58 protein-coding genes (1 of these 58 only partly in view) are annotated in these 54,199 nt (G+C 64.4%); 30 read left to right on the forward strand and 28 right to left on the reverse strand.

The window, feature by feature from the left end; all coding sequences use genetic code 11:
- On the reverse strand, positions 1-598 hold a 598-nt coding region (locus tag RTQ46_RS13030; RefSeq protein ID WP_312437122.1), incomplete at its 3' end, for a DinB family protein.
- 17 nt (positions 599-615) lie between these two features.
- Positions 616-1,608, reverse strand: coding sequence for an L-histidine N(alpha)-methyltransferase (egtD, locus tag RTQ46_RS13035; protein ID WP_312437234.1), 993 nt, complete (start codon positions 1,606-1,608; stop codon positions 616-618).
- A 372-nt stretch (positions 1,609-1,980) separates the two neighbouring features.
- Between egtD and RTQ46_RS13040 the strand changes: the two genes are divergently transcribed.
- Positions 1,981-2,679: an ABC transporter ATP-binding protein gene (locus RTQ46_RS13040; RefSeq protein ID WP_312437124.1), complete on the forward strand. Its 699-nt coding sequence runs from the start codon at positions 1,981-1,983 to the stop codon at positions 2,677-2,679.
- A gap of 166 nt (positions 2,680-2,845) precedes the next feature.
- Positions 2,846-3,133, forward strand: coding sequence for a hypothetical protein (locus RTQ46_RS13045; RefSeq protein WP_312437126.1), 288 nt, complete (start codon positions 2,846-2,848; stop codon positions 3,131-3,133).
- 172 nt (positions 3,134-3,305) lie between these two features.
- Here the strand turns inward: RTQ46_RS13045 and RTQ46_RS13050 are convergent, their stop codons facing one another.
- The 7 genes from RTQ46_RS13050 to RTQ46_RS13080 all read right to left on the reverse strand — a co-directional run bounded on the left by RTQ46_RS13050 (position 3,306) and on the right by RTQ46_RS13080 (position 10,114).
- Entirely contained in the window at positions 3,306-4,067 is a 762-nt protein-coding gene (locus tag RTQ46_RS13050; protein WP_312437127.1) for a GNAT family N-acyltransferase, read from the reverse strand.
- A gap of 106 nt (positions 4,068-4,173) precedes the next feature.
- Positions 4,174-5,022, reverse strand: a complete 849-nt coding sequence (gene fdhD, locus RTQ46_RS13055) for a formate dehydrogenase accessory sulfurtransferase FdhD (protein WP_312437128.1) — start codon at positions 5,020-5,022, stop codon at positions 4,174-4,176.
- Between the two features lie 52 nt (positions 5,023-5,074).
- Positions 5,075-5,764, reverse strand: coding sequence for a hypothetical protein (locus tag RTQ46_RS13060; RefSeq protein ID WP_312437129.1), 690 nt, complete (start codon positions 5,762-5,764; stop codon positions 5,075-5,077).
- A gap of 91 nt (positions 5,765-5,855) precedes the next feature.
- Positions 5,856-7,313: a Ppx/GppA phosphatase family protein gene (locus tag RTQ46_RS13065; protein WP_312437131.1), complete on the reverse strand. Its 1,458-nt coding sequence runs from the start codon at positions 7,311-7,313 to the stop codon at positions 5,856-5,858.
- 163 nt (positions 7,314-7,476) lie between these two features.
- Positions 7,477-8,559, reverse strand: coding sequence for an ionic transporter y4hA (locus tag RTQ46_RS13070; RefSeq protein ID WP_312437133.1), 1,083 nt, complete (start codon positions 8,557-8,559; stop codon positions 7,477-7,479).
- A 90-nt stretch (positions 8,560-8,649) separates the two neighbouring features.
- Positions 8,650-9,801 (reverse strand): GGDEF domain-containing protein, encoded by a 1,152-nt coding sequence (locus RTQ46_RS13075; protein ID WP_312437135.1) that lies wholly within the window; start codon positions 9,799-9,801, stop codon positions 8,650-8,652.
- A gap of 37 nt (positions 9,802-9,838) precedes the next feature.
- Positions 9,839-10,114: a hypothetical protein gene (locus tag RTQ46_RS13080; protein ID WP_312437136.1), complete on the reverse strand. Its 276-nt coding sequence runs from the start codon at positions 10,112-10,114 to the stop codon at positions 9,839-9,841.
- Positions 10,115-10,252: 138 nt separating this feature from the next.
- Between RTQ46_RS13080 and RTQ46_RS13085 the strand changes: the two genes are divergently transcribed.
- Both RTQ46_RS13085 and RTQ46_RS13090 read left to right on the forward strand, forming a co-directional pair.
- On the forward strand, positions 10,253-11,035 hold the full coding sequence (locus tag RTQ46_RS13085) for a transferase spermidine synthase (RefSeq protein ID WP_312437138.1): 783 nt from the start codon (positions 10,253-10,255) through the stop codon (positions 11,033-11,035).
- Positions 11,036-11,161: 126 nt separating this feature from the next.
- Positions 11,162-14,038, forward strand: a complete 2,877-nt coding sequence (locus tag RTQ46_RS13090) for an EAL domain-containing protein (RefSeq protein ID WP_312437140.1) — start codon at positions 11,162-11,164, stop codon at positions 14,036-14,038.
- Between the two features lie 94 nt (positions 14,039-14,132).
- Here RTQ46_RS13090 and RTQ46_RS13095 read toward each other — a convergent pair whose 3' ends face one another.
- The 3 genes from RTQ46_RS13095 to RTQ46_RS13105 all read right to left on the reverse strand — a co-directional run bounded on the left by RTQ46_RS13095 (position 14,133) and on the right by RTQ46_RS13105 (position 17,313).
- Positions 14,133-15,014 (reverse strand): LysR family transcriptional regulator, encoded by an 882-nt coding sequence (locus RTQ46_RS13095; protein WP_312437142.1) that lies wholly within the window; start codon positions 15,012-15,014, stop codon positions 14,133-14,135.
- 69 nt (positions 15,015-15,083) lie between these two features.
- Positions 15,084-15,704 (reverse strand): PAQR family membrane homeostasis protein TrhA, encoded by a 621-nt coding sequence (gene trhA / locus RTQ46_RS13100; RefSeq protein WP_312437143.1) that lies wholly within the window; start codon positions 15,702-15,704, stop codon positions 15,084-15,086.
- Between the two features lie 73 nt (positions 15,705-15,777).
- Positions 15,778-17,313, reverse strand: coding sequence for an NYN domain-containing protein (locus RTQ46_RS13105; protein ID WP_312437145.1), 1,536 nt, complete (start codon positions 17,311-17,313; stop codon positions 15,778-15,780).
- A gap of 272 nt (positions 17,314-17,585) precedes the next feature.
- Between RTQ46_RS13105 and RTQ46_RS13110 the strand changes: the two genes are divergently transcribed.
- The 3 genes from RTQ46_RS13110 (at position 17,586) to RTQ46_RS13120 (ending at position 19,016) form a co-directional block, all read left to right on the forward strand.
- Positions 17,586-18,002: a BON domain-containing protein gene (locus RTQ46_RS13110; protein ID WP_312437146.1), complete on the forward strand. Its 417-nt coding sequence runs from the start codon at positions 17,586-17,588 to the stop codon at positions 18,000-18,002.
- Between the two features lie 24 nt (positions 18,003-18,026).
- Positions 18,027-18,551 (forward strand): hypothetical protein, encoded by a 525-nt coding sequence (locus RTQ46_RS13115; protein ID WP_312437148.1) that lies wholly within the window; start codon positions 18,027-18,029, stop codon positions 18,549-18,551.
- Positions 18,552-18,647: 96 nt separating this feature from the next.
- Positions 18,648-19,016, forward strand: coding sequence for a flagellar basal body protein (locus RTQ46_RS13120; RefSeq protein WP_312437149.1), 369 nt, complete (start codon positions 18,648-18,650; stop codon positions 19,014-19,016).
- A 4-nt stretch (positions 19,017-19,020) separates the two neighbouring features.
- On the opposite strand, the gene RTQ46_RS13125 is transcribed toward RTQ46_RS13120, so the two are convergent.
- Positions 19,021-19,635 carry a helix-turn-helix domain-containing protein gene (locus RTQ46_RS13125; RefSeq protein ID WP_312437150.1) on the reverse strand — a complete coding sequence of 205 codons (615 nt, stop codon included), beginning with the start codon at positions 19,633-19,635 and terminating at the stop codon, positions 19,021-19,023.
- Positions 19,636-19,761: 126 nt separating this feature from the next.
- On the opposite strand from RTQ46_RS13125, the gene RTQ46_RS13130 reads away from it, so the two are divergent.
- Complete coding sequence (locus tag RTQ46_RS13130; protein WP_312437152.1) at positions 19,762-20,823, forward strand: sugar phosphate isomerase/epimerase; 1,062 nt, start codon at positions 19,762-19,764, stop codon at positions 20,821-20,823.
- Between the two features lie 13 nt (positions 20,824-20,836).
- Complete coding sequence (locus RTQ46_RS13135; RefSeq protein ID WP_312437153.1) at positions 20,837-21,691, forward strand: alpha/beta hydrolase; 855 nt, start codon at positions 20,837-20,839, stop codon at positions 21,689-21,691.
- A gap of 24 nt (positions 21,692-21,715) precedes the next feature.
- Here the strand turns inward: RTQ46_RS13135 and paoC are convergent, their stop codons facing one another.
- The 6 genes from paoC to RTQ46_RS13165 form a co-directional block, all read right to left on the reverse strand.
- The gene (paoC, locus tag RTQ46_RS13140; RefSeq protein WP_312437154.1) at positions 21,716-23,914 is read right to left on the reverse strand and encodes an aldehyde oxidoreductase molybdenum-binding subunit PaoC; all 2,199 of its coding nucleotides are present in this window, start codon (positions 23,912-23,914) and stop codon (positions 21,716-21,718) included.
- Positions 23,911-24,891, reverse strand: a complete 981-nt coding sequence (locus RTQ46_RS13145; RefSeq protein WP_312437156.1) for a xanthine dehydrogenase family protein subunit M — start codon at positions 24,889-24,891, stop codon at positions 23,911-23,913. Before RTQ46_RS13145 ends, paoC begins: the two co-directional genes overlap by 4 nt.
- Entirely contained in the window at positions 24,888-25,526 is a 639-nt protein-coding gene (gene paoA / locus RTQ46_RS13150; protein WP_312437157.1) for an aldehyde dehydrogenase iron-sulfur subunit PaoA, read from the reverse strand. Before paoA ends, RTQ46_RS13145 begins: the two co-directional genes overlap by 4 nt.
- Positions 25,523-26,275 carry a carboxymuconolactone decarboxylase family protein gene (locus RTQ46_RS13155; protein ID WP_312437158.1) on the reverse strand — a complete coding sequence of 251 codons (753 nt, stop codon included), beginning with the start codon at positions 26,273-26,275 and terminating at the stop codon, positions 25,523-25,525. The genes paoA and RTQ46_RS13155 overlap by 4 nt, the downstream gene beginning before the upstream one ends.
- Complete coding sequence (locus RTQ46_RS13160) at positions 26,253-26,717, reverse strand: cupin domain-containing protein (protein ID WP_312437159.1); 465 nt, start codon at positions 26,715-26,717, stop codon at positions 26,253-26,255. The genes RTQ46_RS13155 and RTQ46_RS13160 overlap by 23 nt, the downstream gene beginning before the upstream one ends.
- A gap of 106 nt (positions 26,718-26,823) precedes the next feature.
- Positions 26,824-27,384 (reverse strand): flavodoxin, encoded by a 561-nt coding sequence (locus RTQ46_RS13165; protein ID WP_312437160.1) that lies wholly within the window; start codon positions 27,382-27,384, stop codon positions 26,824-26,826.
- Positions 27,385-27,593: 209 nt separating this feature from the next.
- Here RTQ46_RS13165 and RTQ46_RS13170 point away from each other — a divergent pair, with 209 nt between their 5' ends.
- From RTQ46_RS13170 to RTQ46_RS13205, 8 genes are all read left to right on the forward strand, one after another.
- Positions 27,594-28,430: an IclR family transcriptional regulator gene (locus tag RTQ46_RS13170; protein WP_312437161.1), complete on the forward strand. Its 837-nt coding sequence runs from the start codon at positions 27,594-27,596 to the stop codon at positions 28,428-28,430.
- A gap of 41 nt (positions 28,431-28,471) precedes the next feature.
- Complete coding sequence (locus tag RTQ46_RS13175; RefSeq protein ID WP_312437162.1) at positions 28,472-29,626, forward strand: acyl-CoA dehydrogenase family protein; 1,155 nt, start codon at positions 28,472-28,474, stop codon at positions 29,624-29,626.
- On the forward strand, positions 29,623-31,188 hold the full coding sequence (locus RTQ46_RS13180; RefSeq protein ID WP_312437163.1) for a class I adenylate-forming enzyme family protein: 1,566 nt from the start codon (positions 29,623-29,625) through the stop codon (positions 31,186-31,188). Before RTQ46_RS13175 ends, RTQ46_RS13180 begins: the two co-directional genes overlap by 4 nt.
- A 111-nt stretch (positions 31,189-31,299) precedes the next feature.
- Positions 31,300-32,466, forward strand: a complete 1,167-nt coding sequence (locus RTQ46_RS13185) for an ABC transporter substrate-binding protein (protein ID WP_312437164.1) — start codon at positions 31,300-31,302, stop codon at positions 32,464-32,466.
- A gap of 98 nt (positions 32,467-32,564) precedes the next feature.
- On the forward strand, positions 32,565-33,437 hold the full coding sequence (locus RTQ46_RS13190) for a branched-chain amino acid ABC transporter permease (RefSeq protein WP_312437165.1): 873 nt from the start codon (positions 32,565-32,567) through the stop codon (positions 33,435-33,437).
- Complete coding sequence (locus tag RTQ46_RS13195; protein WP_312437166.1) at positions 33,434-34,402, forward strand: branched-chain amino acid ABC transporter permease; 969 nt, start codon at positions 33,434-33,436, stop codon at positions 34,400-34,402. The genes RTQ46_RS13190 and RTQ46_RS13195 overlap by 4 nt, the downstream gene beginning before the upstream one ends.
- Positions 34,389-35,102, forward strand: coding sequence for an ABC transporter ATP-binding protein (locus RTQ46_RS13200; RefSeq protein WP_312437168.1), 714 nt, complete (start codon positions 34,389-34,391; stop codon positions 35,100-35,102). Before RTQ46_RS13195 ends, RTQ46_RS13200 begins: the two co-directional genes overlap by 14 nt.
- Positions 35,095-35,796 (forward strand): ABC transporter ATP-binding protein, encoded by a 702-nt coding sequence (locus RTQ46_RS13205; RefSeq protein ID WP_312437169.1) that lies wholly within the window; start codon positions 35,095-35,097, stop codon positions 35,794-35,796. Before RTQ46_RS13200 ends, RTQ46_RS13205 begins: the two co-directional genes overlap by 8 nt.
- A 16-nt stretch (positions 35,797-35,812) precedes the next feature.
- On the opposite strand, the gene RTQ46_RS13210 is transcribed toward RTQ46_RS13205, so the two are convergent.
- Positions 35,813-36,799 (reverse strand): HDOD domain-containing protein, encoded by a 987-nt coding sequence (locus tag RTQ46_RS13210; RefSeq protein WP_312437171.1) that lies wholly within the window; start codon positions 36,797-36,799, stop codon positions 35,813-35,815.
- A gap of 168 nt (positions 36,800-36,967) precedes the next feature.
- Here RTQ46_RS13210 and RTQ46_RS13215 point away from each other — a divergent pair, with 168 nt between their 5' ends.
- Positions 36,968-37,552 (forward strand): DinB family protein, encoded by a 585-nt coding sequence (locus RTQ46_RS13215; RefSeq protein ID WP_312437172.1) that lies wholly within the window; start codon positions 36,968-36,970, stop codon positions 37,550-37,552.
- Between the two features lies 1 nt (position 37,553).
- Here the strand turns inward: RTQ46_RS13215 and RTQ46_RS13220 are convergent, their stop codons facing one another.
- Positions 37,554-37,946: a VOC family protein gene (locus RTQ46_RS13220; RefSeq protein WP_312437174.1), complete on the reverse strand. Its 393-nt coding sequence runs from the start codon at positions 37,944-37,946 to the stop codon at positions 37,554-37,556.
- A gap of 81 nt (positions 37,947-38,027) precedes the next feature.
- Between RTQ46_RS13220 and RTQ46_RS13225 the strand changes: the two genes are divergently transcribed.
- The 7 genes from RTQ46_RS13225 to fghA all read left to right on the forward strand — a co-directional run bounded on the left by RTQ46_RS13225 (position 38,028) and on the right by fghA (position 43,586).
- On the forward strand, positions 38,028-38,567 hold the full coding sequence (locus tag RTQ46_RS13225) for a GNAT family protein (RefSeq protein ID WP_312437175.1): 540 nt from the start codon (positions 38,028-38,030) through the stop codon (positions 38,565-38,567).
- Positions 38,568-38,708: 141 nt separating this feature from the next.
- On the forward strand, positions 38,709-40,283 hold the full coding sequence (locus RTQ46_RS13230; RefSeq protein ID WP_312437176.1) for an oleate hydratase: 1,575 nt from the start codon (positions 38,709-38,711) through the stop codon (positions 40,281-40,283).
- Positions 40,284-40,407: 124 nt separating this feature from the next.
- Positions 40,408-40,536 carry a hypothetical protein gene (locus RTQ46_RS13235; protein WP_312437178.1) on the forward strand — a complete coding sequence of 43 codons (129 nt, stop codon included), beginning with the start codon at positions 40,408-40,410 and terminating at the stop codon, positions 40,534-40,536.
- Between the two features lie 119 nt (positions 40,537-40,655).
- Complete coding sequence (locus RTQ46_RS13240) at positions 40,656-40,901, forward strand: hypothetical protein (protein ID WP_312437180.1); 246 nt, start codon at positions 40,656-40,658, stop codon at positions 40,899-40,901.
- A gap of 163 nt (positions 40,902-41,064) precedes the next feature.
- Positions 41,065-41,754, forward strand: coding sequence for a signal peptidase I (gene lepB / locus RTQ46_RS13245; protein WP_312437182.1), 690 nt, complete (start codon positions 41,065-41,067; stop codon positions 41,752-41,754).
- Positions 41,755-41,810: 56 nt separating this feature from the next.
- Entirely contained in the window at positions 41,811-42,674 is an 864-nt protein-coding gene (locus RTQ46_RS13250; RefSeq protein ID WP_312437184.1) for an NAD-dependent protein deacetylase, read from the forward strand.
- A gap of 39 nt (positions 42,675-42,713) precedes the next feature.
- A complete protein-coding gene (gene fghA, locus RTQ46_RS13255) occupies positions 42,714-43,586 on the forward strand; it encodes an S-formylglutathione hydrolase (protein WP_312437185.1) in 873 nt (290 codons plus the stop codon).
- On the opposite strand, the gene RTQ46_RS13260 is transcribed toward fghA, so the two are convergent.
- The 4 genes from RTQ46_RS13260 to RTQ46_RS13275 all read right to left on the reverse strand — a co-directional run bounded on the left by RTQ46_RS13260 (position 43,583) and on the right by RTQ46_RS13275 (position 48,438).
- The gene (locus RTQ46_RS13260; RefSeq protein WP_312437186.1) at positions 43,583-44,242 is read right to left on the reverse strand and encodes an alpha/beta hydrolase; all 660 of its coding nucleotides are present in this window, start codon (positions 44,240-44,242) and stop codon (positions 43,583-43,585) included. The genes fghA and RTQ46_RS13260 overlap by 4 nt on opposite strands.
- A gap of 78 nt (positions 44,243-44,320) precedes the next feature.
- A complete protein-coding gene (locus RTQ46_RS13265; RefSeq protein WP_312437188.1) occupies positions 44,321-46,639 on the reverse strand; it encodes a molybdopterin cofactor-binding domain-containing protein in 2,319 nt (772 codons plus the stop codon).
- Positions 46,632-47,099, reverse strand: coding sequence for a (2Fe-2S)-binding protein (locus tag RTQ46_RS13270; RefSeq protein ID WP_312437190.1), 468 nt, complete (start codon positions 47,097-47,099; stop codon positions 46,632-46,634). Before RTQ46_RS13270 ends, RTQ46_RS13265 begins: the two co-directional genes overlap by 8 nt.
- A 31-nt stretch (positions 47,100-47,130) precedes the next feature.
- Positions 47,131-48,438, reverse strand: coding sequence for a cytochrome c (locus RTQ46_RS13275; protein WP_312437191.1), 1,308 nt, complete (start codon positions 48,436-48,438; stop codon positions 47,131-47,133).
- 191 nt (positions 48,439-48,629) lie between these two features.
- Between RTQ46_RS13275 and RTQ46_RS13280 the strand changes: the two genes are divergently transcribed.
- The 3 genes from RTQ46_RS13280 to RTQ46_RS13290 all read left to right on the forward strand — a co-directional run bounded on the left by RTQ46_RS13280 (position 48,630) and on the right by RTQ46_RS13290 (position 51,214).
- A complete protein-coding gene (locus RTQ46_RS13280; protein WP_312437192.1) occupies positions 48,630-50,297 on the forward strand; it encodes a Na+/H+ antiporter in 1,668 nt (555 codons plus the stop codon).
- Between the two features lie 2 nt (positions 50,298-50,299).
- Positions 50,300-50,827 carry a gluconokinase gene (locus RTQ46_RS13285; RefSeq protein ID WP_312437193.1) on the forward strand — a complete coding sequence of 176 codons (528 nt, stop codon included), beginning with the start codon at positions 50,300-50,302 and terminating at the stop codon, positions 50,825-50,827.
- A gap of 69 nt (positions 50,828-50,896) precedes the next feature.
- Complete coding sequence (locus RTQ46_RS13290) at positions 50,897-51,214, forward strand: DUF3144 domain-containing protein (RefSeq protein ID WP_312437195.1); 318 nt, start codon at positions 50,897-50,899, stop codon at positions 51,212-51,214.
- An 89-nt stretch (positions 51,215-51,303) separates the two neighbouring features.
- Here RTQ46_RS13290 and RTQ46_RS13295 read toward each other — a convergent pair whose 3' ends face one another.
- The 3 genes from RTQ46_RS13295 to RTQ46_RS13305 form a co-directional block, all read right to left on the reverse strand.
- Positions 51,304-51,846: a gamma carbonic anhydrase family protein gene (locus RTQ46_RS13295; RefSeq protein ID WP_312437235.1), complete on the reverse strand. Its 543-nt coding sequence runs from the start codon at positions 51,844-51,846 to the stop codon at positions 51,304-51,306.
- A 108-nt stretch (positions 51,847-51,954) separates the two neighbouring features.
- Positions 51,955-52,467 (reverse strand): hypothetical protein, encoded by a 513-nt coding sequence (locus tag RTQ46_RS13300; RefSeq protein ID WP_312437196.1) that lies wholly within the window; start codon positions 52,465-52,467, stop codon positions 51,955-51,957.
- 127 nt (positions 52,468-52,594) lie between these two features.
- Entirely contained in the window at positions 52,595-53,206 is a 612-nt protein-coding gene (locus RTQ46_RS13305) for an OmpW family outer membrane protein (RefSeq protein ID WP_312437237.1), read from the reverse strand.
- Between the two features lie 245 nt (positions 53,207-53,451).
- On the opposite strand from RTQ46_RS13305, the gene fur reads away from it, so the two are divergent.
- Together fur and RTQ46_RS13315 are read left to right on the forward strand one after the other, a co-directional pair.
- A complete protein-coding gene (gene fur, locus RTQ46_RS13310; protein WP_312437198.1) occupies positions 53,452-53,889 on the forward strand; it encodes a ferric iron uptake transcriptional regulator in 438 nt (145 codons plus the stop codon).
- 55 nt (positions 53,890-53,944) lie between these two features.
- A protein-coding gene (locus RTQ46_RS13315) for a MerR family transcriptional regulator (protein ID WP_312437200.1) crosses the window boundary here: on the forward strand, positions 53,945-54,199 show its 5' portion. Its footprint extends 102 nt past the window's final position; the window shows 255 of its 357 coding nt (coding positions 1-255); it begins with the start codon at positions 53,945-53,947; its stop codon lies beyond the right edge, outside the window.

Raw genomic sequence — 54,199 nt, forward strand, 5'->3', positions numbered from 1 at the left:
CGCTCAGGCCGCCGTCGAACGCGATCCAGCCCGCCTTGCCCGCCTGTTGCTGCGCCGGCACGGCGCGCGCCGCAGGCAGCTCCAGATAAGCAGGAAACAGCGCGCTTTGCGCCAGCAGGTGCTTGACGTCGGTCAGCAGCAGTTCCTGGTGCTGCTGTTCATGCTGCAGGCCCAGCGTCAGCAGCGCGCAGACTTGCTCATGCTGCGCCGGCGCCAGCGCGCCTTCCAGCAGGCGCGCCATGCGCGCGTCGACATCGGCGCGGTAGGCGCGCACCTGCGCCATGCCGGGCCGGGTCAGCAGGCCGCGCTGCGCGCGCGGGTGCTTGTCGCCAATGCCGTTGTAATAGGAATTGAACAGCACGCGAAACGCCGGATGGAACGGCGCAAAGTCCGCTTCCAGCGTTTCGAGGATAAAGGTTTCAAAGAACCAGGTGGTATGCGCCAGGTGCCATTTGACGGGGCTGGCGTCCGGCATCGACTGCGCGCCGCAGTCTTCGTCGGACAGCGGTTCGGCCAGCCGCAACGAGTGCTCGCGCACCTGGCGGTAATGATCGAGCAGGGGATGGCTGGCGGGGGCGATGGGGTGGGCTAGGTGCATGATGGTTCCTTGTCGCGTCAGTCGCGGATGGCGCGCGCGTGGATCACGGCAAACCAGTTCTGCTCGTCGGTCCAGATATTGGCGGCGGAAAAACCCGCCTGTTCCAGCAGCCCGACGAAACTGGCGCGCGTATATTTATAGCTGTCTTCTGTATGGATGCGTTCGCCTTTGGCAAAGCGCCGCTGGCCACCCTGCCAGCGTACCAGCTGTTCGCTGCGCGCTTCCAGGTGCATTTCGACGCGGCTTTCGCCGGCATTGAAAAACCCATGGTGCTGCCACTGGCGCACGTCGAAATCGGCGCCCATCAGCAGGTTCAGATGGCGCAGCATGTTCAGGTTGAAGGCGGCCGTGACACCGATCGCGTCGTCATAGGCGGCGTCGAGGATGGCCTCATCCTTGATCAGGTCGACGCCGATCAGCAGCCCGCCGTCGGAACCGGCATTGGCGCGCACCTCGCGCAGGAACGCGATCGCCTGTTCCGGCGCGAAATTGCCGATCGAGGAACCGGGATAGAAAAACGTGCGCCGGCCGCTGCGCACGCTGTCAGGCAGGTCGAGGCCGCTGAAAAAATCCAGCCCCAGGCCCAGCATGTCGATCTGCGGAAAGCGCTGCTGCAGGCGGCTCAGCGACTCGCTGAGAAAATCGTAGGAAATGTCGATCGCCACGTACTGCCCCGGCTGCAGCAGCGGGAACAGGCCGGCCGCCTTGGCGCAGTTGCCGGCGCCCAGGTCGATCAGGGTGCTGCCCGGCCCCACAGCCTGCGCGATGTCAAAGCCATGGCGCGCAAAGATGGCCGCCTCGGTGCGGGTCGGATAATACTCGGGCAAGGCGCAGATGGCCTCGAACAGTTTCGAACCCAGCGCATCGTACAGGTATTTGGGCGAGGTCCAGGCGGATGGCGCCAGCAGGCCTTGGGCGATCTCGGCTATCGTTGCAGGAGTGGCTGCGGCCGTGGAAAGGGGCGCGGCGGCGCGCTGGCGATGGTCTGTCGATGGCTGCGCAAAAGTCATGGTCATGGGCTGGCTGAGATCGTTAATCGGGGATAGTTGCAAAGGCTCACTGCAAAGGGCAAAGCACGTCGCGTCATAGCGAAAACGGGCGGCAGCTACCATCTCCGCAACTGCATGCCGATGACGTTTTCCCATCATAGCCGAATATTCAAACCCCAGCCGTACGCCAGTTCACGCCCACTTTATTGCGTCCGAAGTGAATCGAATTTGAATCCAATCTGCACTTTGTTGCGTAAATGCAGTTGTGCAAGCAAAAGAAACAAGCCTGTCGTATACTCCACGTTGCCGGCCGAACAATCCGCCGCGCGCCAAAGCAGTTCCCAGGCACCCCTCTTCCCTGCGTGCCGCCCTTTTTTTACGATCGCTACCACCATGCTCGAATTGCGCCATCTGTCCAAATCCTATGCCAACGCGCGTCCCGTGCTGGCCAATCTGTCGTGCCGCTTCGAGGCGGGCGAGTTCATTGCCATCATGGGCGACTCCGGCGTCGGCAAGTCGACCCTGCTCAACCTGATCGCCGGCCTCGATACGCCCGATACAGGTCCCGGCTTCGAAGCACAGCCCATCCTGGTCGATGGCATCGCCATGTCCAGCCTCGATGACGCCAGCGCGACGCGCTTGCGCCGCGCCCGCATGGGTTTCATTTTCCAGGCGTTTCACGTGCTGCCGCACCTGACCCTGCTGCAGAACGTGGCCCTGCCGCTGCTGCTCAATGGCCTGCCACAGGAACGCGCCGCCAGCATGCTCGACGCGGTCGGCCTGGGCGGACGCGGCGGCGACTTTCCGCAGCAGCTGTCGGGCGGCGAAATGCAGCGCGTGGCGATTGCCCGCGCCCTGGTGCACAAGCCGGCGCTGGTGCTGGCCGATGAACCGACCGGCAACCTCGACCCGGAAACGGCGCACGGCATCCTGCAGTTGCTGCGCGCCGAGATCAAGGCCAATGGCAGCTGCGCCATCATGGTGACGCATTCGCTGGCTGCGGCCGAGATGGCGGACCGGACCCTGATACTGACGCGCAATGGCCTGCAGGATGCGAGTGCGCCAAACAAAATGCGCGAAACACTTAGTTAATTTTACTGACCATCTATCACAATTTTTGTTATCGTAGTATTATTTTGAAAAATTGCTTTCGCGCTAATGTTGTTTGACATTTTGTACAGCGAAGGCGCTGCTGCGATAACGACTACCGCGGGGCCAGGAATGGCCCCGTCCCCACCCTGGCCTGAAGGAGGAGTATATGAACGTTCGGCAAAAGAAGCTGGAAATGATTGAAGCGATGAACCGGGCACGCGCGCTCGAACCATCGAGTTTTGTTCCCAACAAGCTGCTCGATACCTTGATCGAAAAGCTGAATCTGAAAAACGATGCGGAATTGTGCCGCGTGCTGGAAGTGCAGCCGCCCATCATCAGCAAGATTCGTCACGGCAAGCTGTCCGTGGGTGCAACGATTTTATTGCGCATGCATGAAAAATCGGAGATCTCGATCCGCGACCTGAAGGAACTGTCCGCGACCTCGACGCACTGAGCACCATGGTATTGCCTGGCCTGGCCCGCGCCTGTTGCGCCGCCCACTATGGCCAAGACATCTGCAGTCCGCTCATCAATGAGCAACCCTGGCAACATCACGGAAGCACAGCCCAAACCATGCTGTCTGTTTCTGCCACCAGGTTTTACAACGCACTACTCCCAATATTTCCTCATACCGGCGTCACGCCATAATGACGCGCATAGCGCTCGTCCAGGTTTGCCAGCGGCATCATCATGAACATGTCGGCGCTCTCGAAATCCGGATCCCAGGCCGGTTCGCCGCAAATCCACGCGCCTGAACGCAGATAACCCTTGATCAGCGGCGGTACCTGCGGCTTTTGTGCCGCTTCCACCTGATGGATCGGAAATGGCAGGTGCGGCGTAACGCGGTATTCGGCCGGCGCCAGGTGCCTGGCCGCCAGGGACTGATATACAGCCACCGCATTGTGGCCGCCATCGGCCAGGCTGATGCTGGCGCAGCCGACCAGATAGTCGCAGCGTTCGCGGCGCATGTATTCGGCCAGGCCCGACCACAGCAGCATGATCACGCTGCCGCCACGGTACTTGGGATGGATGCAGGCGCGCCCTGCTTCGACCATGCGGCCACGCAGGTGGTTCAGGCGGCTCAGATCGAATTCATTCTCGGAATACAGCCGGCCCAGCTTGGCCGCCTTCGAGGCACCCAGCACGCGGTAGGTGCCCACCACTTTCAGCGTATCGGCGTCGCGCACGACCAGGTGATCGCAATGCGCGTCGAACTCGTCGCTGTCGAGGCCGTCGGCATTGGCCAGCGAGCTCAAGCCCATGCCTTCGATAAATACCTTGTAGCGCAGGCGCTGCACTTCGCGCAGCTCTTCGGCCGTGCTTGCCTGGCTGAGTACCAGCTGTACCGGCCGCGACTTGATGTCGTTTGTAGCGATTATGTTTTGCATGGTGTCATCCCTGGTGATCAAGACGACTCCAGCGTACTTGCCAAATATGTCAGGAAAATGACAGTGGAATGTCATTTCCGTGACGCAAGTCAAATCCCGCGGCTGGCTACACGGCGGCTTGCAGCGTGATGTGTGGCGTGTAATCAACAAACGCATCCTGGCGGCAGAAACCCGCCAGTTTCATGCCGGCCTGCGTGGCGATCCGGATCGCCAGCGAACTGGGAGCGGAGATCGTCGCCAGCAGCGGAATCTGCATGCGCGCCGCCTTGCGCACCAGCTCATAGCTGCCGCGGCTCGACAAAAACACGAAGCCGCGCCGCATGTCGATGCGCTGCAGGGCCAGGTGGCCGATCAGCTTGTCGAGACCGTTGTGGCGCCCGACATCCTCGAACACCTGCACGATGGCGCCTTCCGGCGTACACCAGGCGGCCGCATGCACGCCGCCGGTTTCCTGCATCAGCGCCTGGTGCACGCGCAGTTCGCCCGAGGCGCGCGCCAGCGCCAGCGGCAGGTCGACCGTGATCACGGCCGGCGGCAGCGGTTCGGGCAGCAGGTCGAGCAGTTCCAGGCTGTCGATGCCGCACACGCCGCAGCCGGTGCGGCCCGTCAGCGCGCGGCGGCGGTCCTTCAGGCGCACGAAATCCTCCTGTGCGATGGTCATCGCCACTTCGGCGCTGTCCGCGTGCAGGAATACTTCGCAATCGAAAATGGCGGCGGCCGACGCCACCACGCCCTCGGTCAGCGCAAAGCCATAGGCAAACGCTTCGAGGTCGCGCGGGGTAGCCATCATGACCACATGCGAGATGCCGTTGAAGACCAGCGCGACGGGGATTTCTTCGGCGACGCGGTCGATGGCGGGAATGGAGGTGGCGCCGCGATGGCGCACAATGGCGCGCTCGACAAAGCCGGCGCGTTCAATTTCAGGAACTTCAGTATCTGCTGACATGGCTACCATGGAATTTCGATGCAAACCCCATGGTAAACCAGAATCACGGCGCAGGCAGACATCAGTCCTTTTTGGGACGGCCCGTTTTCAGCTGCGGCAGGCCGGCCAGCACGTTTTGCAGGGTAGCCAGGTCGATCTGGCTGATCAGCGCCACGCCGATGCGCAGCAGTTCGCTTTTCTTGATCTCGAAGCCGGCTTTCAGGCAGGCTTTTTTCACCTGGCCCAGGACTTCATATTCGGCTTCCGGCATGGTGAAGCTGTCGCGCACCAGCTTTGGCTTGCGGGCTTTTTCCTTGGCGGCGGCAGCGGCGCTGACCTTGGCGGCAGGCGCCTTTTTGGCGGCGGCCGGCTTGGCGGCTGCTTTTGCAGCGGGCTTGGTTTCCGCCTTGGCTGCCGGCTTGGCCGCTGCTTTCGCAGCCGGTTTGGCAGCGGCTTTGGCCACTGGCTTGTCGGCCGGTTGTGCCGCAGCTTTTGCCGCAGGCCTGGCTGCTGCAGCCGCCTTGGCGACAGCTGGCTTGGCGGCAGGCGCCGGCTTGGCTGCTGCCTTGAGCGCAACCGGCTTGGCTGCGGCTTGGGCTACCGGCTCTGCCGCAGGCTTTGCTGCTGCCCTGGCGCGTGGCTTGGCCGGTGCCTTGGCGGCGGGCTTGGCCGCCACCGGTGCGGCATCGGCAGCGGCCGCATTGATCGATTCGCTGGTCGGGAACATCGAAGCGGCAGCGGCGGGTTTTTTTTCTGGCGCGGTTTTGGTCATGTGTCATCCATTCTGATAATTAATATAAACAATATATACTGTTTTACGCAAAAATGCTTGTCGCACATTAAGTGCGGCACGTGAAATTTTTTCAGGCGCTGGCGCGTATCGTGAAATCGACGCCCACCTCATCCCAGAATTCCTGCTCCTTTTCGATCCAGTACGACACGGTCGGATGGTGGGCCACCCAGCTGCGCTTGATGTCGAGATCGATGCGGCTTTTCATGCGCAGGCGCAGCTCGCTGAAATCGGCCTCGATGCGCGCATGCATCAGCAGGATGGACAGGCGCAGCGCCAGCACGGCCTTGGCAAAGTCGGGGTCGGCCAGCACATCGTCGATCTTGCGCAGGTTGCCCTTCTGCGCCAGGATCAGCCGGCTCATGGTCTTCTGTTCGCGCGTGGTGAAACCGGGCAGGTCGGCGTTTTCGATAATGTAGGCGCCATGCTTGTGATAGCCCGTCTGCGACACCACCATGCCCGTTTCATGCAGCAGGCCGCTCCAGCGCAGCGACTTGACCAAGGCATCCGACGTCGGCTTCAGCTGCGCGTACAGGGCCAGCGCCTGCTCGGCCACCTGCTGCGCGCGGCGCTGGTCGACATGGAATTTGTCCATGCAGGCCTGCACCGACTGTTCGCGCCGGTCGCGCTTGGTGGAGCGCAGGAACAGGTCCCACATCACGCCCATGCGCAGGCCCGCCTCGATCGGCGTCATGACGGGAATATCGAGTTCGCGGAACAGGCCGATCAGGATCGCCAGCCCGCCGACGATGGTGCCGGCGCGGTCGGGCCGCAAGCCGGGCAGATCGATCTTGCTGGTGTGGCCCAGTTCGATGAAGCGGCGCGCCAGCGCGTCCAGGCTGGGGCCGGACAGCAGGCCGTCGCCCAGCTTGTTGCGCGCGATGATGTCGGCGATGGTGCGGATGGTGCCCGACGAGCCATAGGCCGTCTTCCAGTGCTGCGGCAGGTAGGGCGGCGCGGCGTCCTCGAAATGGCTGCGCGCCGACAGGATGGCCGCCTCGAACGACGGCGCGTCGATGCGCCCGCCGATAAAGAACGACAGGCTCTGCTTGACCGTGCCCAGGCTGAACGATTCGACCCGCTCCACATCCTGGCCGCGGCCGAGGATCAATTCGGTCGAGCCGCCGCCGATATCCATCACCAGGCGCCGCTCGCCGGGGTTCGCCAGCGAATTGGCGACACCCATGTAGATCAGCCGGCCCTCCTCCTCGCCCGAGATGATCTCGATCGGGTAGCCGATGGCGGCTTCGGCCAGTGGCAGGAACACGGCGCCGTTGCGCGCCACCCGCATGGCGGAGGTGGCCACCACGCGCACGGCGTCGAGCCGATAGGCGTCGAGCACGGCGCGAAAGCGCTGCAGGCAGGCCAGCGCGCCCTGCATGGCCGCCTCGGTCAGGTCGCCATGGGCATCCAGGCCGGCCGCCAGGCGGATCGGGTCGCGCACGCTCTTGACGACGCGGATGGTGTCGCCGTCATGCTTGCCGACGTGTAAACGAAAACTGTTGGACCCCAGGTCCACCGCTGCATACATACTGGCCTCTTGTCTGGTCGCTGCCACGCCCGCAAACACAGCGGACGCGCATGGAAATTATATAAATCATTTAAACGATTTAAAAATCCTACCACACTACCCCCATGTTATGACAGGCGCATGACAACATGGTGACAAGCTGGGCCCGATTTCACACGAATGCCTATGGCACGATGGTGGTAAACAGGTAGACGGCAAAGATCACCAGGTGCACCGTGCCCTGCATCACTGTGGTGCGGCCGGTGCCCAGCGACAGCGTGGCCACCATCAGCGACAGCAGCAGCAGCACGGTCGACTTGATGTCCAGGCCCAGCGTGATGGTCAGGCCGGTGGCCAGCGACACCACCACCACCGCCGGAATGGTCAGGCCGATGCTGGCCAGGGCCGAGCCGAGCGCCAGGTTCAGGCTCGTCTGCAGGCGGTTGGCGCGCGCGGCGCGCACTGCCGCCAGGCCTTCGGGCAGCAGCACGATGGCGGCGATCACGATGCCGACCAGGGTTTTCGGCGCGCCCATGGCGGCGATCGCCGTTTCCAGCGCGGGCGCCAGCGATTTGGCCAGCAGCACCACCGCGCCCAGGCACACCAGCAGCGCCACGGCGCTGATCCACGCCACGGTGGGCGTGGGCGGTTCCGCATGCACCTCCTCGTCGCCGACGGCCTCCTTGGGCAGGAAGTAGTCGCGGTGGCGCACCGTCTGCACCAGCACGAAGGTGCCGTACAGCACCAGCGAAATGACGGCGATAAAGATCAGCTGGCTCGAGTTGTAGTACGGGCCGGCCGCGCTCGACGTGTAGTTCGGCAACACCAGCGTCAGGATGGCGATCGCCGCCAGCGTGGCCAGCGAGGCGCTCACGCCCAGCAGGCCAAAGGTCTGCTCCCTGTGGCGCCCGGCGCCCAGCAGCAGGCAGATGCCGACAATGCCGTTCAGGATGATCATGATGGCGGCGAACACGGTGTCGCGCGCCAGGCCCGTCGTCTCGGGACCGCCCGCCAGCATCAGCGAGACGATCAGCGCCACCTCGATCAATGTCACGGCCAGCGCCAGCACCAGCGTGCCGTACGGCTCGCCGATGCGGTGCGCCACCACTTCGGCGTGGTACACGGCGGCCAGCACGCTGGCGATCAGCCCCACCACCAGCAGGATCTGGTAAGCGCCGCCAAAGCCGAAGCTGGCGCCACCGAGGAACAGCCAGCCCACGATCGGGGCGGCCAGCGGCCATACAGGCATGGAAGGAAGACTTTTCATAGGGTAGCCCGGGCAAGAGTGAATAAAGGACAGCAAAAGACAATGTCTTTCGCATCATAACTTGCTTGGCTTAAATGAAAGTTAGGAGAGTCACACCTCGAGTGTGGCCGCTTCGGGCGCCGCCATCACGCGGTTGCGCCCCGCTTCCTTGGCCGCCTGCAGCGCTTCGTCGGCGCGCTTGAACAGGCTGACGGTGCTGTCTTCGGCGCGGATGGTGGTCACGCCCAGGCTGGCCGTCAGGCTCAGCACGGCTTTTTCCGTCTTCACGGGCAGGCCGGCAACGGCGGCGCGGATACGCTCGGCCACCATCAGCGCGTCGGGCAGGCTGGTGCGCGGCAGCTGGATCGCAAATTCGGCGCCGCCCAGGCGGCCCATCAGGTCGCTGTCGCGCAGCTGCTGGCGGCAGATGTCGACCACGCTTTTCAGCACCGCGTCGCCGACCGGATGGCCGTAGCTGTCATTGACGCGCTTGAAGTCGTCGAGATTGAGCACCACCAGCGCGGTGGGCAGGCCGGGGCGGCGCGCCAGCGCCATCCACGGCGCCAGTGCCTGGTAAAAGCCGCGCCGGTTCGGCACGCCCGTGGCCGCGTCGATCACTTCCAGGCGCGCCAGTTCGCCGCCCAGCTTTTCGCGCGACAGCAACAGATAGCCGAAGGCATTGGTCAGCATCATCAGGTACAGCGCGCCGAAGCCGGCCAGCTGCATCCGTTCGGCGTCGAAGCCCGGCACGAACACGGCCAGCACCCCGCGCGCGGCGATCAAGAGCGATAGCAGGCCCATGGCGACGGCCAGGAAGCGGCGCAGCATGCTCGCCTCGCGCCACTGCAAGGATAACGCCGCCACGCCGGACAGGAAGAAGCCGGCCACGATCAGCGAACCGCCGGCATTGCGCAGCAGCGGCGCCATGTCGAACAGATAGCACAGCGCATACAGGGCGATGGCGGCGCCCAGCGCCGGCAGCAGGCGGCGGCGCCAGCCGTGCTTGCCGGCCGCCTGCCACAGCGCGCCCGCATCGAGCGCCATGCCGGCGAACAGCAGGCTGCTGCCGACCAGGATGGACAGGAAATCGGGCAGCACGCCGCGCAGGTACAGCAGGCACCAGGCGATGGCCTGGCATTGCTTGGCGACCGCCCAGGTCGACATGCCGAACGACTTCTTGCGTTCGTATTCAAAGAAGAACAGGGCCGCGCACAGGCTCAGGTTGCCAAGCGCGAGGGCCATCACCAGGGTCTTGATATCCATGATTTATGTCCGGGCCGGCGGGCCGCTGCGGGGCAGCTCAGATCTCGTGTTCGACATTGGTGCTGCCGTCGCCCACCTTGCTGGCCCAGGCCTGCACGAAATACTGCTTTTCCGCTTCGCTCGGCGCGTCATACCAGAACACGATCAGCGTGCCCTTGTGGTCGTGGATCTGCGCGACTTTTTCGATGAAGTTCAGATTGGCCGCCTGGTCGGCCAGCGCGGCGGCATAGCCGTAGACGCGCGTGAGCCGCTCGATGCGGTCGGGCTCGGTAAAACTGTTGGTGGCCGTGATGGTGGGGTGATCCAAAAACATGCTTGTCTCCATGGTGCCCGATCATGCAGCCTGGAACGCCGCGGCCCTATGGGGATTATAAATCGGGTATGCTCTCGGGAGCTTATCAGATTTCTCTGTATGCAACAAAATATACCCCTCGAAACCACACGCTGATTCATGCCCACCGACCAGCAGAGCGCCCACGACACCCCCCATGTGCATACCGACGGCGACCGGCGCCGGCTGGAGTTCAGTCCCGGCATGATCCAGAGCGAAATGCTGCTGTCGCGCCCCGACCATCTGCTGCTGCGCTATGCGCGCGCCATGATGTGCTTCACGCTGTTCGTGCCGCGCCCGCGCCATATCCTGATGGTCGGCCTGGGCGGCGGCTCGCTGCTGAAATTCTGCCACCGCCACCTGCCCGAGGCGCGCATCACGGTGCTCGAACTGCGCGCCGACGTGATCGCGCTGCGCGAGCAATTCATGGTGCCGCCCGACGACGCGCGCCTGCGCATCATCGAGACCGACGCCGTCAGCTATATCCGCCAGCACCCGGCCTGCGCCGACGTGCTGCTGCTCGACGGTTTCGATGACAGCGGCCTGCCGCCGGCACTGGGCAGCGCGCGCTTCTATGCCGACTGCCTGCGCGCGCTGGTGCCCGGCGGCGTGCTGGTCGCCAACCTGTTCCATTACGACCCGCACTATGGCGCCATGGTGAAACGCCTGATGCTGACCTTTCGCGGCCTCGTGTGCAGCTTCGATGGCATTGCCGGCAACAACCGCATCATCTTTGCGGCCAAGCCCGAACGGCAACAATCCGGCCGCGCCAGCGCAGGCCGCGCCGCGCGCACCGTGCGGCTGGTACGCTGGCGCACGCTGTTCGGCCTGGCGTTCCTGAACCGCCTGCTGCCAGCCTGGCAGCTGTGGCGCTTGCAGCGCCGCCGCAGGCAGCCTGGCTGAAGCTGTTGCATATTGACACCAGAGCGATGCAAAATCAGCACGCCGCGCAGCGTTTATGACACACTACCCGCTCTGCCGGCCTGCTGATGCTGCAAGCCTCTCCATCTTCGAATGAGACACTTCCCCATGCTGCGTGGCCGCCTGCCCTATTCCATTTCCGCCGCGGCCGCGCTGACCCTGGCGTGCGGCCTGTCGGTGACGGTGGTGCTGTTTGCCGCCATCAGCCAGCTCGAATACGACAAGATGAGCCTGAGCCTGCAGCAGCGCGCCGGCGCGCGCGTGGCCGCCATCGAGCAGGGTCTCGACGATGCGGTCGAGGTGCTGACCACTACCAACCAGCTGTTTGCCGCCATCGTGCCCGTCACGCGCCAGCAGTTCCACGACTTCACCACGCCGCTGCTGCAGCGCCATCCGTTCATCCAGGCCTTCAATTTCCACCGCCGCATGCCGCATGCCGACCGCGCCGCGTTCGAGGCCGAACTGCGCGCCATCGTGCCCGGCTACCGCATGATGGAGATGCATGACGGCGCGATCCTGCCGGCGCCCGTGCGCCCCAACTACCTGGTGGTCGACTACCTGGAGCCGATGCAGAACAACCTGCCCGCCTTCGGCCTGAACGTGCGGCCGGACGGCTTGCTGGCCGGCGCCCTCGAACAGGCGGTGACGGGCAACCTGACGGTGGCCACCGGCCTGCTGTCGCTGGCGCAGGGACCGCAGCGCGGCTTCGTCATCCTGCGGCCCGTGTACCGCCACGGTGCGCCGCTCGACACCCCGCAGCAGCGCCGCGCGGCGGTCATCGGCGACACGGCCGCCGTGATACGCGCGGCTGAACTGGTGCAGAAAATTCTGTCCGGCGCCGAGCTGCTGGACGATCCGCAGCTGGAGCTGGCCGTGTATGCCAGCGCCGGCGCCGATCCGCAGGCGCTGCTGTTCCGGCACGGCGCGGTGCCGCCGGACCGGCAGGCCATGGGCTGGCACGACCTGCCGCGCTGGCTGCATTTCGCCTACAGCAATCAGGTTGACAGCGGCTTTGCCGCCGCCGGCCGGTCCTGGCACGTGCGCGTGACGGCCCATCCGCGTCCTTTCATGGCCGACCATCTGGGTTCGCTGTTCACGCTGATCACGGGCCTGCTGTTTTCCGCCCTGACCGCCGCCTTCGTGCAATCGCTGACGCAGCGCTCGCAGCGCGTGCAGCTGCTGGTGGAACAGCGCACGGCGGACCTGAAGCGCAGCAATGAACTGCTGAGCGCAGACGTGCGCGCACGCCAGCGCACCGAGCGTGCGCTGCAGGAAAGCGAAAAACGCTTCCGCCGCCTGCTGGCCCTGTCGTCGGACTGGTACTGGGAACAGGATGCCAACTTCTGCTTCACGCATATCACCAGCGGCTTTGCCGACAAGTCGAACATGCCGCTCGAACGCTTTATCGGTGCCACGCGCTGGGACCATAATCCCGAGATGCGCAATACGCGCTGGGGCAAGCAGCATATCGCCACGCTGCAGGCGCACCAGCCGTTTTTTCACCTCGAATATGCGATGGCCGACCGCGACGGCAAGCTGCGCTGGTTCAGCATCAATGGCGAACCGCTGTTCAGCGAGCTGGGCGACTTCAAGGGTTACCGCGGTACCGGCTCCGAGATCACCGAGCGCAAGCTGGCAGAACAGCAGATCCAGCATATCGCCCACCACGACGTGCTGACCGGCCTGCCCAACCGCGCCCTGCTGCGCGACCGGCTGGCGCAGGCGATGGCGCTGGCGCGCCGCAAGGGCCGCGCGCTGTGGGTGCTGCTGATCGACCTGGACCGCTTCAAGTTCGTCAACGACAGCCTGGGCCACAAGGCCGGCGACCTGCTGCTGAAAACCATCGCCGCACGCCTGCAATCGAGCCTGCGCGAAAGCGACACCGTGGCGCGCCTGTCGGGCGACGAATTCGTCGCCATTCTGTGCGAGCAGCCCGACGAAGTGCTGGGCATCGGCGTGGTGCAGCGCGTGATGGACGCCGTGGCGCAACCCGTGATGTTGGATGGCAAGGAATTCTTCGTCACCTGCAGCATCGGCGTGGCCGTCTACGACATGACGCAATTCGACGCACCCGGCGACGTGACCCTGAACGGCGAGACGCAGAACCTGATCGAACAGGCCGACATCGCCATGTACAGCGCCAAGAAACAGGGGCGCAACAACATCAAGTTCTATACCAAGGCGATGAACCAGGCCACGCTGGAGCGCCTGCGCATCGAAACGGCGCTGCGCAATGCGCTGGAGCGCGGCCAGTTCGTGCTGCATTACCAGCCGCAGCTGGACCTGGAAAGCGGGCGCATCGTCGGCGTCGAAGCGCTGCTGCGCTGGCGCCACCCCGAGCTGGGCATGGTGGCGCCGAGCCGTTTTATCGCGCTGGCCGAAGATACGGGCCTGATCGTGCCGATCGGTGCCTGGGTAATGCGCACCGCCTGCGCGCAGATGCAGGCCTGGCATGCGGCGGGACTGGGACCGCTGCGCCTGGCGGTGAACCTGTCGGCGCGCCAGTTCAACGAACCGAACCTGGTGGCCTCGATCGCCGACGTGCTGGCGCAGACCGGGCTGGCGCCGGGCTGCCTGGAACTGGAGCTGACGGAAAGCCTGTTCATGCACGACGTGGCGCTGGCCGTGAGCCAGCTGCACGACATGAAGGCGCTGGGCGTGCAGCTGTCGATCGACGATTTCGGCACCGGCTATTCGAGCTTTGCCTACCTGCGCACCTTCCCGATCGACGTGCTGAAAATCGACCGCAGCTTTGTCGGCGACGTGGCCAGCGATGCCGATGACGCGGCCATCGTGGTATCGATTATCGCGCTGGCGCACAACCTCAAATTGCGCGTGGTGGCCGAAGGCGTGGAGACGGCGGAACAGCTGGACTACCTGCGCCGTAACGGCTGCGACGAAGCGCAAGGCTATTATTTCAGCCATCCGCTGCCGGCCCAGGAAGTGGAGCTGCTGCTGCGCGGCGAGATCGTGACAGCCGCGTAGGTCGGATCAGCGCGCCAGCGCGTAATCCGACAACCAGCGGCGCCAACAATGTTGTCGGATTACAGCGCTTTGCGCCTGATCCGACCTGCCCGACCTACAGTTTTTGCTGCAGGAATTCCAGGAAGCAGCTGATGCGCTGCGCCAGCTGGGTGTTGCGGTAGTAGACGGCGTGGATCTGCTGGCGGTAGCCGGTATAGAACGGCTGCAGCACCTTGACCAGCCGCCCGGCCGCGATATCATCGCGCGTCATGAAGTCGGACAAACACACGATGCCCTGGTCGTGCAGCGCCAGCTGGCGCAGCGTCTCGCCGCTGGAAGCGGCCAGCGCCGGCACGATCTGCAGGCTGTTGCCCGCTTCGTGGCGCAGCGGCCAGTTGTTGCCCAGGTCATACTGGGCAAAGCCCAGCACGGCATGGTCGGCCAGCTGTTCCGGCGTGGCCGGCTCCCCATGGCGCGCCAGGTAGGCTGGCGTGGCCAGTATATGCAGCGGACTGGAACTGAGGGCGCGCGCATGGAGGGTCGAGTCGGCCAGCGCGCCGATGCGGATGGCGATATCGGTGCGATGTTCGAGCAGGTCGGCGATCTGGTCGTTGCTGGTCAGTTCCAGCCGGATCTCCGGGTATAGCGCGCGAAATTCGGCCACGTGCGGCACCACGCAGTGGAGCATGAACGGCGACGCGGCGTCGACGCACAGGCGCCCGGCCGGCTTCTGGCGGCGGATGCGGATCGCCTCTTCCACGTCTTCCATCGAGGCCAGGATGGTGCGCGCCTTGTCGAGGAACAGCTTGCCCTCTTCCGTCAGCTCCATGCGGCGCGTGGTGCGCGTCAGGAGCGAGGTGGCCAGCTTGTCTTCCAGGCGCGACAGCGCGCGGCTCACGCCCGAGGTGGTCTGGCCCAGGTGCACGGCGGCGGCACTGAGGGTGCCGCTGTCGATCACGGTCACGAAGATGGTCAGGTCGTCCGAATTGATATCCATTGTTGCCCTTGTTTCACAGATACGGGCATTATAATGGAATCACAGCAATAGTTTGTGCGCCGCAGCAGATCAGGCGACGTAGAACAGGATGGCGATAAAATGGCAGGTACTGCCGGCCAGCACGAACAGATGCCAGATGCCGTGGCCATGGCGCAGCTTGTGGTCTGTGGCATAGAAGCCGATGCCGCCCGTGTAGCACAAGCCGCCGGCGGCCAGCCACAGGAAGCCGTTCCATTCCAGCGCCGCCAGGAGCGGCTTCAAGCCGATGACGATCAGCCAGCCCATCAGCACATAGATCACCAGCGACAAGATGCGCGCGCCCCTGGCGTACACGTATTCCTGCACGATGCCGGCCAGCGCCAGGCCCCAGACCACGCCAAACAGCGACCAGCCCCAGGGTCCGCGCAGGGTTACCAGCATGAACGGCGTGTAAGTGCCCGCTATCAGCAGGTAGATGGCGCAGTGGTCGAGCCGCTGCAGCACGGTCTTCGCCTTGCCGCCGCGCACGCTGTGATACAGCGACGACGTCAGGTACAGCGTCAGCAGCATGGCCGCATACACGCTGCAGCTGACGATTTTCCATGCATCGCCGGTGCGGGCCGCCGCAACCACCAGCACCACCCCGCCGATGGCGGCCAGGGCCGCGCCGACCACGTGGGAGATGCTGTTGAAGCGTTCGCCGGGGTACATGCTCAGAAACCCCAAGCAAGTGCCGGGGTCGGACCCTCGGGGTCCGCCCCCGGATTTTGCTTCAAGGGTTCAATCAAGCTTCTTCAGCCTTCTTGCGCGCAGGACGACGCGCAGGCGTCTTGCGCGGCGCCTTGGCCGGCTTGTCTTCGGCAACCGGCGTCACGTCAACTGGAACAACCTCAACCACCGGAACAACCTCAACCACCGGCGCCACTTCGGCCACTACTTCCTCGGCCTGCCTGGCCGGCTTCTTGGCCGCAGCCGCCTTGCGCGCTGGCGTGCGCTTCGGCTTCGGCTTGACCTCGGCCGGCGTCTCGATCACCGGTTCGGCGACGGTATCCACCACCGGCGCCGGTTCAGGCACGAATTCGGCCACCGGTGCGGCTTCCACCACTTCGGCCACGGGATTGCGCGCTTCGCGGTTGTTGCTGTTGCGTCCGCCACGGCCATTGCGGCGCGAACCGCGCTTGGCGTTGCTCTCTTCCGTCACGGTCTCGGCCGATTCAGGTGCTGGCTGCGCCAGTTCCTGAATCGGCTCGGCAACCTCAACCGGCGTTTCTACCTCGGCCACCGGCACGAAGGCCTGCGGCGCTGCCTCGTTGCGGCGATTGTCGTTCTGCTTGCGGCCGCCGCGGCCATTGCGGCGGGTATTATCACGGCCGTCGCGGCGGCTGCCGTTGTTGCCGCTGCCCTCTTCCGCCGCGACCACCTCGGTGGCGATTGCCTCGCTGGTGGCGTCGTTGCCGACGGCCACCGGCGCGGCCGGCGCCTGGCCGCTGCTGCGGTACACATAGGCGCCCGATTTTTCATCGCGGCCGAACTCCAGCAGGCCGCGCGCCTGCGCTTCTTCCAGCAGGTTGCCGAAAGTGCGGAAACCATAATACGACTCGCTGAAGTCGGGCTTGCGGCGCTTGATCGCTTCTTTCAGCATCGAGGCCCAGATCTTGCCGCTGTCGCCGCGTTCGGACACCAGCGCGTCGAAGGTTTCGACCGCCATCTCGATTGCCTCGGTCTTGCGCGACTCGTATTTTTCCTTGCGGCGCACTTCCTCGTCGGCCGAACGCTTCGGCTGCGGGGTGTCACGCTCATCGCGTTCATTGCGCGCGTCGCGCTTGGCGGCCGTGCGGCGGCTTTCGCGCACCAGGTCGTCGTAAAAGATGAACTCGTCGCAGTTGGCCACCAGCAGGTCGGAAGTCGACTGCTTGACGCCCACGCCGATCACCTGCTTGGCGTTCTCGCGCAGTTTCGACACCAGTGGCGAAAAGTCGGAGTCGCCGCTGATGATGACGAAGGTGTTGACGTGGGCCTTGGTGTAGCACAGGTCCAGCGCGTCGACCACCAGGCGGATGTCGGCCGAATTCTTGCCGGACTGGCGCACGTGGGGGATTTCGATCAGTTCGAAGTTCGCTTCGTGCATGGTGCCCTTGAAGCTTTTGTAGCGGTCCCAGTCGCAATACGCCTTCTTGACGACGATGCTGCCCTTGAGCAGCAGGCGCTCGAGGATGGGTTTGATATCGAATTTTTCGTAGTTCGCATCGCGCACGCCGAGCGCGACGTTCTCGAAGTCGCAAAACACGGCCATGCTGAGGTTTTCCGGGGATGAAGCCATAGTATCTTTGTTCTCACGTAATGGGTTGGCCTGCCGCGATCAGATCGAAGCGGGCAGTGGCAACAGGCCTGCCTGGGAGGCGCACGCCTCCCGTTGACACATAGTATATTCGCCCGCCCCCGTTTTCACGAACACTATCGTACGAGCCCGCTTGCTGAAGAGCTTTGAACTGTTTGCGCTGAACGTGAAGTACTTAACACCGTGTCAATCTTTCCTCGTCTATGCTGAAGTTCTCGGCACAACAAACAGCCGGTACTTACAAGGAGCATGGAATGCGTAAAGCTATAAACCTCATCAGCCTGACCCTGGCACTGGCCTGCAGCGCCTCGTTCGCCACGGCGCAAACGGCGCCGCATGCCAAGGACCAAAGCAAACCCGGCGTCGCCAGCCCGGCTGCCGACAATTCGGACATGAACGAACGCGACAAGGGCACTGCCAGCCAGACGCCACAAAAGCAGTCGAACGCCAAAACGGACCGTACCCTGCTGGCCGAAGCGCGCAAGGCCGTGGTCAAGGATGAATCGCTGTCCACCACCGCCCACAACGTGAAGATCCTCGTTAAAAACGGTGTCGTCACCCTGCGCGGTCCGGTCAAGTCGGCCGAAGAAAAAACCAAGGTCGAAGAACTGATCAAGCCGCTGGCCGGCGTGAACAGCATCGACAACAAACTCGATATCAAAACGAACTAAGCAACACCAACAAGGAGATTTACCATGAGCAAAAACGCCGTTTATTGCATCGCCCAGGAACATACCCAAGCCGAAGTCATCGTGAACTCGCTGAAAGACGCGGGCTTTTCGAACAACGATATCTCGGTGCTGTTCCCGGACAAGACCGGTACCCGTGACTTCGCTCACGAGCAAAACACCAAGATGCCTGAAGGCGCAGCCACCGGCGGCGTCGCCGGCATGGGCACGGGCGCCGTGCTCGGTTGGCTGGTCGGCATCGGCTCGCTGGCGATTCCAGGCGTCGGTCCCTTCATCGCCGCTGGCCCGATCATGGCGGCACTCGGTGGCGCAGCCATCGGCGGCGCAGCCGGCGGCATCGTTGGCGGCCTGGTCGGCATGGGCATTCCGGAACTGGAAGCCAAACAATATGACGACAAGGTCCGCAACGGCAACATCCTGATTTCGGTGCATACCGAAACTTCGGACCAGATCAAGGTCGTCAAGGAAATCTTCGAGCGTGCCAACGCCCAGGACATCAAGTCGACCTCGGAAGTGCACGCACCAACCTGAGTTGCTGCTGCCTGACTGAAAATGCCACCCTCGGGTGGCATTTTTCATGGGCAAGCGAAACAGGAGTAAACTGGAGGCCTATTTCAGGGAGCCGCCATGTCCATTTCCGCCCTCGCCACCGGTACCTCCGGACTGACCGCCAACCAGCGCGCGCTGGACGTGGCCGCCAACAATGTCGCCAACGCCAATACGCCCGGCTTCCAGCCGCAGCGCGCCAGTTTCCAGGAAAGCAGCCCGGCCGGCACCGGTGTCACGCTGTCGGCCGAAGGGCGCAGGCTGTCCGCTGGCGAGGGCGCGCCGCCATCCACCGCTGGCGCCAATGCCGCCACCGAACGCCCGAATGGCGTGGGACTGGCGTCCGAACTGACCGACACGCTGGTCTACCAGGCCGGTTTCAACCTGTCGGCCAATGTCGTCAAAGCCGCCGACCAGGCGCTGGGCAGCCTGATCGACGTCAGGACCTGAACTGTTACCGTTGAGCGGCTATCGATACGCCAGCCTGGTCGAGCGCCGCCAGGGCCGGCTTGATCAGCGCCAGCAGCCGTTCGGCCGGCACCCCGTCGCGCGCCTGCACCGACAGGCCGTGCAATAGCGCCGCATAGCAGTCGCCCAGCGCCTGCACATCGGTTTCTGCCTTCAACTCGCCCGCCGCCTGCGCCGCCCGCAGCCGCTCGACCACCGCATCGGTGCGCGCGCGCCGGTGCTGCGCCAGCCAGTCGCGGATGCCGTCATTGCCGGCGCTGGTATTGGTGGCGGCCGTGACCACCATGCAGCCTTGCGGCTGGCCGCTGCGCGTGTACAGCAGCACGGCCGCTTCCAGCATGCGCGCCACCGCATCGCGTACCGTCAACGGCGCGGCCAGCGCCTGCACGGCGAACGCGCCCTCGCCGGTTTCATACAGCTCCACCGCTTCGCGGAACAGCGCCTCCTTCGAGCCGAACGCCGCATAGATGCGCGCCGAGGCGATGCCCAGCGCCGCCACCAGGTCGCTCATCGCCACGCCTTCGTAGCCGCGCGTCCAGAACGCGTCGCGCGCCTTTTCCAGCGCCAGCGCGCGGTCAAATTCCCTCGGTCTGCCTGCCATGTGTTGTGTCCCTTGTCAAAACTGGCGGCCAGTATAACGCGTGCGCGCCGCGATTTTTGCCGCAGGCCTTGACCGGGGCGACGATTTCGCCTATTCTTTGTCGATCGACAAACAATAGGAGCCGATATGAAAACGATTCTGGGACCAAGCCTGCACCTGGCGCAATTTGCCGCCGACACCGCCCCTTTCCACGACCTGCCATCGATTGCCGCCTGGGCCGCCGGCCTGGGCTTCAAGGCCCTGCAGATACCCGCCTGGGACGTACGCCTGTTCGACGTGGCGCAGGCCGCGCACAGCCAGCAGTACTGCGACGAGCTGGTCGCCATGCTGGCCGGCCATGGCCTGGTCATCAGCGAACTGACCACCCATATCTTCGGCCAGCTGGTGGCCGTGCACCCGGCCTACGATGCGCTGTGCGACAGCTTCGCGCCACCGGAATTGCAAGGCCGGCCGGAAGCGCGCACCGCCTGGGCCATCGAGCGTATCAAACTGGCGGCGATGGCCTCGAAGCGCCTGGGACTGGCCGAGATGGGTACCTTTTCGGGCTCGTTCGCCTGGCCCTACCTGTTCCCGTTTCCACAGCGCCCGCCCGGCCTGATCGACGCGGCCTTCGACGAACTGGCGCGCCGCTGGCTGCCGATCCTCGATGTGTGCGAAGAACAGGGCGTCAACCTGTGCTACGAGATCCACCCCAGCGAAGACCTGCACGACGGCGCCAGCTTCGAGATGTTTTACGAGCGCGTCGGGCGCCACCCGCGCTGCAAGATGCTGTTCGACCCCAGCCACTTCGTGCTGCAGCAGCTGAACTACCTCGATTTCATCGACATCTACCGGCACCATATCCGCATGTTCCATGTGAAGGACGCCGAGTTCAATCCGAGCGGACGGCAAGGCATCTATGGCGGCTACCAGTCGTGGGAAAACCGCGCCGGCCGCTTCCGCTCGCTGGGCGACGGCCAGGTCGATTTCAAGGCCATCTTTTCGAAACTGGCGCAGTACGACTACGCTGGCTGGGCCACGCTGGAATGGGAGTGCTGCCTGAAAGACCAGGAAGCGGGTGCGCGCGAGGGCGTGGCCTTCATCAACGCCCACATCATCCCCGTCACCAGCAAGATTTTCGACGACTTTGCCGGCGCCCCCGTCAGCAGGCAGCAGATCGCCACGCTGCTCGGCATCCACGCTAACTGAACCAGGAATCCAGATGAACGACTTTACCCATGACTATGTCCGCATCGACCACCACCGCCTGCACTGCGTGACGGCCGGCAGCGGCAAACCGGTGCTGCTGATTCCCGGCTGGCCGCAGACCTGGTACGCCTGGCGCCATGTGATGGCGGCGCTGGCCGCCGAGGGCTACCAGGCAATCGCCATCGACCCGCCCGGCAGCGGGCACTCCGACCGGCCGGGCGGCGGCTACGACACGGGCGCGGCGGCCGCCACGCTGCACCGGGCCATGCTGGCGCTCGGCCACGCGCAGTACGATGTGGTGGGCCACGATATAGGCATGTGGGTCGGCTATGCGCTGGCCAGCGATTTTCCGCAGGCCGTGACCAGGCTGGCGCTGACGGAAGCGGTGATCCCGGGCCTGGCGCCGGCGCCACCCATTTTCGTCGCGCCGCAGGACAATATCTTCCTGTGGCATTTCATGTTCAACCAGGTATTGGACCTGCCCGAGATGCTCACCGCCGGCAAGGAGCGGGAGTACATCCGCTTTATCTTCGACAAATGGTCGCACCGCCGCGACCAGGTGGCGGTGGAGGTGTATGCGGACGCCTACGCCACGCCGGGCGCGCTGCGCGCCGGCTTTGCGTATTACCGGGCGATCCCCGAAACCATCCGCCAGAACCAGCAGCGGGCAAAGACGCCGCTGGCGATGCCGGTGCTGGCGATCGGCGCCGAATACGCCACCAACGACGCGCCACTGCTCACCATGCAGGGCAAGGCGGATGATCTGCGCGGCGCCATCGTGGCCGACTGCGGCCACTTCATCATGGAAGAACAGCCAGCCGCGTTTATCGGCCACCTGCTGCCTTTCCTGGCGCGAGCGCCGGCATGAAAACAGCCGGCGCTGCCAGGCTGACTATGCCAGTTGCGGCAGGTGAGCGAGCAGCTTGTCGAGCGTGATCGGATAATCGCGCACGCGCACGCCGGTGGCGTTATAGACCGCGTTGGCGATCGCCGCCGGCACGCCGCTGATGCCCAGCTCCCCGACTCCCTTGGCTTTCAGCGGACCGATGGTCGGATCGACCTCGTCGAGGAAAATCACGTCCTGGTGCGGAATGTCGGCGTGCACCGGCACCTCGTAGCCGGCCAGGTCGTGGTTGACAAAGAAGCCGGCGCGCTTGTCGACCACCAGTTCTTCCATCAATGCGGCGCCCGCGCCCATCGTCATGCCGCCGATGATCTGGCTGCGCGCGGCCATCGGATTGATGATGCGGCCCGCCGCGCACACGGCCAGCATGCGCCGGATGCGGATTTCGCCGGTGGCGGCGTCCACCCCCACTTCGACAAAATGCGCGGCAAACGTCTGCTGCGCATAGCGTTTCGACAGGTCGCCGTATTCCATCGCGTCTTCGGCCTGCAGTTCGCCCTGCGCCAGCGCGTCAAGCAGGGGCCGGCTGTTGCCTCCCGCGCGCACGCGGCCATCGGCAAATTCCACTTCACCAGAGTTGAAACCGAGGCGCTGCGCCACCAGCGCGCGCAGCTTGATGCAGGCCGCATACACGCCGGCCGTCGACGAGGCCGCGCCGAACTGGCCACCGGAACCGGCGCCTTCGGGAAACTGCGAGTCGCCCAGCCGTACCACGACTTTATCGAGGCCCACGCCCAGCATCTCGGCCGCCGTCTGCGCCAGGATGGTATAGCTGCCGGTGCCGATATCGGTCATGTCGGTTTCCACCGTGACGATGCCGTTGCGGCCCAGCTTTACGCGCGCGGCCGACTTGACCACGGGCGCGCCACGGACGCCGGCCGCCATACCGAGACCGACCAGCCAGCGCCCGTCGCGGCGCGCGGCCGGTTTGGCCTGGCGCTGGTCCCAGCCGAATTTTTCGGCGCCCAGCTTCATGCATTCGACCAGCTGGCGCTTCGAAAAGGGCTTGTGCGGCGACTCCGGGTCGACCTGCGTGTCATTCAGGATGCGAAACGCGACCGGATCGAGTTTCAGCTTTTCCGCCATTTCATCCATCGCGATTTCCAGCGCCATCATGCCGGGCGCCTCGCCCGGTGCGCGCATGGCGCTCGCCTCGGGCAGGTCCAGGTGCGCCACGCGCAGCCGCGTCATGCGGTGGGCGCCCGCATACAGGATGCGCGTGGGCGCGGTGGCGGACTCGGGCCGCTCGCCCAGGTTGCCGGACCAGCTTTCGTGGCCGATCGCCGTGATCTTGCCGGCGCGCGTGGCGCCGATGCGGATGCGCTGGATGGTGGCGGCGCGGTGCGTGGTGTTGTTGAACATCAGCGCGCGCTGCAAGGTGACCTTGACCGGGCGCCCCACCTGCCTGGCCGCCAGCGCCGCCAGCACGGCGTCGGACAATATCGAACCCTTGCCGCCAAAGCCGCCGCCGATATATGGCGCGACGATATGCACATTTTCTTTTGCCATGCCGAGTATCTTCGCGATATCGCGCAGGCCCCAGCCGACCAGCTGGATCGCGGTCCACAAGGTCAGCTTCTCGCCGCTCCACGCGGCAATCGTCGCATGCGGCTCCATCATCGCGTGCGCGTGGTCGGGCGTGGTGTAGGCCGCGTCCAGCGTGACCGACGCAGCGGCAAACGCGCCATCGAAGTCGCCCACGCTGGACGCCTGCGCCGGCCTGGCCGGCAGCAGCTGCGAGCTGTCCTTTGCCGCCGCCAGGTCGAACGCACCGGCGCTGCGCGCATAGCGCACGCGCACCAGCTGGGCGGCGGCGCGCGCCTGCTCGAACGTTTCGGCCACCACGATGGCCACGGCCTGGTGGTAGTGGTCGACCTCGGGGCCGGCCAGCGCCCGCGCCACATAGAAGCCGCCGATATCGAGCTTGCCCGCATTGTGCGACGTGACGATGCCGAGCACGCCCGGAGCGGCGCTGGCCTGCGCCAGGTCGATGGACTCGATGCGGCCCTTGGGAATCGCGGCGCCGACGATATAGCCGTAGACGGCATCGGGCGCGGCCGCATGCTGTTCGTAGGCGTAGGTGGCGGTGCCTGTGGTTTTCAGGGGGCCGTCGATGCGTTCGGTCGCCTTGCCAACCACCTTCAGGCGGTCGATGGGATTTTTCACTGCCGGAGTATCGAATTTCATGCTGGCTTGCTCCTGTGTTCGCTGCCGTCATCGCGGGCGTCCAGCAGCACCGCTGCCAGCGTGCGCTCGACCAGGGTGATCTTGAACGCGTTTTGTTCTGTCGGGCGCGCGCCTGACAGCAAGGCGCCCGCCACTGCTGCGGCGCCATGCGGCAGATGGCGTTCCGCCGCTTCCACGCGCCACGGCCGGTGCGCCACGCCGCCGAGCGCCACCCGCCCGCTGCCGTCGGGCTGGATCACGGCCGCCACCGATACCAGTGCAAACGCATACGAGGCACGGTCGCGCACCTTGCGGTACACGTGCACGCCACCGAGCGGTGGCGGCAGGGTCACGCCGGTAATCAGCTCGCCCGCTTCCAGCACGGTGTCGAGATGCGGCGTGTCGCCTGGCAGGCGATAGAAGTCCGCGATCGGAATCACGCGCGCCGCGCCGCTGGCGCGCACGGTTTCAATCCTGGCGTCGAGCAGGCGCATGGCCACCGCCATGTCGCCCGGATGCGTGGCGATGCAGGCGCTGCTGGCGCCGATCACCGCATGCTGGCGATTGGCGCCGCCGATGGCAGAGCAGCCGCTGCCCGGCACGCGCTTGTTGCAGGGCTGGTTGGTGTCATAGAAATAGGCGCAGCGCGTGCGCTGCAGCAGGTTGCCGGCGGTGGTGGCCTTGTTGCGCAGCTGGCCCGACGCGCCGGCCAGCAAGGCGCGCGACAGCACGCCATAGTCGCGGCGCACGCGCGCGTCCGCCGCCAGGTCGGTATTGCGCACCAGCGCGCCGATGCGCAGGCCGCCATCGGGCGCTGCCTCGATGCGGTCAAAACCGAGGCCGTTGACGTCGACCAGGTGCGACGGCGTCTCGATTTCCAGCTTCATCAGGTCCAGCAGATTGGTGCCGCCGGCGATAAACCGGGCGCCCGGCGTGCGCGAGGCCGCCGCCGCAGCTTGCGCCGGCGAGGCCGCGCGCTGGTAGGTAAAGGCCTTCATGGCCGGCCTCCCGCTTCGGTCACCGCCTCGACAATATTCGAATACGCGCCGCAGCGGCAGATATTGCCGCTCATGCGCTCGCGGATTTCATCAGGACTCAGCAGCGGTTGTTCGACCAGGCTGGCGCTTGCATGGCTGGGCACGCCGCGTTTGATTTCGTCGAGCACGGCCACCGCCGAACAGATCTGGCCGGGGGTGCAGTAGCCGCACTGGTAGCCGTCGTGCTTGATGAACGCGGCCTGCATCGGATGCAGCCTGTCGGGCGTGCCCAGGCCTTCGATGGTAGTGATTTTCGCCCCTTCGTGCATGACCGCCAGCGTGAGGCAGGCATTGATGCGGCGCCCGTCGAGCAAAATGGTGCAGGCGCCGCACTGGCCGTGGTCGCAGCCCTTCTTGGTGCCGGTCAGGTGCAGCTGCTCGCGCAGCACATCGAGCAAGGTGGTGCGCGTGTCGACGTCGAGCCGCTGCATCTTGCCGTTGACGCTGAACGACACGCTGGCCAGCACCGGAGCACCGGCAGGCCGCGCTGCAGCTTGCGCCAGGCCCAGCGACGGCACCACGGCCGCGCCGGCCGAGACGGCGCCGGCCTTGAGCACCGCGCGCCGGCTTGCTTGGATATCGCTGAACTCATTCATGGCTTGCTTCCTTTATCGAGTGCCGTTTGTGCGCGCTGCGCCGCCTCTGGCAGGCCCTGCCGGGCCAGCACGGCGATGAATTGCCGCAGCTGCGTGACGCTCAAGCCCACATTCAGGCCGACTTTCAGATGCGACTGCAGCTGCGCTTCGGTTCCGCTCAGCGCCGCCAGCGCGGCAACGGTGGCCAGTTCGCGGCTTTGCCAGTCGAGGTTGGAGCGTGCAAAGATATCGCCGAACAGATGGGTTTTCAGGTAGCGGTCGATCTGCGGCGCAAATTCGAACACGGGCCCTTTGACGGGCGCGCCGGTCAGTCTGGTCTGGTTATCGGTGCCCAGCGCCAGCAGCGCGTCGCCGGTCGGCACCGGATCGGACTCCGTGCCCGGCGCGTCGACGATGCCGCGCTGGCGGCGCTGTTCCAGCACCGCCATCAGCGCGTTGAGCGCATTGAGGCTGCGCGGAAAACCGGCATACGCATACAGCTGCACCAGGATTTCCTTGCAGTCGCTGATCGCCAGGCCCGCGTCGAGGCCCTGCTCCAGCGCCGGCCGTAATTGATCCATGTCGCCGACGGCCATCCAGGCGGCGATTGGTCCGATGGCCTGCTGCCCGAGGCTGAGGGTCTGTTCTGTTTGCACGCGTGCGTTCTCCTGGTTCTGCGCTGTGGCGCTGGCAGCCGGCAGCTGGACCGCCAGCATGGCCAACAGCGCCAGCACGGTGGCACTATGTTTAACGGGATTGATACTGTTCATCGCTGACCTTTTCCATCCATTGCACCGATGTGCCATCGAGCGCGCCGGTCAGCGCGATATGCGTCATCGCGCTGCCTGGCGCAGCGCCATGCCAGTGCTTGATGCCGGGCGGACACCACACCACGTCGCCCTCTTTCAGTGCCTGCACGCTTTTGCCCCACTGCTGCGTCAGGCCGGTGCCTGCCGTGACGATCAGGTACTGGCCGCGCGGATGGGTATGCCACGCGGAGCGGGCGCCGGGCGCGAACGTGACGTAGGCGCTGCTGGCGTTGATGCTGTCATTGACCGGCGACAGCGCCTGTACGCGCACCTGTCCGGTAAAGTAATCGGCCGACCCCGTGGTCGGTGCGGCCGAAGTTGCCGCGGTAATGGTTTGTGCCGGCTGCTGGCCGGCGGCAGCGCCGGCAAACACCAGCAATGCACCAGGCAGGACATGCTTCATGATGGGGTCCTTTCGATACGGTCGGGTAATGATGGTCTGGCGGCCAATATAGCGCTTGCGCTATCGTGCGAATATGGCTGTATCTCGCATGGCCTTATTAGCTGCGCTAATCAATCGTCTTGAGCCAGGTGGTCACGCTGGTGGTGGTGCGCCGTTCCTGGTCCGCTTCCAGCACGAAGGCGGGCCGTATCGTGGCGCCCGGTGCGCGCTTGGCCAGCTGCGCCTGGCAGTCGCCGGGGCCGTAGCCGCCATGCGTAATAAAAGGGATCAGCGTCTTGCCCTGCCAGCCATGCAGCGACAAAAAAGTGCGCACCACGGGCGGCACGGTTTCGCCCCAGACGGGAAAACCGAGGTAGACGGTGTCGTAACCATCGAGGCTGGCCAGCTTGCCGGACAATGGTGGAAGGTCGCCACGGTCGCGTTCCTGGCGCGCCTGCTCGACGGTCTCAAAATAGTCGGCCGGATACGCGTGTGCGGGCCGGATCTCGAACAGCTGCGCATGCTGCGCGCGTTCGATCACGCCGGCAATCACGCGCGTATTGCCCGAACGTGAAAAGTACGCGACCAGGGTGCGGGCTTTGGCGCCGGGCGCTGCGGTCGACTCGCCAAATGGCAAGGCGGCCAGGCCTGCCATCATGGCGCGGCGGGTGGGGTTGTCAACGGACATGACCATCTCCTTGCTGAACTGAAGGCCATACTGTAGCGTCTGCACGGCGCGCTGATTAGCCGTACTTGGCGGGACGCTCTTATTAGTATTTCTAATGAATCTACATCCAAAATCGTGCAGCGCACCATTTCGCTGTGCGAACGAATGTTTCACAAAACGGTTGACATGGCTGATCTCGCTAGGCAAACTGGTTTGCAGAGGAGCGCACAATGACCGCCAACGCAACCACCATGCAGCCTGCAATCGATCCGGAAATCGTCGTCTTCAGCGATGACGAGGAAGGCAAGGACCGCCAGTTCGTCAACGCGCTGGCGCGCGGACTGGAAGTGCTGCGGTGCTTCCGGCCCGGCGAAGTGTTCCTGTCGAATGCCGACATGGCAAAACGCACGGCGATTCCGAAACCGACCATCTCGCGCCTGACCTACACACTGACCAGGCTGGGCTACCTCAGTTACTCGGACAGCCTGGGCAAGTACCAGCTGGGCGCCGGCGTGCTGGCGCTCGGCTACCGCATGCTGTCGAATCTCGACGTGCGCAAGATGGCGCGCCCGCTGATGGAAGAACTGGCGGAATACGCGCAGGCATCCGTCTCGATGGGCACGCGCGACCGCCTCAGCATGGTGTACGTGGAAACCTGCCGCAGCAGCGCCAATGTCACGCTGCGCCTCGATGTCGGCTCGCGCATCCCCCTGATGACCACCGCCATGGGCAAGGCGCTGCTGTGCATCCTGCCCCAGTCCGAACGCGACTACCTGATGGATCATGCGCGCACGCACGACACCGAACGCTGGCCGCGCATCCGCGCCGGCATCGAACAGGGCTTCAAGGACTACCAGGACCGGGGCTTCTGCATCTCGGCCGGCGAATGGCAGAACGACATCCACTCGGTGGGCGTGCCGATGCTGGGTGCGGACGGCGAACAGGTGATGGCCTTCAACTGCGGCGGCCCGGCCTTTTTGCTGTCGCGCGACAAACTCGAATCGGACCTGGGACCACGGCTGGTGGCGCTGGTCAAGACCGTTGAAACAAACCTGGGCCGCGGCTGAACCCCGCTCCCTGCGCCCCACACTCTCACGCAAAGGAAACCATGATACGCGACGAAGAAACCTTGAATATCCTGCTCGACAGCATCAGCCGCTTCGTGCGCGAAGTGCTGGTACCGAATGAAAACCTGGTGGCCGAAACCGACACGATACCGCCAGCCATCGTGGCGCAGATGCGCGAGCTGGGCCTGTTCGGCCTGTCGATCCCGGAAGCCTACGGTGGCCTGCAGCTGAGCATGGAAGAGGAAGTGCGCGTGGCGTTCGAGATCGCCCGTACCTCGCCCGCCTTCCGCTCGCTGATCGGCACCAACAACGGCATCGGCTCGCAGGGTATCGTGATCGACGGCACGGAAGCACAGAAACAGCATTACCTGCCCAAGCTGGCGGCCGGCGAGATCATCGGCTCGTTCGCGCTGACAGAAGCGGGGTCCGGTTCGGATGCCGCCTCCCTGCGCACCAGCGCCGTGCGCGATGGCGACTTCTATATCCTGAACGGCAGCAAGCGCTATATCACCAACGCGCCCGAGGCCAGCATCTTTACGGTGATGGCCCGTACCGACCCGACAAAACGGGGCGCGTCGGCGATTTCCGCGTTTATCGTGGAAAAGGATACGCCGGGCCTGTCGCTGGGCAAAGTCGATAAGAAAATGGGTCAGCAAGGCGCGCATACCTGCGACGTGATCTTTGAAAACTGCCGCGTGCCGGCCGCCAATCTGATCGGCGGCAAGGAAGGCGTGGGCTTCAAGACTGCGATGAAAGTGCTCGACAAGGGCCGTCTGCATATCGCCGCCGTCTGCGTGGGCGCGGCCGAACGCATGCTGGCCGACGCGCTGGCGTATGCGATGGAGCGCCAGCAGTTCGGCCAGCCGATCGCCGAATTCCAGCTGATCCAGGCCATGCTGGCCGACAGCAAGGCCGAGATCTATGCGGCGCGCAGCATGGTGCTCGACGCCGCGCGCCGCCGCGACAACAAGGAAGACATCTCGACGGAAGCGTCGTGCTGCAAGCTGTTCGCCTCCGAAATGTGCGGCCGCGTGGCCGACCGCTCGGTGCAGATCCACGGCGGCGCCGGCTATATCTCCGAGTACGCGGCCGAGCGCTTCTACCGCGACGTGCGCCTGTTCCGCATCTACGAGGGGACGACGCAGATCCAGCAGATCGTCATTGCCCGCAACATGATCAAGGCAGCGCAAAAATGACAGCGGCCGCGATGGATCATATCCCCGCCCTGCTCGACAGCCTGCCGGCGCGACTGTCGGCGATTCCCGCACGCTGGGCCGCGCAGACGCCCGATGCCCCCGCCCTGCATGAAGGCGGCCGGCACTGGACCTATGCGCAGCTGCAGCATGCCGTGGAAGACGCGGCGCGCCTGCTGCGCGAACTCGAGGTGCGCGCCGGCGACCGGCTGATGGTGGTCGGCGAAAACTGCGCGCTGCAGGTGGCGCTGATCTTTGCGGCCGCCAGCATCGACGCCTGGATCGTCAACGTCAATGCGCGCCTGTCATCGCGCGAGGTCGACACCATCGCGCTGCACTCGACGGCGCGGCGCGTGCTGTATCTGCATGCGTCGTCAAGGGAAGCAGGCGAGCATGCGGCGCGCCATGGCGCCGTTGCCGTAACAGTTGACGGCATGGGCGAACTGATGGCCGGAGCGCTGAACGGCGATGCGGTGGCGGAGGCCACGCTGTCCGGCAATGAACAGGTGGCCGCGCTGATCTACACCACCGGCACCACGGGCCAGTCCAAGGGGGTGATGCTGACGCACCGCAACCTGCTGTTTATCGCCGCCGTGTCGAGCCGCCTGCGTGGCCTGACGCAGACTGACCGCGCCTATGGCGTGCTGCCGATCTCGCATGTGTACGGGCTGGCGTCGGTGGCGCTGGGCACGCTGCATGCAGGCGCGGCCCTGTACCTGGTACCGCGCTTCTCGGTCGAAGGCCTGCTGTCGGCATTGAAGAACGATGACCTGACCATCGTGCAGGGCGTGCCGGCCATGTATGCCAAGCTGCTGCAGACGCTGGGCGGCTCCGGCACGCCATTGCCGACCCGATTGCGCTTTGCGTATGCGGGCGGCTCGCCGCTGTCGCCATCGCTGAAAATGGAAGTGGAAAAGCTGCTCGGCACTGCACTGCACAATGGCTACGGCATGACGGAAAGCTCGCCCACCATCAGCCAGACGCGCCTGGAGGCGCCGCGCCGGGACGACTCGGTCGGCTCGCCGATCCCCGGCGTGGAAACGCGCATCGTCGATACCGATGGTGTGGACGTGGCGCCCGGCACGCCCGGCGAGCTGTGGATACGCGGGCCGAACGTGATGGCCGGCTACTACAGGGAGCCGGACATGACGGCGGCCACCATGCGCGACGGCGGCTGGCTGAACACGGGCGACATGGCGCGCCAGGGCGAGGACGGCGCGCTGTTCATCGTCGGACGCACCAAGGAATTGATCATCCGTTCCGGCTTCAACGTGTATCCGCTGGAAGTGGAAACGGCCCTGAACGCGCATCCGTCCGTGATCCAGTCGGCGGTGGTCGGCTGCAGCGTGGCCGATGGCAACGAGGACGTGGTCGCGTATGTGGAGCTCGATCCGCGCCAGCCGGTCACGCCGGAAGCGCTGCAGGCGTACCTGGCCGGCACGCTGTCGCCGTACAAATGTCCGTCGGCGATCATCGTGATGGACGCGCTGCCGGCGGCGGCCACCGGCAAGATTTTGAAAGGACAGCTGCGCCAGATGGCACAGCAGCAGTACCAGCAGCGATAAGACAGATTGCACCTGGCCTGGATACACCGGACAATAAAAGACAACGGGTATCCGACAGCTCGATTCAACTGGCGCCCATTTCGGCGCCGGCATCTCACGGAGGAGACACAGATGAAACGCACCATCACACGCATCGCCATGGCCACCCTGATTTCCAGCGCCTGGCTGGCCCATGCCCACGCCGAGGAATTCCTGGTCGGCGCCGAAATCCCGCTGACCGGCAACCTGGCGCGCGTCGGCGCCGGCATGCAGGAAGGCATCATGGTCGCGGCCGAAGTATTCAACAAGACCAACGGCAAGCACACGGTCAAGGTCATTACGGTCGACGACGAATCGGCGCCGGCGAAAGCGATTGCCGCCGTCGAAAAACTGGCCAGCCAGGGCGTGGTGGCGATCACGGGCGGCTACGGCTCGAACAATATCTCGCCGGCGTCCGATACGGCCAACAAGCTGGGCCTGGTCTACATCACCTCGGGCGGCGTGGACGACAGCCTGGTCGCCAGCGGGCGCAAGAATTTTTTCCGCATCAATAACACGGCCGGCTACGAAAAAGCCATGCTGGGCATGCTTGCCGACGTCGGCGCCAAATCCGTCTCCATCGTGTATTCGACCAAGGACGCCACCACGGGTCTGGCCAAGGACGTGGAAAAGGCGCTGGCCGCCAAGGGCGTAAAGGTCACCTCGCACTCGTTCGACCCGGCCATTACCGACTTCAAGCCCATCATCAACAAGATCAAGCTGCAGGACAAATCGGAAGTGGTGGCCATGGTCGGCTATGAAAACGATTATGTCGGCATTATCCGCGCCGCGCGCGTGTTGAAACCGAAGATCAAGGCGATGGTGGGCGTGTGGTCGCTGGCCACACCAAAAATGGCGGCCGACTTTCCCGACCTGATGCCCAACGTGTTCGGCACGGCGCTGCTGCCGTTCCCGACCGAATTCAAGACGGCCGACGGCAAGGCTTTCAGCGACGCCTACAAGCAGCTGTACAAGAAGGAACCGGACTACCTGGGCCAGTTCGGCTATGTGCAGTCGATGCTGCTGTTCGAAGCGATCGCGCGCGCGGCCGACAAGGGCACCGTAAAAAAAGGCGGCGTGGCCGAGGAGATGCGCAAGACCGACCGCGAAACGCTGATCGGCCGGGTGCAGTTTGCCGCCAATGGCGACAACCAGAACTTCGTGCACCGCATGGCGCAGCACCAGGACAAGAAAGTGGTGATCGTCTGGCCGAAGGAAAGCGCCACCGGCAAGCTGGCCTACCCTGCCCTGCCCTGGTAAAAAAGTCTTCCGCGCGCCGCTTCCGGCGCGCACCGATAAACGACAGCCTGGCCGGCGCCCCTTGCGGATGCTGGCCGGCTGCCTGACGGGATAACGACATGACAGAATTAATCCTGCAGGCCCTGTATTCGGGCCTGCTGCAGGGCGGCTCGTACGCCCTGATCGCGCTCGGTCTGGCGCTGGTGTTCGGCACCATGAAGATCATCAACCTGGCGCACGGCGAACTGGTGCTGCTGGCCGCGTATATCGCCTACAGCGTGGAGTCGGGCCTGGGCCTGGGCCCGATGTTCGCGATTCCGATCGCGCTGGTGATCGTCAGCCTGACGTCGGTCGGCGTGTACTTCATCGTCAGCCGCATCAAGAAGGACCGCGAGATCAATTCGCTGATCCTCACCTACGGCATCGGCGTGATCCTGACCAATTTCATCCTGCTGGTATGGAAGGCCGATATCCGCTCGACTTCGTCGAGCTGGCTGCAGGAAGGCTTCGAGATCGGCCCGTTCTTCAGCATGCGCAGCGAAGTGATTTTCTTCGGCGTCAGCCTGGTGCTGATGGCGGCGCTGTGGCGCTGGCTGGCCACCAGCTGGTATGGCCGCGCCGTGCGCGCCGTGTCCAGCAACCGCGATGCGGCCAAGCTGATGGGCATCGATCCGGGCCGCACCGAAATGGTGTCGTTCCTGGTGGCGGGCATCCTGGCCGCGTTTGCCGGCGTGGCGCTGTTCAGCTATGGCGTGATCCAGCCGGCCTACGGCGGCGCGCTGACGGTGAAAGCCTTCATTATCACGGTGCTGGCCGGCATCGGCTCGATCCCGGGCGTGCTGATCGCCGCCGTACTGCTGGGCGTAGCCGAAGCGCTGACCGTCACGCTGGCCAGTTCGGCGCTGCAGGAATTGTCCGGCATGGTGCTGTTCCTGCTGGTGCTGTTCATTATGCCGAACGGCCTGTTTGGCGCGGTACGGAGGCGCGGATGAAATCGTCTACCCTTGTTTCGACCACCGGTCTGCTGCTGGCCGCATATGTGGCCGTGCCGCTGGCCCTGGGCGGCAACCAGTACGTGATGAGCATGGTGGTGGCGGCCCTGATCATCGGCGGCGTGGCCCTGTCGTGGGCCTTGCTGGGCAACCTGGGCGGCATGGTCAGCTTCGGCCATGCGGCTTTCTTCGGCGTGGGCGCCTATGTCTCGGCGCTCACCACCGTGAAACTGGGCCTGCCCGTGTTTGCAGCCATGCTGCTGGGTGGCGTGGGCGCGGCCATTTCGGCCGTCATCATGCTGCCGGTGCTGCGCTTGCGCGGACCGTATTTTGCGCTGGCGATCCTGGCCTACGCGCATATCTTCCGCATCGTGGCCACCGAATGGAGTTCGCTCACCGGCGGCTCGGGCGGCGTGGCCAATATCCCGACCCTGCCCACCATATTCGGCTTCGACCTGGCCGGCAAGACGGGCGCCTACCTGGTGGTGCTCACATTGGTGGTGGCCTGCGCGTTTGCCTACAGCCGCATCCGCTCCAGCCATTACGGCATCGCGCTGCGCGCCATGCACGACAGCGAAGACGCGACGCGCGTGGTGGGCGTCAACAGCACCTTGCTGAAAGGCGCGATGCTGCTGGTGTCGGCCTTTATGGCCGGCCTGTTCGGCGCCTTCAATGCCCACTACATCAACTTCCTGGAACCCGATTACGCTTTCAACAGCCTGTGGGTGACCTTGCCCATCGTCGCGGCGATCTTCGGCGGCTACCGCACCATCCTCGGCCCCGTGCTGGGCGCGGTGGTGGTGTACCTGGTCGACCAGCTGATCTTCAAGTCGATCATTCCCACCGGCCACCAGCTGGTGCTGGGCGTGCTGCTGGTGGCGATGATCGTCTTCAGCCCGAACGGCCTGCTGCCGCTGCTGAGAAAAGCAATAAAGGGAAAGGAAAAGACTCATGCTGGAACTTGATCATGTCTCGGTACGCTTCGGCGGCCTGACGGCCGTCGACGCGGTCACCCTGAATATCGGCAGCAATGACGTGATCGGCCTGGTAGGCTCGAACGGCGCCGGCAAGACCACGCTGTTCAACGCGATCTCGGGCCTGGTGCGCCCCACCAGCGGCGCGATCCGCTTCGAGGGCCGCAACGTGATGGCCACGCCGATGTACCAGCGCGCGCGCCTGGGCATTGGCCGCACCTTCCAGATCCCGCAGCCGATGCATGAACTGACGGTGCGCGAAAACCTGATCGTCGCGCAGCGCTTCGGCACCGGCAAGGTCGATCACGGGAAAATCGACGAGATCCTCGATTTCACCAACCTCACAAGCAAGGCCGGGCGCGACGCGGCCAGCGAACTGGCGCTGACGGAGCTGAAAGCGCTGGAGGTGGCGAAAGCGCTGGCCACCGAGCCGAAACTGCTGCTGTTGGACGAAGTACTGGCAGGCCTGGAAACGACGGGCAAGCGCCGCTTCATGGGCATGCTGAAGGACCTGCATGCCAGATTCGGGGTGGGCATCGTGATGATCGAGCACGATATCGAGACCATCAGCAATCTGTGTCCGCGCGTGGCGGTACTCAATTTTGGCCAGCTGATCGCCGACGGCACGCCGGATGCGGTGTTCCGCGATCCGGCCGTCATCAAAAGTTATACGGGAGCCGCAGATGCTTGAAGTGACCAATTTGCGCGCCGGCTATGGCGCCATCAATGTGCTGTGGGATGTGTCCTTGAGCGTGCCGCAAGGCAAGCTGACCACCATTATCGGGCCGAACGGCGCCGGCAAGACAACGCTGCTGCGCGCCATCATGGGCCTGGTGCCGGCCAGCGCGGGCAGCATCAGCCTGGCTGGCAAGGTACTGAACGGCACGCCGACCTGGAAGATGAGCGATGCGTCGGTCACCATGATCCCGGAGGGACGCATGACGTTTCGCGACATGAGTGTGGAAGAAAACCTGATCATGGGTGCGTTTCCCAAAGAGCACCGCGCACACATGCGCGACCGTCTTGAGCAGTCGTACAGCATGTTCCCGCGCCTGCGCGAGCGGCGCAAGCAGCTGGCCGGCTCGCTGTCGGGCGGCGAGGCGCAGATGCTGGCGATGGCGCGCGGGCTGATGTCGGACCCGAAGCTGCTGATCATCGACGAACCTTCGCTGGGCCTGGCGCCGCTGGTGGTCAATGAGCTGTTCGAGATCCTGGCGCGCCTGAACGACGGCCAGCGCACGATGATCCTGGTCGAGCAGAACACGGCGCGCGCGGTAGGCGTGGCCGACCATGTCTACCTGATGCAAAGCGGGAAGGTGGCGCTGTCGCAGAAGGCGTCGGAGGTCAATCTCGACCATCTGCATGAGCTGTATTTTGCCCGTTAGCGCGCGCTGTTGACCGTCAATCCTCGTCGTCGGCCAGTTTGTCGAATGCCGCCAGCGCATCCTCGCCCAGTCCTGCCAGCACGAAGCTGTCGTCGGCCGGGAACTGGCCGGCATCGGCCAGCATGCGCAATTTGCTCAGGCGCTCGCCCAGCGCCAGCGCCTGCGCCTGCGGGTCGGCGTCCAGTTGCCCGGCCTGGGCGATCGCGCTGGTGACGGAGTCGGGGAACTCCCATAACTCGGCGATCCGCACCGACAGCATGCGCGCCTGCGCAAATACCTGGGCGATAAAGGCGCTTGATTGGGGAAAGGCGTCCGGCGCATGCAGCTGGTCGACCAGCCGGAACGCCACCACCAGCCCCACATTGGCGATCAGGCCCGCCAGATAGGCGTCGAAGGCGTTCGCCTGCATGCCTGGCGCGACCAGGCTGGCGCCCAGCGCGCATTTCTCGGACTGGCGCCAGATCTGCGGCGCCGCGCGCATGGTGACCCCACCGCTCTGCATGCTGACGATGGGGCGGAAGGCGACGCGCGCCAGCAGCATGCGCATATTGTTTTGCCCCAGCAGCATGATGGCGCTTTCCATGCTGCTGATGGACGGGCTGGAGTTATAGCGCGAATGGTAGCGGGGCCGGTTCGCTTCGCGGTAGACCTCGGCGACCAGCAGCACGTCCTGCGCCAGCTGGCGCGACAGCTCGGCGGCGTTCATGCTCTCTTCTTGCAAGGTACGCATCAGCTGCGGAATAATCGCCGGCATGCGCGGCACCAGGGCAGCGCCAGCAAGCGGCTCCTGGGTCAGGCGCGTCAATTCGGCCAGGATCTGCTGTTCGGTTTGTGCCGGCGCCTGCGTCGAGCCGGCACCCGCCAGCCAGCGATAGTAGAGTGCATCAATTTCGGTGATGGGCATCGGTGCTGGCGCGATCTCGGGCGCCGCAGCGATGACGGGTGCGGGCTCGGACTTGTTTTTTGCGTCGCCGCCGTTGAGTAATTTTCCTATCCAACCCATATTGCTGTCCAAACTCTCATGCATCACCATCGGGAAATCCGATCCACGATTTTACCTGATGCGGGCAGCGCCGATGCGGGCAGTGTGCCCGGCGTTGCATGCATGCCGCAAAATGCTACAGTGCGACTGCCGCAGCCCTGTGCTGCCCTGCCCGATCGGCCTTCCATCATGAACAATTCGCTTGCCCACTACATTTGCACCCAGGCGTATAACAACGCCTGGGCCAACCACCGCCTGCTGCAGGCTTGCGCGCAATTGTCGCAAACCGAATTCCAGGCCGTGCGCACCAGCTTTTTCCCCACCATCCAGGCCACGCTGAACCATATACTGACGTGCGACTGGTTCTATCTCGATGCGCTCGAACGCGAACTGCGCGGCGACGCGCCGCATCCCGACTGCTACGTGTTCTTTGCGCAGGACGAGCCGTTCGACAACTGCGCTGGACTGCAGGCGGCGCAGCGCGCCTCGGACCAGCGCCTGGTCGCACACTGCCGGCAATTGCGTGACGCCGATCTGGCGCGCCCCGTCACCATCCTGCGCGACACGCCGCAGGTCGACACGCGCATGCGCCTGCTGGCGCACCTGTTCCAGCACCAGATCCACCACCGGGGACAGGTCCACGCGATGCTGTCCGGCACCCGCATCGAGCCGCCACAGCTGGACGAATTTTTCAGCGCCGGCGAAGCGGCGCTGCGCGCGCAGGATTTTGCGCAGCTGGGCTGGACCGAGTCCGAGGTATGGGGACCGTGCTGAACTAAGCTTCCTCGTGGCAGCATACGCACAGCTTGTTGCCGTCAAGGTCGCGGAAATAGGCGCCATAGTAATTCGCATGGTAATGCGGGCGCAGGCCGGGTGGGCCCTCGCAGAGCACCCCGTGTGCCAGCGCCAGCCGGTGGCAGCGGTCAACCTGCGCGCGGCTGCCGGCCAGCAGCGCCGTCATCTGGCCATTGCCGGGCGCAGCCGGCTGGCCGTCGTGCGGGCCGCCGAGCACGAACAGCGGACGCGCCACGCCGGGCGTCATCCAGCCGGCCCACGGTTTTTGAAGGTCGCAGAATTTTTCAACCAGGCCCAGTTCGCCGAGCAGCGCCGTATAAAACCCGTAGGCGCGCGCAAACTGGTTGGTGCCAAGACAGAGGTGGGACAGCATGGACTTCCTTTCAGAAAAAACGTTGCATGCATTGAAAACATTGCCTGATTATAATGGCGCATCTCTTTTCGAGGCTTACCCATGACAGACGCCAACCGCCTGCAACTGCATGCCCCATCCGCCGCCGATATCCACGCTCTGCTGGCGTTCGAGGTGGACAACCGCGCCCATTTCGAAACCTGGGTCACGGCCCGCGCACCGTCGTATTACAGCGCAGACGCGATCGCCGCCGTGATTGAGCAGGCGCGGCGCGAACGCGAGCAGGATCAGTCTTATCAGTTCCTCGCCAAGCTCGACGGACAGATCATCGGCCGCGTCAACCTGACGGCCGTCACCCGCCCCTACTTCAACAAGGCGCAGCTGGGCTACCGCATCGGCCAGCAATTTGGCGGGCGCGGCCATGCTTCGGCCATCGTGGCGCTGCTGTTGGAACAGGCGTTCGGGCCATTGGAACTGTGGCGCCTGGAATCGGTCGTGCGCCTGCCCAACCTGGCATCGGCCAAGGTGCTGCAGCGTAATGGCTTTCATCAGTACGGCATGTCCGAAAAAGCCATGCAATTCGACGGAGAATGGCGCGATCTGCTGCATTTCGAAAAGCGAAATGAGAAAGACGCGACCTGAGTCAAGAAAAACCGAGCATTTGCTCGATTAAATGGGGATTTTTTCGTGAGAGTTATAAAATAGGCAAATACAAAGCTGCTGCTGCAGCTTTGCCTGCTGGTCTTTACCGCGCACTGCAGCGCTCACTTTCACGGAAAAATCATGACAAACACAACTAAAAAAGCCTGGCTCACAGGTGGCGGCATCGGCTCGCTGGCCGCCGCTGCCTTCATGGTGCGCGACGGCGGCATGCAGGGCAGTAATATCACCATCCTGGAGGCGGCCAACGTGGCCGGCGGCAGCCTCGACGGCGGCGGCAACGCCGAGGATGGCTATACCTTGCGCGGCGGGCGCATGCTGACCACCGACAATTACGAATGCACCTGGGACCTGTTCAAGAGCATTCCCTCGCTGGAAACGCCGGGCCAGAGCGTCTACGACGAAACCATCGCCTTCAATGAACGGCATATACCCCATTCGCGCGCGCGGCTGGTCGACCGCAACCGCTTCAAGGTCGATGTCGGCAGCATGGGTTTTTCCATGCAGGACAGGCTGGAACTGCTGAAACTGACGGAAGCGGACGAAGACACGCTGGGCAGCAGCGCGATCACCGACTGGCTCTCGCCCGAATTCTTCGACACCAAATTCTGGTACATGTGGGCCACCACGTTTGCCTTCCAGCCCTGGCACAGCGCGGTAGAATTCAAGCGCTACCTGCACCGCTTCATGATGGAATTTTCGCGCATCGAAACGCTGGCCGGCGTCAAGCGCACCATCTACAACCAGTACGATGCACTGGTGCGCCCGCTGCTGTCATGGCTGCGCGAACAGGGCGTCAACATCATCATGGATTGCACCGTCACCGATATCGAGGTGCAGCAGCACGACGGCCAGCTGACCGCCACCGCCCTGCACTGCCAGCGCCATGGACTGGCGGACGTGATCGCCGTCGAGCCGGGCGACCTGGTGTTTTTCCAGAATGGCTCGATGACCGATGCGTCCAGCTACGGCTCGATGGACAGCGCGCCGGCCAAGCTGACCAAGGCTGACAGCGGCGGCTGGCGCCTGTGGGAACAGCTGGCGCAAGGCCGTCCGGAACTGGGCCGCCCCGCCGCCTTCAACAGCAGCATCCCGGAGTCGTACTGGGCCTCGTACACGGTCACCCTGAAAGACCCGGCATTCTTCGACCGCATGGAGCAGTTCACCGGCAACAGCGCCGGCACGGGCGGCCTGGTCACCTTCAAGGACAGCAACTGGTTCATGTCCATCGTGCTGGCGCATCAGCCGCATTTCGCCAATCAGCCGGCGGGCGTGCAGGTATTCTGGGGCTATGCGCTGCATCCTGACCGCATCGGCAACTTTGTGGCCAAGCCGATGTCCGACTGCAGCGGCGCCGAGATCCTGCGCGAACTGTGCGGCCACCTGAACTTCGACCTGGAGATCATGGACACGGCCATCTGCATTCCGTGCCGCATGCCGTATATCACCAGCATGTTCATGCCGCGCGTGAAAAGCGACCGCCCGTTGCCGGTGCCGGCGAACTCCACCAACCTGGCCTTTGTCAGCCAGTTCGTCGAACTGGCCGACGACGTGGTGTTTACCGTCGAATACTCGGTGCGCGCGGCGCAGACGGCCGTCTACCAGTTGCTCGGCGTGCAGCGCGAAGTGCCCGCCATCCATGCACATGACAAGTCGCTCAAGGTCAAGCTTGACGCCGTGATCAAAGCCTTCAAGTAACTGATTTTCCTGGCATAAAGGCTGTTTCCGCACGCGCGCCTGCGACTTTATGCCAGCGCAAAGCGCAGCCGCATGTGACTGACAAACTCAAGGTTCGAACTTTTTCAACCTTGACGAGTCCAACATGAAACTGCGCACCCGCCTGTTCGAACACGTGCTGCTGATGCTGCTGTTGGCGGTCGCCATTTTTGGCGCCGCCATCGTGCTGGCGTGGATGACGCAGTGGGCCCAAGCGCGGCACTTGCCCGCCTAGCTGGTGCACGGCATGCATCTGGTGGGCATGGTGCTGTTCTTTCTCGATGGTTGCATCGCGATCGCCACCAGCAGCATCCTCGCTGCCCGGCTCTACCGCATGTTATCGAAGGATGACATATGAACCAGCTGCATCAACTCTTCACGCTCAGGTATCCGCGCCGCTTCTGGCTCGCTTCGTTCACCATCGCTTTCGTCTCGGCCGTCGTGCTCGGCCCCTGGCTGGAAACCGCACCGTGGCTGGTGGCCATCCCGCTGGTAATGGGCGGCCTGCTGGTGGCGCTGGGCGAACTGCTCGACGAGCTGTCCGGCAAACCTGCGCTGCGATCTGCGGACGAGCGGAATGCTTCCTGCCGAAAGCCGTAGCGCATGACGGGGGTGAGGCGCGCAGGCAACAGTGCCAACAAATCTTGCGGCGGACAGCGGCATTTAAGAATGGATTCAGTCTCGCCGTGCATCGTGGCTGAGCGTTGCGATTAATACAGCGCATCCTCCAACGATCACGGGCACAGGCCCAGAACGAGACACGATGAACAAGACCATGCACACCGGCGGCTGGCTGCGCGCCAACAAGGGCTTTTTGATGTTCCTGCTGCTGTTCGGCGTATTTCGCACGGCGGTGGCCGACTGGAACCCGATCCCTTCGGCTTCTATGCGGCCCAACCTGCTCGAAGGCGACGTGGTGTTTGTCAACCGCCTGGCCTTCAATGTGAAAGTGCCGCTGACCGATATCGTGCTGCAGCATACGGGCGAACCGCAGCGCGGCGACATCGTCACGTTTTCCTCGCCCAGGGATGGCACGCGGCTGATCAAGCGCATTGTTGCGCTGCCCGGCGACACGGTGGAAATGCGCGACGAGCGGCTGATCATCAATGGCCGCGAAGCCCGATATGAGCGGCAGGACACCGTCGGCGACAGCATGGCCGCAGCGGGCCAGTTGCAGGCGCAGCGGCTCAGCGAGCGCAGTACGGCGAGCCCCGCGCGCCAGATCCAGCTGCTGCCGCAAGTACCGGCCCGGCGCAGCTTTGCCCCCGTCACCGTGCCGGCCGGCCAGTACATGATGCTGGGCGACAACCGCGACAATAGCGCCGACTCGCGCTACTTCGGCTTTGTGCCGCGCGCACTGCTGATCGGCAAGGCCGAACGCATCCTTGTTTCGGCCGATATCCTCGACCATTGGCAGCCGCGCCTGCAGCGTTTCGGCATGAAGCTGCAGTAACGAGCACGCAACAGGCAGTCCCTGCATGGGTGCCAGCTTTCGCGTAGCATGGCGCCATGCATATCTCTTCCTTCCCCGGCCAGCACGGCGCCAGCGATACCGAGGCCGCCGAACGCCTGGCGCAGTTCCTGCAACACCACCCTGGCGTGCTGCTGCTGACGGGCGCCGGCATCAGCACGGCATCCGGCATACCCGACTACCGCGACACTGATGGCGTGCGGCGCGGCAACGCCCCCGTGCAAGGCCCGGACTTCCGGCGCCAGGAAGCCGTGCAGCGCCGCTACTGGGCGCGCAGCATGGTGGGCTATCCCACCCTGTCACGCGCGGCGCCCAATCCAGGCCATCTGGCGCTTGCGCAACTGGCGCAGCAGGGCAAGGTTGGCAGCCTGGTCACGCAAAACGTGGACGGGCTGCACCAGCGCGCCGGCAGTATCGGCGTGACCGAACTGCACGGCAGCATCCATGCGGTGGTCTGCCTCGATTGCCACGCGCACTATGCACGCCGCACGGTGCAGGACATGCTGGAATACGACAATCCGCAGATGGTGGGCGCCACCGCCACGCCGGCGCCCGATGGCGATGCGCTGCTCGAACCGGGCCAGCTGGCCAGCTTCCAGCTGCCGCGCTGCCTGCACTGCGGCGGCACACTGAAACCCGATGTGGTGTTTTTCGGCGATGGCGTGCCGGCCGCCTGCGCCGCCGAAGCGGGACAAAAAATGGCGCAGGCCAGCGCCCTGCTGGTGATCGGCTCGTCCGTGATGGTGTACTCGAGCTTTCGCCTGTGCCGCATGGCGGCCGAACACGGCAAGCCGGTGGCCGCCGTCAACCTGGGCAAGACGCGCGCCGACGAATTGCTCGCCTTCAAGATTGAAGCGCCGGCGCAGACACTGCTGCCGGCAGTGGCCACCCTGCTCGGCTGAGCCAGTCTGGCTATACTACGCAATTAACAAGGAGAATTCATGCTGGAACTGTTGAGTGAACATGCCTGCTTTGGCGGCGTACAACGTTTTTATCGCCACGATGCGCAAGCGATCGGCTTGCCGATGCGTTTCTCGGTGTTTATTCCCGCCGGCGCGGCAGGCAATGAAAACAAGTCGCCCGCCCTGTTTTACCTGGCCGGCCTGACCTGCACAGAAGAAACATTCATGATCAAGGGCGGCGCGCAGCGCGTGGCGGCCGAGGAAGGCCTGATCCTGGTCACGCCCGACACCAGCCCGCGCGGCGCGAATATTGCCGGCGAGACCGATGCCTGGGACTTCGGCGCCGGCGCCGGCTTCTATGTGGACGCCACCGAGGCGCCGTGGAGCACGCATTACCGCATGTACAGCTATATCCTGGAACTGCGCGCGCTGCTGGAAACGGAATTGAACATCGACCCGCAGCGCACCGGCATCTTCGGCCACTCGATGGGCGGCCATGGCGCCCTGGTGCTGGCGCTGCGCAATCCCGAACTGTTCCGTTCCGTGTCGGCGTTTGCGCCGATCGCCGCGCCCAGCCTGGCGCCGTGGGGCAAAAAGGCGTTTACGGGTTACCTGGGCAGCGACGAGCGCACCTGGCAGCAGTACGACGCCAGCGCACTGGTGCAACAGTCGCAAGGCCAGCCACCGCGGTTCCCCAATGGCATCCTGATCGACCAGGGCCAGGCCGACAAGTTCCTGCCCGATCAGCTGTTTCCTGACGTGTTCGAGGCGGCCTGCCGCGACGCCGGCCAGCCATTGACCCTGCGCCGTCATGAGGGCTACGACCACGGCTATTATTTTATTTCCACCTTCGTCGAAGACCATCTGCGCTTTCATGCGCGCAATTTGCGCAGCAAAGGCCAGGCCGCTTAAAAATCGCGGCTGGCATGCCCGTTGAAGTGGCGGGTATACCAGTCGCAGGCCAGCAGGGCGGCCTGGTGCCGCGCCTGTCCGCTGCCTGGCGCGGCGATCTGCTCCAGTTGCTTGTCGCAGCGCAGGCTGGCAAACGCCATGCGGTTCAGCCCGGCCACGTCCGGGTCGCGGCCCGAGACGATCAGCAGCGAGGGCACGCGCACATAGTCCAGCGCCACCTTGCCGGCCAGCTCCACCTGCCCGTCGCACACGGCCAGCGCGGCCAGTTCGCCGCCACGCCAGGCGGCCAGCTGCATCACCACCGCCGCACTGGCGCCGTGACCGTACAGCGCGCAAGGCAATTTACGCGTAGCAGGATTGCCCTTCAGCCAGGCCAGCGCCTGCTCCAGCTGGCGCGCCAGCTGGACAATATCGGCATGCACGAAATAAGTATGGCTGCCCTCGCCGCCGCCCGGCGCGATGGCGCCCTGATCGAGGCGCAAGGCAGCAAGGCCGGCCCGCACGAAGTCGCCCGAGGTCGCTTGCGGCGCATCGCCGTGGTAATCATCGCCGGCGCCGTGGGCAAACAGCACCACTCCCACCGCCCGCTCGGGCAGGAGCAGCACGCCATTGAGCTGGCGCTCGTCAAACGTCACGCTGACAAATTGTTCTTGCATGGTTGCCTCCACTCAAGATAAGCAAGCCCGTGGACATACCCGGGCCACCAGCTCAGTGTAGCAAACCGCACGCCAGGGTCAAACCGCGCCGTACTTGTCCAATCCCTTGAGCACGGCTTCCGGGCGGATCGGCAGATGCCGCACGCGCGCGCCGACGGCGGCAACAATGGCGTTGGCTATCGCCGGCGCCACCACCGTAGTCGGCGGCTCGCCCATGCCGGTCGATGCTTCATTGCTGTTGACAAACTCGATATCGAGCTGCGGCACGTCTGCCATGCGCAGCGGCGTGTAGGAGTTGAGATTGGTGTCGCGCACTTCGCCATTCAAAAAGGCCGTGCCTTCGTGGATCGCCATGCTCACGCCCCACAGCGCGCCGCCCTCGGCCTGCGCCAGCGCACCGTCCGGATCGACGATGGTGCCGGCGTCGATCACCATGGTCAGCTTTTCGACCTGCACCATGCAGGTACTGCGGTCGACCCGCACGCGCGCCACACAGGCGGTCCAGGTCGGCATGTCGCGTTCCTGGCCGAACGTGGCGGCGATGCCCAGTCCCGTGTCTTTCGGCATGGCCTTGCCCCAGCCCGCCTTGTCGGCCGCGCGCAGCAGCACCGCCGCCAGGCGCGACGCACCACCGACGGCGTTCGGCGCACTGCCCGCATTGCGGCCCGTGCCCTGCAGCAGCGACAGGCGAAAATCGAGCGGATCGACCTTGAGCGCCTGCGCCGCTTCGTCGATGAAACTTTCTACCGCCCAATTGGTCCAGCCCGGCCCGACCGAGCGCAGCCAGCCGGGACGGAAGGTGCTGTTGGCCAGGTCATTCGAAATGGCGCGCACGCGCTGCGCGCCCACCGTGTACCAGTGGTCGGCGCCGGCAATCGCGAACGGATCGTAGGGATGGCCCTGTTTATCCTTGGACAAGAAGGCGGGCACCATCGCCTGCGTGGGCCAGCCGGCGCTGGCGTCATGGTGCATCGCGGTGACCTTGCCGGCGCCGTCGAACGCCATGCGCAGATGCTGCACCGACGGCGAGCGCGGCGAATCGAAGCGCGCATCGTCGGCGCGCGAGAGAATCATTTTCACCGGCCGGCCGATTGCTTTCGCGCCCAGCGCGGCCGGCACGCAATAGTCGCCGTTGAGGCGCCGGCCAAAGCCACCACCGAGCAGATAGGTATGCAGCAGCACCTGGCTTTCCGGCACCTGCAGCGCCTTGGCCAGCACCGGCAGTGTCAATGATTGCCACTGCGTACCCGCATGGATATGCCAGACGCCGTCGATCTGCTGCGCCACGGCGTTCACCGGTTCGAGCTGGAAATGCAGCACGGTGGCCGTCGTGTACTGGCGTTCCAGGCTGGAACTGGCATCGGCAAACGCCTGCTCCACGCCCTCGTCATCGACCACGCGCGCGCCCAGCGTCGGGTCGGCGATCTGCTTGCCTGCATAATGCAGGATATCCTGCTCCGACACATGGGCCGCCGCGCCGGCACGCCACTTGACCTGCACCAGCCCGGCCGCGCGGCTGGCGGCAGCATACGTTTCGGCATACACCAGCACCCAGCCCGGCACCGTGCCGCTGGGGTCGTCCAGCGCTTCGGACTTCAAATAGCCCCTGATTTTCTTTGCCGCCGTATCGTCGATCGACAATACTTTCGCGCCGTAGCGCGTGGGCGGGATCTTCGGGCGCGCATATACCATGCCCTCGATTTCCGCATCGATGCCATATATGGCCGTGCCATCGGTTTTCGACGGCACATCGAGTGCCTGCACGGTGTGGCCGACCAGGCTGCGCTGCTGCGGTGTTTTCAGCACGAGGGCTTTGAGCTGCTGCGGCGTATATTGCCGGCCCAGCTTGCCGCGCCGCACGATCTCGCCATAGCCGATCGAGCGGCCACGTCCATGCACCACGCCCAGCTTCGCGCTGCAGGCGGCAACGGGCACGCGCAGCAGGCGCGCGCCCTCCTCAATCAGCGCGATGCGGCCGGCCGCGCCGGCGCGGCTGAGCGTTTCGAAATTCTGCCAGACCGACCAGCTGCCGCCCGTCACCATCAGGCCCCATTTCGGGTCGCTGTCCACATAATGCAGCCTGACTTTGCTCCAGTCCGCTTCCAGTTCGTCGGCCACGATGCGCGCCAGCGCCGTGCCGATATGCTGGCCCATCTCGGCCTTGGCGATATTGACGGTGACGGTGCCGTCGCGGTCGATGTCATACCAGATGGTGGGATCGAACGCGGTGGCGGCTGGCGCGGCGGCTGGCGCTTGTGGCTTCTTGCCGGCCGCCAGCGAACTGTCGGCGCGCAGGAAGGCCAGCGTGAAACCCGTGCCGGCGGCGGCGATCAGGAAGCCGCGCCGGCCCAGCGAGCTGGGCTGCGATGCGGCGTTTTCTTTCGGCAGCTTAAGCATCGGCCTTCTCCTGCATGCCGGCCGCCAGCTTGATGGCCTTGCGGATGCGCACATAGGCCATGCAGCGGCACAGGTTGCCGCTCATCACGGCATCGATATTTGCGTCGGTCGGCTGCGGATAGTCGCGCAGCAAGGTGGCGGCCTGCATGATCTGGCCCGACTGGCAATAGCCGCACTGCGGCGCCTGGCAGGCGATCCATGCCTGTTGCAACGGGTGCCTGCCATCGGGCGACAGTCCTTCGATGGTGGTGACATTCGAACCAGCGACGGCGGAGACGGGCGTGATGCACGAGCGCACGGCGCGGCCATCGACATGCACGGTGCAGGCGCCGCACATGCCGATGCCGCAGCCGAACTTGGTGCCCTTCAGTTTGACTTCATCGCGCAGCACCCACAGCAAGGGGGTGTCGGGCTCGACGTCGGCGGCAAATGGCTGGCCATTGACGGTTAAATGATGCATGAGGGTGCTTTCGTATGACTTTTCTTGATGATTACTTGCCGGCACGCAGGCGTGCCGCCGTCGCTTCCAGGTTGGTCCAGGCCGGCTGATGGCTGCGGCTGCGGCGCAAATACGCGGCCAGCTGGGCGATATCGGCGTCCGAGAGCGACTGCGCAAAGCCCGGCATCAGCACGTCGCGCAGGCCCTCGTCGCGGCCCACGCCGTGCAGGATCACCTGGATCAGGTTGGCGGGATCGGGCGCGCTGACGGCGCTGTTCAGGCTCAGTTCGGGGCGCAGCAGCGACGGCTTGCCGTCGCTGTTCGAATGGCACGAGGCGCAGGCGGCCACGTACAGGCTGGCGCCGCGGTCGTTGTCGACCATGCCGACTTTTTGCGCACGGTCGATGCCGGCCTGGATGACGGAGGCGCTGTCGACCGGCGGCACCACCTTGTCCTGCGGTTTGGCCAGGTCGGCAAAATAGGCAGCCAGCGCGCGGATATCGGCGTCGGGCGAGGCATCCATGCCTTCATGCACCACTTGCGACATGGGACCGGCCGCCACCCCATGCAGCGCGGTGGCGCCGGTACGCAGGAACGCATACAGCTCGTCCCTGGTCCACGGCAGCGGCGCCGTGTTGGCCGCCGTCAGCGGCGGCGCATACCAGTGGTCGATGGCCGCGCCCTGGTAAGGCGAGCCGGCGAGTTCGGCGCCGAGCGCATTGCGCGGCGTATGGCAGGCGGCGCAATGGGCCAGGCCCTCGGCCAGATAGCGGCCGCGGTGCCAGTCCGCCCCTTGCGCGGCATTGCGCGGCAAGCCGGCGGGCCGGAAGAACAGCAGTTTCCAGCCTGCCTGCAGCGCGCGCTGGTTCAACGGAAACGGCACGGTATTGGCCGGCGTCACCGCGTACACGGGCGGGCGCGTCATCAGGTAGGCGTACAGCGCCGACAGATCGGCGTCGCTGACATGGCTAAAGTGCGTGTACGGAAATACGGGAAACAGATGCTCGCCGTTGCGGCCCACGCCCTCGCGCATGGCACGCTGGAAAGCCGGCAGCGACCAGCGGCCGATGCCGGTCTGCGGATCGGGCGTCAGGTTGGTGGCGTGGATGGTGCCGAACGGCGTGGCCAGGCCGCGGCCGCCCGCATAGTCGGCGCCGCCCTTGACCGTATGGCAGGCGGCGCAATTGCCCATGCCGGCCAGGATGCGGCCCTGTTCGATAGCCTGGGCGAAAAAGGACGCGGGCGGCGGCGGGTTGACGGGCGCAAGCGCGGGACGCCAGTAATACGCATACGCGGCGCCGGCAGCGACAAGGACGAGGCCCAGCAGAATCAGCAGGCCGATACAGATTTTCTTGAACAAAAAGAGTCTTTCAGTGAATAAAATAAAGCCAACAGCAAGATATTGAATGCCGGAATTTTACGCGGATTGCGACTTGTTGTATGTAAGCAAAGTTACCTAGCGCGGCCCAGCGTCATCAAGCGCACGGCGGCATGCGGGCGCGGCGTCTTATAATCGTCTTTTCAGCACGCCGCCGGCCCTTTTCCCTACACATGCATACCGTTACCATCATTCTCGTCCTGGTCCTGACCGTCGTCCTGTGCGGCTTTATCGCCCGCTCGCGCTGGGTCAAGCTGCCGCTGCCCCTGATCCAGATCGCCGGCGGCACGGGCCTGGCCCTGTTCGGCCTGCAAGTGCCGCTCGATCCCGACATCTTCTTTTTATTGTTCATTCCGCCGCTGCTGTTCCTCGATGGCTGGCGCATACCCAAAGGCGCGTTTTTTTCCGACGCGCGCTCCATCCTGATGCTGGCCATCGGCCTGGTGCTGTTTACGGTGCTGGGCATGGGCTTCTTTATCGACTGGCTGATCCCCACGGTGCCGCTGGCGGTCGCCTTTGCGCTGGGCGCCATCCTGTCGCCGACCGATCCGGTGGCCGTGTCGGCGATTGCGGCCGGCAACCCGATCCCGCCGCGCCTGATGCATATCCTCGAAGGCGAGTCGCTGCTGAACGATGCGTCCGGGCTGGTGTGCTTCACGTTTGCCGTCGGCGCCATGATGACGGGCGGCTTTTCGATCGGCGCGGCGTCCCTGAGCTTTCTGCAGGAAGCCGGTGGCGGCATCCTGATCGGCCTGGCGATTTCCTGGGGCGTGGGCCTGGCCAACAAATGGCTGGTCAGCAAGGTCGGCGAAGAGCCGGGCCTGCAGATCCTGATCAGCATCTTGATTCCGTTTGCCGCCTATCTGGGCGCCGAGCAGATCCACGGCTCGGGCATCCTGGCCGCCGCCACCGCCGGCGTGTCCATGCATTACGCCGACCTGATCGGCCGCCCGCTGGCCGCCACGCGCACCCAGCGCAAGGCCGTGTGGGATACGGTGCAGCTGGTCTTGAATGGCGTGATCTTCGTGATGCTCGGTGCGCAGCTGCCGACCACCATCGCCAGCCTGCAGGCGGCCTCGGCCGAAGTGGGCGCCGGCAGCGCCTGGAAGCTGCCGCTGTACGTGGTGGCCATCACCGTCGGCCTGACCTTCATGCGTTTTATCTGGGTCGCCATTTCGATGAAGCTGACGCTGTTCAAGCAGCAAAAAAAAGCCGACAAGGCGAACCAGGGTTCGGACGCGAAAGACAACGTATCGCTGGCGCGTCCCAGCCTGCGCCTGCTGCTGGTGGCCTCGTTTGCCGGCGTGCGCGGCGCGCTGACGCTGGCCGGCATCCTGACCTTGCCCCTGTTCCTGCCCGACGGCACCCGCTTTCCTGCGCGCGACCTGGTGATCTTCCTGGCCATGGGCGTGATTCTGCTGTCACTGATACTGGCCAGCGTCACCTTGCCGCTGTTGACCAAGGGCCTGGTGTTCGCGCCGCCGGCGCGCCGTTCCAGCGAAGAGCGCAATGCCCGCTCGGCCGCCGCCGAAGCGGCCGTGGCGCGGCTGGAAAAAGTGTGTTCCGGCATTGGCACCGATGGCAAGGAGCAGGTCGTCACGGAAGCGGCGAATCGCCTGATCGAAGCCTACCGGCGCCGCATGGCATACGGTGAAAGCAGCAACGACGAGGCGGCCCGCATGCAGGAACTGGCCAAGGCCGAACGTTCGCTGCGCCTCGAAGCGTTGAACGCCGAGCGCGACGAGCTGTTCCGCCGCCGTATTTCCGGCGAGCTCGATGACGCCATTCACCTGCGCCTGCTGCGCGAGATCGACCTGCTGGAAGCGACGCTGGAGGAATGACGATGGCTGACTCACCCTCGATCAACAACCGTGGCGCCGCCGTGCGTTGGGTCGTGATGGGCGTGTCGGGCTGCGGCAAGAGCGCCGTCGGCAGCCGCCTGGCCGCGCGCTTGCAGGTCGACTATATCGAGGGCGACGCGCTGCACCCTGCGCAAAACGTGGCGAAGATGGCGGCCGGCCAGCCGCTCGACGATGCTGACCGCGCCGGCTGGCTGGCGGCCCTGCGCGACCGTATCGCCCAGGCTGTCAGCGAAAGCCGCGGCCTGGTGGTGTCGTGTTCGGCGCTCAAGCGCAGTTACCGCGACCTGTTGCGCGAGGGCGATCCGGCCCTGCGCTTTGCCCACCTGGACGGTCCGCGCGCCGTGCTGGAGCAGCGCGTGGCCAACCGCCCTTCGCACTTCATGCCGGCCAGCCTGCTCGACAGCCAGCTGGCCACGCTGCAGCCCTTGCAGGCGGACGAAGCGGGCCTGGTGCTCGACATCCGCCAGCCGGTCACGGCACTGGTGCAGCAGATCGTGGACGCCGCCTGAGGCCGCGTATCTGGCTGGACAGTGGCCGGTGCCCTGTGTAGACTGGCGCGCACTTTGATAAGGAATTCCATGAACGCACCGACCACCAAACCCACATTGGGCCCCGAATTCTGGGAACGCGCCGACCAGGTCATCGCCCTGGCCAACCAGCAATGCATGCACAGTCCCGCCAACGAAGTGGCGACCTCGCTGCTGTACGCCGCGGCCCGCTTCAATGCCTTCCTGGTGGCCAGCAAGACCAATGACGTCAGCAAGATGCAGCAGGAAAAAGACGATGCCGTCGCTTTTTTCACGGAGCAGTACAAGCGCATGCTGACCGATAACTTCAACGACTATATTGCCAACTTCGACAAGTACACGCAGCCAGGTGCCGCACCGAAGGGCTGATGCCTGCTCGCCGGCTCTCATGCCGGCCGGCGGTTTCCTGCCCCAAGCCCGCCGTGCCCGGACTTGCGCCAGCTGGACGATGAGCCGCCTCAGGCGTCGTCCCTGCCCGCCAGATAATTGTTCTTCACGCGCACATAGTGCTCGGCCGAGTAGCGCAGGTAAGCAATTTCGGCATCGGTCAGTGCGCGCAGCTTGACGGCCGGGCGGCCCACGTACAAGTGGCCGCTTTCCAGCACCTTGCCGGGCGACACCAGGCTGCCCGCACCCAGCATCACGTTTTTCTCCACCACCACGTCGTCCATCACGATGCTGCCCATGCCGATCAGGCACTCGTCGCCGATGGTGCAGCCGTGCAAAATCACCGAGTGGCCGATGGTCACATATTTGCCGATGGTCAAAGGCGAGCCGTCCGGCTTGGCCGCATTCTTGTGCGACACATGACCCATGGAGAAATCCTGGATATTGCTGCCTTCGCCGATCACGATGCGGTTGACGTCGCCGCGCAGCACGCTGTTGCACCAGATCGAGCAGTCGTCGCCGATCTGCACGTCGCCGATCACTTGCGCCGTGTCGTGCAGGTACACGCGTTCACCCAGCGCGGGACGGGTATTCAGGTAGGAACTCAAAGGCATGGTGGTCTCGCTTGATCTCATGAGGTTGCATGGGCGGTTGCCCGTCGGCAGCAATTGTAGGCGCGGGTTGGCATTACAGGCAATACGCGCCGCCGGCGCAGCGCGGCGTCAGTCCCGCTCCAGCGCTGCGCCATCGACGACAATGAATTGAATCTCCACGTTCGGCATGGTGCCGGCGCCCGCTTCCAGCCCGTAGAACGCCACGCCCCCGCATCCCGGGCGCTGCGGATAATACAGCTCCTCGCCGCTGTCATAGTGGAGTTCCGTATGGCGCATCGCGCTGGCCAGCGTGTCGCCCACGCGCACCTCGCCCCACAGGCGGCCCTGATAGCCGGCGCCGACCTCGATCCGGCAGATGCGCCTGGTATCGGCATTGCAGCCCAGGCGGATGCAGTTATTGCGGAAATACAGCGATGCACCGTGCTTCGCAGCTTGCCCGTCGCGCGCTGGCGCCACGTACAGCCACCCCGGATTCGTGGCCAGCTGTGCGGCCAGGTGGCCTTGTCCCGGCTGCCAGCGGCGAAACGCACCGATCGCCGCCACCACGGCATGAAAATCGTCGCCGAGCGAAAACCCGGCGGCGCTGGCGCCGGGCACGATATCCGCATGCAAATCCATCATTTACTGCCCCCGCATCCTGTACTGCCGTGATACTACCGCGAACGCTGGCGTGCCGGGCTCACGACAGACCAAAAAAAGCCCACGCAATGGTGGGCTCGTTTCATCCGCAGAAGACGGAAGGGAGTGATCAGAAGCGGTAGCCGACACCGACGCCAAACAGATATGGATCAACTTTCACTTTGCTGACTTTGGTGCCGGCACTGAGCACATCGCTCTGGATCTGCACTTTCTTGACGTCGAAGTTCAGCGACCAGTTCTTGTCCAGTTTGTAGTCGACGCCAGCTTGCAGCGAGTAGCCCCAGCTGTCATGTTCCAGGCGCAGGCCGCCCAGTTTCACGTCCGAGATATTGGTGTAGTTGACACCGGCACCGACGTAAGGGCTGAACTGTTTTTCAGGCATGAAGTGGTATTGCAGCGACAGTGTCGGCGGCAAATGCTTGAAGGTACCGGCCTTGACGCCGTCAAGTTTGACGTCGTGTTTTTGCGGGTAGGTCAGGATCAGTTCGGCCGCGATGTTCGGCGTAAAGAAGTAGGAAATATCGACTTCCGGTATCGTTTTGTCGCTGACATGAATACGGTCGGATGCACCGACGCCACCAACGGGAGCAGATTTGTTGGCCGTATCGATTTGCACCACACGGGCGCGGACCAGCCATGGGCTTTCCTGTGCCATTGCGTTGCCGGCGAATGCGCCGATGGCGGCCAAAACGATTGCTGCTTTAGTTGCGGACTTTTTCATTCTAGTTCCCTCTTTTTTATCGTTAAGTAACGCAGCGAAGTCTAAGAGTGCGGTGCAGCAAAAACTTTGATCCACATCAAATAGTGCTGGAAGGCACAATATCGGTCCGGTTTTTCCTTGCACAGGTCAAAAAATTGCCGCACCGCCGCATGAATCATCCACAACATCGATTCAAATGAGAATAGTAATGATTATCATTTGCGATATAATATGTACTTACCTGCATCTATATAGGAATCGGAGACATGGATATATTGAGGGAACTGCGTGAATCGGGGCTGAAAGTGACGATTCCCCGCCTGCGGATTCTGCAGCTGTTTCAAGAAGGAAGCATCAAGCACCTGAGCGCGGACGATGTGTATAAACTCTTGCTGGCCGAAAAAATCGATGTGGGCCTGGCCACCATCTACCGCGTGCTGATGCAGTTTGCGGAAGCGGGCATCCTGTTTCGCCGCCACTTTGAATCGGGCCACGCCGTGTTCGAACTGAACGAAGGCCAGCACCATGACCACCTGGTCTGCACCGGCTGCGGCAAGGTCGACGAATTCGTCGACGAAGGCATCGAACAGCGCCAGCACGAGATCGCCACCGAGCGCGGTTTTGTCCTGCATGAGCATGCGCTGTCCCTGTACGGCACCTGCGCCGACTGCACGGCAAAAAAAGTGCCGGCACGCAGGATGTGAGCGCGCGGTGGATCGCTTGCGTTAAGATGCGCGGCAGTCCACCTCTGGAAAAACCATGTATATCGGCGAACTGGCGCGCCTGACGGGCGCCACCCCCAAGGCCCTGCGCCACTATGAAACGCTGGGCCTGCTGAAAGAAGTACGGCGCAGCGGTGCCTACCGCCGCTACACGCAGCAGGACCTGGCACAGGTAAAACTGATCCGCCAGGCGCAGGCGCTGGGCTTTCGCCTGGCCGAGCTGCTGCCGATACTCGCCGGCGACGACACCGACTGGGCCGCGCTGCAGCAGCAGATCGCCGCCAAGCGGGCC

Source organism: Janthinobacterium sp. (assembly GCF_031995485.1).
Taxonomy (GTDB): domain Bacteria; phylum Pseudomonadota; class Gammaproteobacteria; order Burkholderiales; family Burkholderiaceae_D; genus Janthinobacterium.

Excerpts from the sequence above, each read along its gene's own strand:
- paoA (WP_312437157.1), bottom strand. The coding sequence starts at position 25,526 with ATGAATGAGTTCAGCGATATCCAAGCAAGCCGGCGCGCGGTGCTCAAG.
- RTQ46_RS13090 (WP_312437140.1), top strand. The coding sequence starts at position 11,162 with ATGCTGCGTGGCCGCCTGCCCTATTCCATTTCCGCCGCGGCCGCGCTG.
- fdhD (WP_312437128.1), bottom strand. The coding sequence starts at position 5,022 with ATGGTAGCCATGTCAGCAGATACTGAAGTTCCTGAAATTGAACGCGCC.
- RTQ46_RS13200 (WP_312437168.1), top strand. The coding sequence starts at position 34,389 with ATGCTGGAACTTGATCATGTCTCGGTACGCTTCGGCGGCCTGACGGCC.
- RTQ46_RS13120 (WP_312437149.1), top strand. The coding sequence starts at position 18,648 with ATGTCCATTTCCGCCCTCGCCACCGGTACCTCCGGACTGACCGCCAAC.
- RTQ46_RS13075 (WP_312437135.1), bottom strand. The coding sequence starts at position 9,801 with ATGGATATCAAGACCCTGGTGATGGCCCTCGCGCTTGGCAACCTGAGC.
- RTQ46_RS13185 (WP_312437164.1), top strand. The coding sequence starts at position 31,300 with ATGAAACGCACCATCACACGCATCGCCATGGCCACCCTGATTTCCAGC.
- fghA (WP_312437185.1), top strand. The coding sequence starts at position 42,714 with ATGCTGGAACTGTTGAGTGAACATGCCTGCTTTGGCGGCGTACAACGT.
- RTQ46_RS13280 (WP_312437192.1), top strand. The coding sequence starts at position 48,630 with ATGCATACCGTTACCATCATTCTCGTCCTGGTCCTGACCGTCGTCCTG.
- RTQ46_RS13305 (WP_312437237.1), bottom strand. The coding sequence starts at position 53,206 with ATGAAAAAGTCCGCAACTAAAGCAGCAATCGTTTTGGCCGCCATCGGC.
- RTQ46_RS13215 (WP_312437172.1), top strand. The coding sequence starts at position 36,968 with ATGAACAATTCGCTTGCCCACTACATTTGCACCCAGGCGTATAACAAC.
- RTQ46_RS13260 (WP_312437186.1), bottom strand. The coding sequence starts at position 44,242 with ATGCAAGAACAATTTGTCAGCGTGACGTTTGACGAGCGCCAGCTCAAT.
- paoC (WP_312437154.1), bottom strand. The coding sequence starts at position 23,914 with ATGAAATTCGATACTCCGGCAGTGAAAAATCCCATCGACCGCCTGAAG.
- RTQ46_RS13285 (WP_312437193.1), top strand. The coding sequence starts at position 50,300 with ATGGCTGACTCACCCTCGATCAACAACCGTGGCGCCGCCGTGCGTTGG.
- RTQ46_RS13205 (WP_312437169.1), top strand. The coding sequence starts at position 35,095 with ATGCTTGAAGTGACCAATTTGCGCGCCGGCTATGGCGCCATCAATGTG.
- RTQ46_RS13115 (WP_312437148.1), top strand. The coding sequence starts at position 18,027 with ATGAGCAAAAACGCCGTTTATTGCATCGCCCAGGAACATACCCAAGCC.
- RTQ46_RS13045 (WP_312437126.1), top strand. The coding sequence starts at position 2,846 with ATGAACGTTCGGCAAAAGAAGCTGGAAATGATTGAAGCGATGAACCGG.
- RTQ46_RS13295 (WP_312437235.1), bottom strand. The coding sequence starts at position 51,846 with ATGCCTTTGAGTTCCTACCTGAATACCCGTCCCGCGCTGGGTGAACGC.
- RTQ46_RS13230 (WP_312437176.1), top strand. The coding sequence starts at position 38,709 with ATGACAAACACAACTAAAAAAGCCTGGCTCACAGGTGGCGGCATCGGC.
- RTQ46_RS13290 (WP_312437195.1), top strand. The coding sequence starts at position 50,897 with ATGAACGCACCGACCACCAAACCCACATTGGGCCCCGAATTCTGGGAA.
- RTQ46_RS13065 (WP_312437131.1), bottom strand. The coding sequence starts at position 7,313 with ATGTATGCAGCGGTGGACCTGGGGTCCAACAGTTTTCGTTTACACGTC.
- RTQ46_RS13265 (WP_312437188.1), bottom strand. The coding sequence starts at position 46,639 with ATGCTTAAGCTGCCGAAAGAAAACGCCGCATCGCAGCCCAGCTCGCTG.
- RTQ46_RS13105 (WP_312437145.1), bottom strand. The coding sequence starts at position 17,313 with ATGGCTTCATCCCCGGAAAACCTCAGCATGGCCGTGTTTTGCGACTTC.
- RTQ46_RS13190 (WP_312437165.1), top strand. The coding sequence starts at position 32,565 with ATGACAGAATTAATCCTGCAGGCCCTGTATTCGGGCCTGCTGCAGGGC.
- RTQ46_RS13195 (WP_312437166.1), top strand. The coding sequence starts at position 33,434 with ATGAAATCGTCTACCCTTGTTTCGACCACCGGTCTGCTGCTGGCCGCA.
- RTQ46_RS13170 (WP_312437161.1), top strand. The coding sequence starts at position 27,594 with ATGACCGCCAACGCAACCACCATGCAGCCTGCAATCGATCCGGAAATC.
- RTQ46_RS13235 (WP_312437178.1), top strand. The coding sequence starts at position 40,408 with ATGAAACTGCGCACCCGCCTGTTCGAACACGTGCTGCTGATGCTGCTG.
- RTQ46_RS13095 (WP_312437142.1), bottom strand. The coding sequence starts at position 15,014 with ATGGATATCAATTCGGACGACCTGACCATCTTCGTGACCGTGATCGAC.
- RTQ46_RS13220 (WP_312437174.1), bottom strand. The coding sequence starts at position 37,946 with ATGCTGTCCCACCTCTGTCTTGGCACCAACCAGTTTGCGCGCGCCTAC.
- RTQ46_RS13180 (WP_312437163.1), top strand. The coding sequence starts at position 29,623 with ATGACAGCGGCCGCGATGGATCATATCCCCGCCCTGCTCGACAGCCTG.
- lepB (WP_312437182.1), top strand. The coding sequence starts at position 41,065 with ATGAACAAGACCATGCACACCGGCGGCTGGCTGCGCGCCAACAAGGGC.
- RTQ46_RS13060 (WP_312437129.1), bottom strand. The coding sequence starts at position 5,764 with ATGACCAAAACCGCGCCAGAAAAAAAACCCGCCGCTGCCGCTTCGATG.
- RTQ46_RS13125 (WP_312437150.1), bottom strand. The coding sequence starts at position 19,635 with ATGGCAGGCAGACCGAGGGAATTTGACCGCGCGCTGGCGCTGGAAAAG.
- RTQ46_RS13240 (WP_312437180.1), top strand. The coding sequence starts at position 40,656 with ATGAACCAGCTGCATCAACTCTTCACGCTCAGGTATCCGCGCCGCTTC.
- RTQ46_RS13080 (WP_312437136.1), bottom strand. The coding sequence starts at position 10,114 with ATGTTTTTGGATCACCCCACCATCACGGCCACCAACAGTTTTACCGAG.
- RTQ46_RS13250 (WP_312437184.1), top strand. The coding sequence starts at position 41,811 with ATGCATATCTCTTCCTTCCCCGGCCAGCACGGCGCCAGCGATACCGAG.
- egtD (WP_312437234.1), bottom strand. The coding sequence starts at position 1,608 with ATGACTTTTGCGCAGCCATCGACAGACCATCGCCAGCGCGCCGCCGCG.
- RTQ46_RS13135 (WP_312437153.1), top strand. The coding sequence starts at position 20,837 with ATGAACGACTTTACCCATGACTATGTCCGCATCGACCACCACCGCCTG.
- RTQ46_RS13040 (WP_312437124.1), top strand. The coding sequence starts at position 1,981 with ATGCTCGAATTGCGCCATCTGTCCAAATCCTATGCCAACGCGCGTCCC.
- fur (WP_312437198.1), top strand. The coding sequence starts at position 53,452 with ATGGATATATTGAGGGAACTGCGTGAATCGGGGCTGAAAGTGACGATT.
- RTQ46_RS13050 (WP_312437127.1), bottom strand. The coding sequence starts at position 4,067 with ATGCAAAACATAATCGCTACAAACGACATCAAGTCGCGGCCGGTACAG.
- RTQ46_RS13225 (WP_312437175.1), top strand. The coding sequence starts at position 38,028 with ATGACAGACGCCAACCGCCTGCAACTGCATGCCCCATCCGCCGCCGAT.
- trhA (WP_312437143.1), bottom strand. The coding sequence starts at position 15,704 with ATGTACCCCGGCGAACGCTTCAACAGCATCTCCCACGTGGTCGGCGCG.
- RTQ46_RS13210 (WP_312437171.1), bottom strand. The coding sequence starts at position 36,799 with ATGGGTTGGATAGGAAAATTACTCAACGGCGGCGACGCAAAAAACAAG.
- RTQ46_RS13110 (WP_312437146.1), top strand. The coding sequence starts at position 17,586 with ATGCGTAAAGCTATAAACCTCATCAGCCTGACCCTGGCACTGGCCTGC.
- RTQ46_RS13165 (WP_312437160.1), bottom strand. The coding sequence starts at position 27,384 with ATGTCCGTTGACAACCCCACCCGCCGCGCCATGATGGCAGGCCTGGCC.
- RTQ46_RS13155 (WP_312437158.1), bottom strand. The coding sequence starts at position 26,275 with ATGAACAGTATCAATCCCGTTAAACATAGTGCCACCGTGCTGGCGCTG.
- RTQ46_RS13085 (WP_312437138.1), top strand. The coding sequence starts at position 10,253 with ATGCCCACCGACCAGCAGAGCGCCCACGACACCCCCCATGTGCATACC.
- RTQ46_RS13175 (WP_312437162.1), top strand. The coding sequence starts at position 28,472 with ATGATACGCGACGAAGAAACCTTGAATATCCTGCTCGACAGCATCAGC.
- RTQ46_RS13160 (WP_312437159.1), bottom strand. The coding sequence starts at position 26,717 with ATGAAGCATGTCCTGCCTGGTGCATTGCTGGTGTTTGCCGGCGCTGCC.
- RTQ46_RS13070 (WP_312437133.1), bottom strand. The coding sequence starts at position 8,559 with ATGAAAAGTCTTCCTTCCATGCCTGTATGGCCGCTGGCCGCCCCGATC.
- RTQ46_RS13270 (WP_312437190.1), bottom strand. The coding sequence starts at position 47,099 with ATGCATCATTTAACCGTCAATGGCCAGCCATTTGCCGCCGACGTCGAG.
- RTQ46_RS13130 (WP_312437152.1), top strand. The coding sequence starts at position 19,762 with ATGAAAACGATTCTGGGACCAAGCCTGCACCTGGCGCAATTTGCCGCC.
- RTQ46_RS13300 (WP_312437196.1), bottom strand. The coding sequence starts at position 52,467 with ATGATGGATTTGCATGCGGATATCGTGCCCGGCGCCAGCGCCGCCGGG.
- RTQ46_RS13145 (WP_312437156.1), bottom strand. The coding sequence starts at position 24,891 with ATGAAGGCCTTTACCTACCAGCGCGCGGCCTCGCCGGCGCAAGCTGCG.